Genomic DNA, 57,671 nt, shown 5'->3' with positions numbered 1-57,671 from the left:
CCGGCGGCACCGATCAGGCGATGGCGCGGCTGCGCAACGGCGGCAAGCGACCGGACGTCGTGCTGGTCGACTACCGCCTGCGCCAGGGGCGGGTCGGCACGGAAGCCGTCCAGCGCATCCGCGCGATGTTCGACGAGCGCATCCCCGGCATCATCATCACCGGCGAGATCGGCCCGGAACCCCAACGGGACGCCGCCGCCCACCAGCTGGGGCTCATCCACAAGCCCGTCACGCCGCGCCTTTTGGAAGCGGCGCTCGCGCGCCATCTGGGAGCCATACGGTCCCGTTGACCGTTGCACCAGCGCGCATGTCGCAAGGAACGTCAGGGGAGGGCAGGGTGAAGCGTGTCGCGAAGGGGATGGTCGTGCTCGCCACGGCGGCGGTGCTGGCGGGGTGCCAGTTCCCGGGGTTCCAACAGCCGTCGCGGACGCAGACCGCGACCCTGCCGGTCCCGTCCGTGCCGAAGCCGCCGCCGGAAGAGCGCGGCATCTGGATCGTCGGCAGCCCCGCCATGGAGGGATCGGTCCGCAGCGCGTCGGACCGCTTCGGCGGCACCCCCGACACCAAGCCGCGCCTCGTCGCGGAGGGCACCAACAGCGGCTTCCGCAGCTTCTGCGCCGGGGTGGGGCTGGAGCACCCGGACATGGTCGTCTCCGACCGCCGCGTCCGCCCGGAGGAGCTGAAGCGCTGCCAGGCCAAGGGCATCACGATGACCGAGTACGAGCTTGGAGCCAGGCAGTATGTCTACGTCAAGGACGCGAACATGATGACCATCCCCGGCGTCCGCGACTTCGCGGACAGCCTGGGCGTGCCGGGGAAGCCGCTCAGGGGGACGTGAGTTTTCACCGCCCTTGCCCGCCTCGCTGGGAGAGAGGCGAGCGCATTCGGAACTATTGCCCTTCCGTAAGATTTCCGTCATCCCCGCGAAGGCGGGGATCCAGAACTTCGCACTACGTACACCAGCGGAAAACTCTGGATCCCCGCCTTCGCGGGGATGACGGGCCTTATGTAAAAAGGAAAAACCGGGCGCTTTACTGCGCCCCGGCCTGCTGCTTGCGGAAGAAGTCCACGCCCATCTGGATGCTGCGGCCGATGTTGCGGGCGCGGTCTTCGAAGAAGGCGGCGGCTGCGGGGGAGCAGACTTCGGCGGTGGTCTCGCGGAACAGGGTCAGCCAGCGGTCGAAATGCTCCGGGCCGATGTCGAAGCGGACGTGGACGGGCAGGGGGCGGCCGTCGTAGCGGTGGGTCAGCAGCGCGACCGAGGACCAGAAGTCCATCATCTTGCGCAGGTGCGGCTCCCAGTCGGTGATGGCCGCGCCGAAGATGGGACCCAGCACCGGATCCGTCATGATCTTGCCGTAGAAGGTGCGCACCAGCGCCTCGATCATCGCCTCGTCGATGCCGGTCTTGGCGACGCGCTCGGCGATGGTGGCGTCTTGTGGCGAGGGGTAGTCGGTCTGGCTCATGACGAACTGGTCCTGGATGATCCCGTGACGGAGCGTCCTATATAGCGACGCGCCCGGACGGATCCTACCCGAAGATGGCACGGGCGATGACGGCGGCGAGCAGAGCGCCGACCGCGCCGCCCATGGCCGCGGTGATCATCGGGGCGTGGGTGGGGGCCGCCTTGGCCTTCATCGCCGCGTCGAAGCCGCGCATCGTCGTGTCCATGCGCACGAGGAAGACCTCCAGCCCGTTCACGCGCTCCTTCAGCTCGGACAGCGTTTCGGCAAGCGCCGCCTGCTGCGCGGTGGCCGCGGCGCCGCCGGCCTGCTCGGCGCCGACGCGCTCCTGAAGGTCGCGGATCAGGCGGGCGAGGCCCTGCTGGGCGGCGACGATCTGCTGGTGGTCGCGCCGCGCCGCCTCCACCCCGTCGCCGATGCGCAGGAGGTGCGGGGCCAGCGTCTGCTCCAGCAGCTTTTCCTCCGCACTCGGCTGCGCGAAGGTCGCGACGGCGCCGGTGCTGGGGGCGACGACCACCGCCACCACGCGCGACGGGTCGAGCCCCGGCGGCAGGGTCAGGTCGGCCTCGAAGGCGTGGGCGCCGTCGCCGAAGCCGCCGCCCACAAGATCCTCGCGCGGGCGGTCGGCCAGCGTGCGGCCCAGCACAAGCGGGCTCCCGTCCGGGCCGTCCGCCCGGAACTCAACCTCCAGCCGGTCGGCCGGGTGGGAGCGGTCCCAGGCCCAGCCGTAGATGCGGCCGGCCTGGATCGCGTCCACGCGGCCTTCGATGACGGAGAGGTTGGCGTCGCTGAGGCCGGCTTCGTTGATGGCGGTGTCGGGCATGGCTGGTCCAACGGGAAACGGGGAGGGAAAACGGGTGGTCGTTGGGTTTCGCGGGGCTCAACCCAACCTACGGAGTTCGCGGCCGTAGGTTGGGTTGAGGCGAAGCCGAAACCCAACGACCACCCATGCCGTCAGGCGGCCTTGCGCTGCGGGGTCTTGCGCGCGGCCGGGCTGGGCATCCGGTGGGGGATGTAGTTCTCGTCCAGGAACTCCCGCATGTCGCGGTAGCGCTGGTAGAAGGTGCGGTTGAACTTCTCGAACAGGCTCTGGTCCCAGTATTCCTCCAGGACGAAGGGCTTGTTCGAATAGACGTCGTAGCAGGGGATCGCGAAGGTCTCCGCGAATTCCGCCGTGCGGCTGTCGTAGCTGAAGTAGACCGACGGCGTGCCGTTCGACAGCGCCATCAGGTTGCCGTGCAGGCGGTAGCCCAGCACGAGATCTTTCGACCGGACGATGCTCTCATAATCGGCGACGACGTCCGAGTACCACAGGCGGTTGCGGTACAGCTCGTCCATCTCCTCGTCGAAGTACCAGCTCTTCAGCCAGTTGTTCTCGTGCAGGTGCGCCCAGGCCTCGGCCTTCTGCTCGTCGGTGCCCCAGAGCAGCTTCTTCTCCTCGACCTCGCCCTGCATCATCAGCACGGTGTCGAAGCGGCGGGACATGTCCTTCACGAAGTCGCGGTGGCGCTCCAGATAGGTCTTCACGTCCGGCGAATAGTGGCTGGACACCTCGCGGCGCATGGTGATGCCGACGTTGCGCACGCTGTCCAGCGCGGGCAGGTCGATGCGCAGTTCCGGGTCGCGGTTGCGGAAGGCGGTCGGGCAGCCGACGATGCGCACGTTCTTGATGCCGAGGTCCCACAGCACTTCGGCCGTGTAGGTGCCGCGCACGCCGATCGTCGTGGACTTGTCGGCGAACATCTGCCAGATGCGCTTGCTCTCGTCCGACAGCTCGATCTTGCCCGTCGCCGGGGCCTGGGCGCCGACGCCGAAGGCGATGACGGGGATGCGCAGCTTCGACAGCACCTGCTCGGTCGCTTCCGGCCAGGTCATGTGGTTGTGGATGTAATTGGAGCCGCGCAGGAAGACGTAGTCGTATTCGGCGTTCGCCCGGTCCACCACCTCCTGCTTGAACTCACGGATCTCCACGACGTCCAGGCGATCGAAGGTCAGGAGCTTCAGCGACGAGTCGTAGACGAAGGCGTCGCCGATGTTGTGGTAATGGTTGATGCTGCGCTGAATGTTTTGATAGCCGTACCACCGCACGCAGTCATGGTCGTAGACTTCGCCGGAGGGAATCATGACCAGAATGTTCGCCAATGGAATTCTCCTGGGGATCGGGGTGTGGTGGACTGAAAGAGTATCGATGCTTTTTGCCGCCGGATTTTATCAACCGGGCGACGGATCCAGGCGGATCATTATTCGGACGAGATCGCGTTGCGGCGTCGGCTTGCAGCCGGACTGGGCGAGGCGGGTCAGGTAGAGGTAGGCCGTGTTGCCGGCGTCCTCGAAGTTCCGCGTCTTCGCGTTCGGGTCGAGGATGGCGGGGTAATAGTAGGTCTCCGCCACGCCACAGGCCTTGTCGGTCAGCAGCGGGGCGGCGAGCGCGAGGCGCGGCGCCGACCAGTTCACGAGGTCGGGGGAGGTGGAGGTCCAGACGCCCGACACCGGCTCCATCCCCGGCCGCTCCGCCCGCCGCCCGGCCATGACGGCGACGTAGAGGCCGGTGCCCGCGTGGCGGACGAGGCTGGTCACGGTGAAGGGCAGGCGGTCGGCGGGCAGCGGCGCGCAGGCGTGAGCGGCGGCGTCGGACTCGCCCTCCGCGTAGGGATCGGCGAAGCGGACGGTGAAGTCCCGCCCGTCCCAGGCGCGCCAGGACTTGGGGTCGGCGAGGTCGCGGGTGCGCATCAGGCAGACACCGCGCTTCTGGGCGTCCATTCCTTCCGCGAAGGCCGTGGCGTAGTACCAGCCTTCGCGCTCCACGATGTTGCTGGGCGCGAACAGCCCGGCACGGTGGCCGAGGTCGCCGCGGAACTTGTAGGGGATGCCCGCGACGTAGCGGCCGGGTCCGAAGCTGCGCCCGCCGTCGTGCGAGACGGAGAGGGTCAGCGCGTTCCACCAGCAGGCCATGTAGTCGCCGACCGGGCAGAGGTCGCGGCGCTTGTGCCCGTGATACTCGTTGTGGACCAGCGCGTAGACGGTGGTGCCGTCCAGCGTGTAGGGCGAGGTCAGCCAGCCCACATCGTCGTAGCGCGCCGGGTCGTCCCGCCCGCCGGACTGGAAGACGACGCGGCAGTCGTGGGTGAGTTTGGAGAGAGAGGGGCCGGTCAGCACGCGGGCACGGGTGTGCGCGGCCAGCAGGTGGACGGCGCCGTCCGCCCCCTTCCAGGCGCGCGCCGGGGCGTCGGGCACGTCCCAATCCTCGCAGGCCTGGCTGCGGTGGTCGTAGACGGTCTCCACCGTGGCGGAGGCGGGGACGGCGACGCGCAGGTCCGTGGCGTGGGCGGGGGTGGTGAGGAGGGTGAGGGCGGTGAGGAGAAGTGAGGGCGCGAGCCCCCTCCCTAACCCTCCCCCGCTGCGCGGGAGAGGGGACTGCCGCCGCTGCGCCCAAGTCCCCTCCACCGCCGAAGGCGGGGGAGGGTTAGGGAGGGGGCTGCCGTTGCCGTGCTCGCGCGTCCGCATGAGGCTTTATACCTTCTGCGCCACGGCGCGTTCGGGCAGGCTCACCGAACCGCCACCGGCCGCCGTGATCAGGCCTTCGTACACCTCCGCATGCCGCCGGGCGCATTCGGCGCGGTCGATGGGGCGGCGGATGCGCATGCGCAGGCGGTCCCACAGGTCGGGGGTGGTCAGCGCCTCGGTCATGCGGTCCACCAGATCCTCGACGCTGGCGCTGCGGAAATGCAGGCCGTCCACGCCGTGGGTGACCTTTTCCGCCATGCCGCCGATGTTGCTGGCGATGATCGGGCGGCCGTGCAGGAAGGCTTCCTGGATGACGACGGGCGAGTTCTCCCACCAGATCGAGGGGATCACCATCCAGTCCACGTCCTTCATCAGGCCGGGCAGCTCGGTCGAGCGGTAGCTGCCGTAGAAGCGCACGCGGTCGCCGGCCCGCTCCACCGCGTCGTTGAACTTCTTCTGGTAGGCCTCCGGCTGGCGTTCCAGGTTGCCGCCGAAGATCATCAGCGCGCCGTCCTCGCCCCAGATCTTGTCCGGGATGCGGCCGATGGCGTCGACCAGCACATGGGCGCCCTTGAACTCGGTCAGCTGGCCGAAGAAGGCGAAGCGGTTGCGCTTGCCGCCGCGCGCCAGCGGGCGGGGCGGGGCGATGCCCTCGATGGTCAGGCCGTTCTCGATCATGCGGAACTTCTCGCGGGGGAGGCCCCACTCGACGTAGCGGTCGATCAGGAAGTTCGACGGGCTGATGTAGAAGTCCGCCTGCTCCAGGAAGGTCTTCAGGAACAGCTCGCGCTTGAAGAACTCCGCCTCGCCGATGTGCGGGAAGCAGCCGGCGCAGTCCGCGGGGCTGGAGCGGTAGCACAGCGTGTTGCGGCTGGTCTTCACCATCTGGCCGTGGTGGTGGCAGATGGACAGATACTCGTGGAAGGTCACGACGATGGGCACGCGCGGCAGTGCCTGCCGGATCGCCTGGATCGTCTCCACGCCCAGCCCGATGAAGTGGTGGAAGTTCACCACGTCCGGCTGGAGGTCGCGCACGTAGCGGACGAAGTCCTTCTCCAGCCCCGGCAGGTTCCGGTTCGACAGGCGGAAGTGGTCGTAGTCGTTGGCGTGGTAGAGGACCTCCCGTTCCTTCTGGCGCAGCGCCATCAGGGCGGAACTGCCGTGCGGCGTCACCGGCGGGGAGGTGCGGGCCAGGTAATGGCTCTCCCAGCCCGGCAGGTCGTGCAGGCCGAGGTGCAGGTTGTAGGAGGCGACCTCCGCACCGCCCAGCGAAAAGGCGGGGTGGCCGTGGCTGACGATCAGGACGCGTTTGTTGCTCATGGGATCGACCGATCTTCGAAAGGCGGCTGCGGGGCTACGGGGGTCAGGCGGCGACGCGGGCGGACCAGCTTTCCTCGAAGCTCCAGCGGTCCACCAGGGCGCCCGCCCGGCGCCAGCGGTCGGCGTGGGCATCGCGGGGCTGCTCGTCCAGCGCCACCAGCGTGACGCGCGGCAGCCAGACGCAGGCTCCGCCCAGCGCGCGCAGCCGCAGGCAGAGGTCCAGCCCCTTGTGGTCGGCCCCCAGGTAGGCGCCCATGGAGGCCAGCGCGCGGGCCAGCGCGTCCTTGGGCAGCAGGGCGCATTCCGGGGCGGCGGCGTCCACGGTGGCCGCGTCCTGCTCCTTCAGCCAGTCCTGCGGGTAGCCGGCGAAGCGCCGCTCGAAGCAGCGGGTGCCGTCCGCCCCCTCCACCGCCATGATGCCGGCGAAGCGGATGGAGTGGTCTTCGTAGAGCAGCGTCGGGCTGACCATCACCGGCCCGCCGGACTTGCGCGACACCCGCTCCAGCGCCGACAGCCAGCCCTTGCCGGTCGGCAGGACGGAGGGGGAGAGCATCAGCACCCGCTCCGCACGGGCGTGGGGCAGGGCGGCGGCGATCGCCTCGAAGGCGTCGGTCGCCTCGGGGGCCGCGACGAAGGTGACCGACAGGCGGTAGAAGGCGGCGGCCTGCCGGACCGCACCGCCCAGCCGCTCGTGCGTGCCGGCCGCCGCGACGACCAGCAGTTCGGCCTCCGCGAAGTCCGGGTCGATGGCGAGGCGGGCGATGTTGAGGTCCACGTCGGCGCGCCCGTCGGTGACCGGCATCACGACCGACACGCGCGGCGTCCGCACCGGGCGGCCCATCGGGTGGATGCCGGTCGCCGGGATCTCCGCGACACGGGAGCGCGCGGCGCGCAGCATCGGCCCGACATGGCGGGCGATCAGCTGATCGATGCTCGGGCTGTCCAGGTTGACCAGCGCCAGCATGCGGTTCAGGGCCTCCGGCGCCGGGGGCAGGCAGCTCAGCGGCATGAAGGCGAAGCGGTCGTCAGCCAGTTCGAGTTCGAGGTGGAACTCGGCACCATTGGACAGGCTGGCGGACAGGCCGCCGGGCAGGCCGGCGGGCTCGGCGGCGAAGGCGGTGAAGCCGTGCTGGTCCTGGCCCGGCACGAGGCGGCCGGCGAACAGCCCGTCATGCTGGAAGGCCTCCGTCACGTCGCGGCGGGCCAGCCGCGACCACTCCGCGTCCAGGCGGGCGGAGACGCCCGGCCCCTTCAGCGTGACGGCGCGCACCTGCCGCGTGGGGTCGAGCAGCCAGCCGGCGACGAACAGGCCGGCCCCCGGCACGCGCAGCGCCATGTCCAGCCCGGTGCGCACGGGGATGTCGAGCTTGGAGACCGTCTCCGCCCCGTCGTAGCGCGAGGCGGCGATGCGGCCGACCTGCTGGCGCGCCTCGGCGTCCTGAAGGTTGCCCAGCATGTCGCGGATGTGGGCGGAGGCCACGCCGTCCGGCAGGATGGTGCGGTGCTCGAACATCTCCATGTGGCGCCAGCCGTCGGCGGCGCGGTAGTGGATGCGGCGGATGGTGCCCGGCGCCGGGGTGGCGTCGGTCAGCACGGCCAGCACGCCCGCCGCGTCGGACGGCAGGTCCGGCCGCGCGAAGGAGGCGGCGGTGGCGCGGTAGGCGCCGAGATCGTCGGCCTCGATCAGCAGCTTCTGCGGGCCGGTCTTGACGCTGCGCGCCCAGCCCTGGAGCATCAGGCTGCCGTCGCGGAAGCGGCCGAACAGCTCCGCGAAGCCGTCGGGCTGCGACACCTCCTGCGCGAGGCCGGAGAGCAGGCGGCCGATGCGGTCCGACGGCCCTTCGGAGGAGGCGGCGAGCGCCACGGCGAAGTCCAGCGCCAACGCCAGCGCGCCGGGCTGGAAGCCCTTCAGCGCGGCGATCAGGTGGGCGGGGTTGGTGCGGACGTTGGACAGGCGCGGCAGGACGAGACGGTCCCCGCTCTCCTCCGTGATCTCGACGCGCGTCGGGCGCATCTGGGCAAGGCCCGGCACCCGGATGCCGCCCAGGAACCAGCGCTCCCCTTCGGCGTCGGTCCAGCAGCGGCCGGCGAAGCGTCCCTCCGTCTCGCCGTCCAGATGCACGCCGGCCATCGCCGGCAGCGGCCGGTCGATGGCGCCGAACAGCACCAGCGTGTCGTCGTCCAGAAGAATGGCCGCCGTGATGTCGGCCTTGGTGATCGGTTCCTTCATCCTGCGATGCTCCCCGCAAACGAGCCGTGCAACCCTGTTCCCCCCGTATTCGCAATCAACTCGTCGTAGAGGACGATGTGTTTTGCGGCGGCCTCGCCCGTCTTGCGGACCGCCGGTATGTTGGACACGAGCCGTTCCCAAAGCCCCGGCTCGGTCATGGCACGGGTCATGACGCGGGCGAGATCCGCGGCGTCCCCCGCCCGGAAATGCAGCCCGTCAACCCCGTCGCGCACCGCTTCGGCCATGCCGCCGATGCCGCTGCAGATGACCGGGCGGCGGTGCTGGAAAGCCTCCCGGATGACCAGCGGCGCGTTCTCCCACCAGATGGAGGGCGTCAGCACCCAGTCGGATGCCGCCATCAGGTCCGGCATCTCCTCGCGCCGGTAGGGGCCGTGCGGAACGGCGAGGCCATTGGCGGCCTTGAAGCCCTCCTCGACCTTCGCCTTGAAGGCGTCGGTCTGGAAGGGCGCCCCGCCATGGACGGCGAGCGACAGGTCCTGCCCCTGCCTGGCCAGCCGCGCCACGGCGTCCAGCGCCACGGTCACGCCCTTGAAGGGGTTCAGGTTGCCGAAATAGGCGAAGGCGTTGCGCGCCTCCCCCGGCGCCAGGGCGCGGTGCGGGGCCGGATCGACCGCCGGGCGGCCGTTCTCCATCACGGCAATCCGCTCCGGCGCGAGGCCCCAGGCGATGTAGCGGTCGCGCAGGAAGGCGCTGGGCGCCAGGAAGCGGTCGACGAGGCCGAACATCGCCTTGACGTGCTTCTCGCGCAGGACGAACTGGTCGGTCGGGCGGTCGGGGAAGCAGCGGTGGCAGGCGTCGGGCGAGGCGGACCGGCACAGCGCGTGGGCACCGGTCGTCACCATCTGCCCGTCGTTGGCGCAGATCGGGTAGTAGTCGTGCAGCGTGTAGACGATCTTCGCGGCCGGGCAGACGCGGCGGATCAGGAACAGCATCTCCACGCCCAGCAGCAGGGTGTGGTGGACGTGCACGATGTCCGGCTTGAAGGCGCGCAGCAGGTTCGACAGGTCCGGCACGATGCCGTGCAGGTCGATCTGGCTCTGGAAGAAATGGTCGAAATGGCCGGCCCACAGCACCACCTCGTCCGCGCTGCGGCCGAGAGTCTGGAGGTTCGTGCCCGGCTTGCGGTCACGGTGGATGCCGTTGGTGCAGGCCAGGAACAGCGCCTCCGCACCGGCGGCCTTCAGGCCGTTGAACAGTTCGTGCGCGAAGATCTCCGTGCCGCCGGGGTGCAGGCTCGGGTGGTTGTGGGCGATGACGAGGACGCGGGGCAGAGCGGCGGGGGTAAGGGTCATCGTGCGCCCTCCTTCTCCAGCACCAGCAGATCCTGGAAGTTCTCGGCCTCGCGCTGGCCGCTCCAGTGGCCGCGCAGGACGGGGCGCGCCGGGTTCAGCCCTTGGGCGGCGAAGACGCTCAGCAGGAAGCGCTCCGCGTAGGCGACGGCGGCGTTGGGGGCGGCCTCGTCCGCGATGTATTCCGGACCCGGCGCGTCGATGAAGGCGGGGCGGGCGGTCTTCGCCGCGATGCCCTCGCGCGCCTTGGCGTCCACCAGGAACAGGCTGAGAAAGCAGCGCCCGCCGGGCTTCAGCACGCGCCCGATCTCGGCGGCGTAGCGCACCATCTCGTCCGTGCGCAGGTGCGTGACGACCGAGGTCAGGATGACGAAGTCGTGCCCGTGGTCCGGGAAGGGCAGGGTGGACTTCGCCGCGTCGAACCGGCCGCCGGGGTTGTACAGAGCGTTCGCCACGTCCAGGCATTGGAAGCGGAAGTCCGGGTAGGCGGGGGTGATCGTCTCCGCGCACCAGCGGATGCCGTCCTCCACGATGTCCACGCCGTCGTAGGAGGAGTCCAGATACTGCGTCAGCGGAACGGCCATGCGCCCGATGCCGCAGCCGATCTCCAGCACGCGGTCGCTGGGCTTCAGGCCGCCGGTGCGCACGAAATGGCGCAGGAACTCCGCCCCGATGGCGCGGAAATCGCCGTCGCCGATGAAGACGCGGTCGGGCGGCGGCACGGGCAGGAAGCGGTTGCGCGCGACCTGGGCGCACAGCCATTCCAGCTTCGGGTCGGTGCCGCGCCGCAGGACGGCCAGGCGGTTGCCGGTCAGGATCTCGTTCATGGCACTATTTCCGTTTCCGGTGCGCGCGCCCGATGTGCGGCGGCGGTTCCGGTGCGGCCAGGGGGGCGGTGAATGTGGCGCCCAGAGGCGCGCTGAGAGGGGCGCGGGCGGGGGCGACCAGCGGCGGGGGCGGCGGGGGCGGGGGAACCTCGTCCCAGTCGCGGGCCATCAGTTCCTCCATCAGGGAGGCCCAGCGGCGGGCGTGGAGCCAGCCGTTGTATTCCGACGCCACGCCGCGCGTGTAGCCCGTGTGCCGGCTGATCGAGCGGCGCTCCAGGTGGTACAGCTCGACCGAAGGGACGTAGCGGATGTCCAGACCCGCCCCGCGGACGCGCAGGCAGAGGTCGGAGTCCTCATAGTCGCCGATGATGTAGTCCTCGCAGAAGCCGCCGACCGCCTCGAACACGGCGCGCGGCATCATCAGGCAGGCGCCGGTCACGCCGGGGACGCTGCGCTCCCGCCGGGCGGGCAGGAAGTCGCGCGGCAGGCCCTTGAAGAAGTGGTGGTTGTACCAGCGCCCGCGCACGTCGCGGTCGAAATAGAGCCCGGCGTGCTGGAGGCTGTCGTCGTCGAACAGCAGCTTCGGCCCCACGGCCCCGGTGCCCGGACGCGCCGCCAGGGCGGCCATGAGGGACGACAGCCAGCCCGGCCGGTCGGGGATCACGTCGGAGTTCAGGAACAGCAGCGTGCGCGCGGACGCCGCCGCGGCACCCGCGTTGTTGGCCGCCGAATAGCCGTGGTTGGCCGACTGCACCAGCAGCAGCATGGGCAGGCCGTACAGGCTGTGGAAGCCGTGCAGCAGGTGCACCAGCTCGTCGCGCTGCTCCGGGCTGTCCAGCACGAAGACCAGCTCCGCGTCCGCCATGCCGGGGTCGGTGGCGAAGCTGGACAGCTGGAAACGAAGGAATTCCAAGGTTTTGTAGAGCGGAATGATGATGGAAACCGACGGGTTCTCCGGCCGGCGGCCGAAGGTGACGATCTCCGGCGCCTTGCGGCCCGCCAGATGGGCGGCGTGCAGCGGGGCGACGGCGGGGGCGATCACCGTTTCCAGCAGGTGCGGCGTGCAGAACTGCGGCGGCAGGCTGCCCAGCACGGCGGCGCGGGCGTCGGCCGGGGCCAGCGGGCGCAGCGGCGGCACCAGCTTGATCGTCCCGCCGGAGCCGAGCCGCAGTTCCGCATGGATTTGCAGCGCGGCGGCGGGCTCGGGCGCGCCCGGCAGGTAGGCGACGAAGCCGCTGCGGTCGGCGGAGCCGGTGCCGAACAGCTTCGCCACGTCCTCGCGCGGGAAGCGGTGCTCCAGCACCTCCAGGCGCCGTTCGGCGCCGAAGGGGGTGTGCAGATCGATGGCGCCGGACAGGCCGTGCGGGTCGTGCACCCAGCCGGCCAGGAACAGCCCGCCGTCGCCCGTCGGCACCGCGAGGTCGAGCGCCGCGCCGATGGAGCGCTTAGCGTCGGCCACCTGCCGCTTCGGGATGGGGGCGAGCACCTGGAGTTCCCGCACCGCGGCGGCGGCGGTCGCGTCGGACCGGCCGCGCTGGGCGAGGCTGCGCAGGATGTACTGGCGCAGGGGCAGCGGCGTGTCGCGGCGGGCCGACAGATGCTCGTTCAGCGTCGGCAGGGTCGGCGACACCGCGTCGAAGGTCCGGCAGGCGAGGCCGTTGCGCCCCAGCACGACCAGCAGGTTGCCGGGCGCGCACAGCGCGCGGTCCACCAGGAAGGACATGGAGGTCCGGCCGCGCTTCTCGACGGTGGAGCCGGCGAACACGTCGAACGGGGCGGGGCCGACGGCGCCGGAGGCGATGATGACCGCCCCCGTCACCTCGCCGAAGCCGGCGGACAGCGAGCCGGCGCAGAGCAGCAGCTCGTCCGTCGCGGCGGCGCGCGCAACGACGGGGGAAGGGGTCGGCGACAACTCCAGCACGAGGCGGCGGCACACGCCGGCGAAACCGGCGTCGCCGCGCAGCGACGGCGTGGAGCGCGCCACGTCGAACAGGAACCGGACGACGCGCAGCCGGGCCGCCGCGTCGAGGCTGCCCAGCAGGAAGGCCGGATCCAGGTCGGGGAATTCGGTGTCGGCCAAGGTTTCCGCGACAACGCGGCCCTGGGCGACGAAACGCACCGTGACGCCCTGAAGGACTTCGGGGCGGCGCGGGGTGCGCAGGAAGGACAGGACGCGCTGTCCGCCCCAGCTCGTCCGAACGGACAGCGTGCTGTAGGGCGGCCGGGACTCCTCGCCGTCCAGCGTGGGAACGATGCGGCCGGAGGTCTCCGGCCCGTCGCTCTCCCAGGAGGCGAGGACGAAGTCATCCCCCAGCGCGTGAAGCTGCGCGTGGGCGATGGACGCCGAGGTCGGCAGGACAGCGAGAACGGTCATGCGCTTTCAGCCGAACCCCGCGGCGGCAGGCGGGGGGAGAGCCGCCGCGGGGTGCCGGTCCCTTTAGTGAACGACGAAGAAATCGTTCGGGTGGTGGTGGATGTCCTCGGCCGACACGCCCTTCAGCGTGATGGTGTCGCCGTTGCCGAGGTCGATGACCGCGTCGCCGCCATGGTCGGTGACGCGCGCCGCCAGATCCGAGGCGCTGGCGATCTTGAGGCCGTTGATGTTGCGGTCGATCTGGAGCACGTCCTCGCCCGCGCGGAAGTCGAGCACCACGTCCTGACCGCCGCCGCCGGAGAACACGAACACGTCGTGGCCGGCGCCGCCGGACAGGATGTCGTTGCCCTTGCCGCCTTCGAGAATGTCGTTGCCGTCGTCGCCGAACAGGTAGTCGTCGCCCTCGCCGCCGTGCAGCACGTCGTTGCCGGTGCCGCCGTGCAGGATGTCGTCGCCCTTGCCGCCGTCGAGGATGTCGTTGTGGCCGCCGCCGACCAGCACGTCGTCGCCCTTGCCGCCCTTCAGCACGTCGTCGCCGTCGCCGCCCGACAGCGTGTCGTCGCCGTTGCCGCCGTCCAGGATGTCACGGCCGCGGCCGCCCAGCAGAACGTCGTCGCCGTTGCCGCCGTTCAGGATGTCGTCGCCGTTGCCGCCGTCGATGGTGTCGGTGCCGTTGCCGCCCATCAGCATGTCGGCGCCGTCGCCGCCATGGACCACGTCATGGCCGTTGCCGCCGAACAGGGCGTCGCGGCCGTCGCCGCCGAGCAGCGTGTCGTTGCCGTTGTTGCCGAACAGGGTGTCGTCGCCCGCGCCGCCGTCCAGGACGTCGGCCTTGTTGGTGCCGTGGGAGACGTCGTCGTAGTTGCCGCCAGGAAGGGTGGCCATGTTTCTTACTCCATAAACGATGGAATTGTGTGGAAGCCGGCGTTTCCGCCTACCCCGAAATAGCGAGTTACGTCCATCGGTGTACCCAAATGCTCGGTGGCGCGGCTGTGATATAGATGAGACTAAAGGAAGCAAAAACTTGAGATCATAGAGTCAAACGGTAATAATAGAGGACGTTCGTTGCTTGATGCGACGTGTTTTGGCTTCAAAGCCTTTCGAAATTCTAAACATCCTGTTCTTGACGCGCACCGCCTGGCGGGGCTCCGGGCGGTGATCCCTGCTGTGCGGGGGGACGGGATTTCGCTGTGTTTTCAAGTGTTCCCAGGCTTCGCGCGGCGATGACGCACAGTGCGCGGAGCCGCCCAGCCGACACATTGCAAAGTCATATGCCCTTCGGGTGGAGGGCGCCGAGATGGGGAAGGATTGTTGGATGATCTCGCAGTTACAAGCGCAACCGGTCTGGAGAAGCGCTGAACATTTCCGGGTGTCGTGTGGAGGGGCTTTTTATACTGGCGCACTGAAGCATTGATACCGTCGCGGTGACATATCCGCCGTCTTTTCATCGTCCAGCCTCTTCCTCGTTATGCCCCAAAGACGCTGACGCAAAACCCCTCGCCCATCCCCGATGGGAGAGGGAGGGGCCCGCACCGAAGGTGCGGGAGGGTGAGGGCAAGGTTTTTGCAAAAATCCTCGGCCCACTTTCCCCGGATTCTCGGATTAACCTTGCCCTCACCCTCCCATGGCTTTGCCATGGGCCCCTCCCTCTCCCGGCGGGGCCGGGCGAGGGGACTTCCGCTTGGCAAGGAGCCACGGTTCCATCTTCCCTGATCGAAAGGCGCGTCCTACAACGACCTTTCGACCATCCACGCGGCGCGACCATGGCCACCATCGAGGAAGCATTGGCGCTGGCGCTCGGGCACCAGCTCGACGGCCGGCTGGCGGAGGCGGAGGTGCTGTACGGCCGCATCCTAGACGCGGTGCCGGACCACGCGGACGCCCTTCACCTGCTTGGTCTCGTCGCGGCCCAGACCGGGCGGCTGGAGCGGGGGGCGGAGCTGGTCCGCGCGGCGGTGGCATGGTCGCCGGAAAACGCGGACTACCGCGCCAACTTCGACAAGATCCTGGCGGCGCTGGGGCACGCGGCGGCGGACCAGTATGCGACCATGGCGATTCTCGATCCCGCGGAGCCGCAGGGGGCGCTGGGGCGGGCGAACCGGCTGCTCGACCTCGGGCGGACGGAGGACGCCGCGCGCTGGTATCGCCGCCGCCTCGTGCTGCGGCCCGGCCATGCCGAGTCGTGGTTCAACCTGGGAATTGCGCTGCGCGATTCCGGGCGGCTGGAGGAGTGCTCCGAGGCCTTCGCGCAGGCCGGCGCGGCGAATCCCGGCCTGACGCGCGCCTTCACGGAGCGGGCGGCCGTGGAACGGGTCTTAGGCCGTACGGACGTCGCGGCGTCCCTGCTCGCCCAGGCGGCGCGGCTGCGGCCCGATCTGGCGGAGGTCCGCGCCACGCTGGGCATCCTGTTCCAGCTTGCCGGGCGACTGGAGGAGGCGGTGGGGCACTACCGCGCGGCGCTGGCCGTCGAGCCGGGCAACGCCGACCGGCTGACCAACCTGTGCGTGGCCCTGACGGCGCTCTGGCGCGTTTCCGACGCGGTGCGGGCCGGGCGGCGCGCGGCGGTCCTGGCGCCCGACGACGCGCAGCACCGGATCAACCTGGGCAGCGCGCTCCAGGCCGCCTCCATGGCCCGCCGCGACGGGCTGGAGGAGGCCGCGGACGCCTACCGGGTGGCGCTGGCGCTGAAGCCCGACGAGCCCGACCTCTGGATGAACCTGGGCGCTGTCCGGCAGGAGCAGGGCGAGCCGGAGCGGGCGGTGCGCAACTATGCCCGCACGCTGGCCCTCGCCCCGGACCACGCGGAGGCGCGCTTCAACCTCGGGCTCGCGCTGCTGCAACTCGGCCGGTTCGAGCGGGGGTGGGTGGAGCAGGAGGCGCGCTGGAAGCAGAAGCGCTTTTCCTCCCCGGCGCGGAACTTCGCGCAGCCGCAGTGGATGGGCGAACCGCTGGAGGGCCGGACCATCCTGCTGCACGCGGAGCAGGGCTTCGGCGACACCATCCAGTTCGTCCGCTACGCGCCCATGGTGGCGCAGCGCGGCGGGAGGGTGCTGCTGGAGGTGCCGCGCGCCCTGATGCGCTTGTGCGCCGGGCTGCCCGGGGTGGCGCGCCTGATCGCGGCGGGGGAGCCGCTGCCGCCCTTCGACCTGCATTGCCCGCTGATGAGCCTGCCGCTGGCCTTCGGCACCACCCTGTCCACCATCCCGGCCGCACCGTCCTACCTCGACACCGATCCGGCGGAGGTGGTGCGCTGGGGGGCACGGCTCGCGGGAGGGGAGGGCCGGCGGGTCGGCCTCGTCTGGGCCGGCAACCCCAGCCACGGCAACGACCGCAACCGCTCCCTCCCGGTCGAGGCGCTGCGCCCGCTGCTGGCAGTGCCAGGGGTGCGCTTCTTCGGCGTCCAGGCCGGCGAGGCACGCCGGGCGATCCCGGAGGGGGTGGAGGATCTGATGGACGGCGTGCGGGACTTCGCCGACACGGCGGCGATCCTGCGCAATCTCGACCTGCTGGTCGCGGTGGACACGGCGACCGCCCATCTGGCCGGCGCGCTGGGCCTGCCGGTGTGGCTGCTGCTGCCCTTCGCGCCGGACTGGCGCTGGCTGCTGGGCCGCGACGACAGCCCCTGGTACCCGACGATGCGGCTTTTCCGTCAGCCGGAGCGGGGGGACTGGGGAGCGGTGGTCGAGCGGGTTGCCGGGGAGTTGGCAATGTTGACCCCTCGCCCGGCTCCGCCGGGCGCGTAGCCGACGGCCACTGGCCGGACAGGCGCCAAAGGCGCCTGTAGGCGAAGCGTGGTTGCGAGACTTGCGAGCAACCGGGAGGGGCCCGCGCCGAAGGCGCGGGAGGGTGAGGGCAAGGTTGGCCCGAGAATCCGAGGTTTCAGTGACCTTGATTCTCGAGAAAACCTTGCCCTCACCCTCCCATGGCTTCGCCATGGGTCCCTCCCTCTCCCGCCGGAGGCGGGCGAGGGGGTTGTCCTTGTGGCCGCTCACTTCTCCCGGAAGGCGCGGCTCATGCCGTCGGTCAGGGGGGTCATGAAGTATTCGATGGCTTTGCGGGTGTGGCCGCGGATCATCACTTCCGCTGGCATGCCAGGGTGCAGCTCGACGGTTGGGAGCTGCTTCATCGTGTCGGCGTCCAGGCTGACGCGGGCGACGAAGTAGGCCTGGCCGGAGCGTTCGTCCTGAAGCTGGTCGGCGGAGAAGGCGATCACCTTGCCCGGCACCGGCGGGACGAGGCGCTGGCGGTAGCCGGTCAGGCGCACCAGGGCCTTGCCGCCGATCTCCACATTCTGAACGTCGGCGGGGGAGACGCGGGCCTCCACGATCAGGCCGTCGTTCTGCGGCACGATGTCGAGGATGCCCTGGCCCGCCGGAACGGCGCTGCCCGGCGTGAAGAAGCGCAGGTTGGTGACGAGGCCGGCCTGGGGGGCCACGACCTCCTGCCGTTTCAGCACGTCGCCGGCGCCGCGCAGCCGTTCCGACAGGTCGGAGATGGTGGCCTGGACGGTTTGCAGCTCGTTGCCGACGTCGGCGCGGCGGGTGTTGCCGAGGTTGATGATCTCCAGCTCCGCGGCCGCGATGCCCTGCTCGGCCTTCGACTTGTTGGCGAGCAGTTCGCCCAGCCGGCCCTTGCCGTCGGCGACGTTGCGCTGAAGCTCCAGCAGGCGCGGCTTGCGCTCGTAGCCCTTGGCGAGCAGGCCCTCGACGATGCGCATCTCGTCCTCGGTGTAGCGCAGCCGGTCGGCCGTGGCGACGCGTTGCGCGTCCAGCGCCACCAGCTCGTCGCGGAGCTGCGACATGCGCTTGCGCTGGATGGCGATCTGCCCCTCGTAGCTGTCGCGCCGCGATTCGAACAGGCGCTGTTCGGCGGCAAGCGCCTCCGCCGCGACGGGGCTGTCCTTGGCGGCCTTCACCAGTTCGTCGGCGTAGACGGGGGCCTTGGCGTCGGTCTGCTCGGCGCGCAGCCGGGCCAGGCGGGCCAGCGCGGTCCAGTGCTGGCCCTGGAGCTGCGCCACCACGGCCGCGCTCTGCGTGCTGTCCAGCCGCAGCAGGACCTGCCCGGCCTTCACGAGATCGCCGTCCTTCACCAGCAGCTCGCTGAGGATGCCGCCCTCCAGGTGGGAGACGGTCTTGCGGTGGCTTTCCACCGCGATGGTGCCGGGGGCGATGGAGGCGCTGTCCAAGTCGGCCAGCATCGCCCAGCCGAAGAAGCCGCCGAAGCCGATGGCGACGGCCAGCGCGCCGGCCAGCGCCGTGCCGCGCAGCGACGGCTCCGCCGGGGTCACGTCGATGACGGGCGCCCAGGATTGCGCGAGAGGGGGCTGCGTCTGGGACACGGTGACGTTCGTCATGCGGTTTCTCCCGTCCGGACGAGGCGGGCGACCTTCGCGGCGCCGCCGGGCTGGACCAGCTTCAGCACGTCGGCGCGGGCGCCGAAATGTTCCACCATGCCGTCCTTCAGGACCAGCAGCTTGTCGGCGACCGACACGATGGAGGGGCGGTGGGCGACCATCACCACCGTGGCGCCGTCGGCGCGGGCCTGGTTGATGGCGTGCAGCAGCGCCTGCTCCCCCTCGTGGTCGAGGTTGGAGTTCGGCTCGTCCAGCACGATCAGGCGCGGTCGCCCGAACAGGGCGCGGGCCAGCGCGATGCGCTGCCGCTGCCCGCCGGACAGGGCGAAGGCGTTCTCCCCCACCGGCGTGTCGTAGCCGAAGGGCAGGCGGCCGATCATGTCGTGGACGCCGGCCAGACGGGCGGCGCGCACGATCTCCGCCGGGTCGGCCTGGGCCATGCGGGAAATGTTCTCGCCGATGGTGCCGTCCAGCAGGGCGACCGACTGCGGCACGTAGCCGACGTATTTGCCGAAGCTCTCCCGCTCCCACAGGAAGGTGCTGGTGCCGTCCAGGTAGATGCCGCCGGCCGTCGGCTCCCAGATGCCGACCAGCAGGCGGGCGAGCGTCGATTTGCCGGCCCCGGACGGGCCGATGATGCCCAGCACCTCCCCCGGTTCCAGCGCGAAGGACACGCCGCGCAGCACCGGGCGCGACAGGCCCTTGGGCAGGTGGCTGACGCGGTCCACGGCCAGCTTGCCCGACGGCATGGGCAGCGCCATGGTGCCGCGCCGCGTGCCCTCGCCGTTCAGCAGCTCGCGGATGCGCTTGTGCGCGGTCATGGCGCCGACCCACAGGCGCCAGTTGTCCACCAGATGCTCGAAGGGCTGGAGCAGGCGGGCCATCATGATGCCCGTCGCCATCATGCTGCCGGGCGAGGCCTCGTTGCTGATGACCAGCGCCGCACCGGCGGAGATGGCGCCGATCTGGATGATGAGGCGCAGCGCGCGCGAGGCCGACGCCATGCCGCGCGACAGCAGTGTCCCCCGGTCGATCAGCGAGGCCGACCCGCTCTGCGCCGCCTGCCAGCGGCGGGCCAGCGCGGGCAGCATGCCCATGGCCTCGATCGCCTCGGCGTGTCGGACGGCGCTGGCGACGTCGGCGAAGACCTTGCCGGCGGCCTCGTTCGCCTCGGCCATCGGGCGGCGGGTCAGCGCGTCGGTCAGCGCGTTCATGGCGAGCAGCAGAAGCGCGGAGCCGACCGCGATCCAGCCGTAGACCGGGTGCAGGATGAACAGCACGACCAGGAAGATCGGCGTCCACAGAAGCTCCAGCGGGATGGTGACGGCGCTGCCGCTGGCGAAGTTGCGCAGGTCGTTCAGGTCGCGCATGGTCTGGCCGGCGTTGCGCGCCCCGCCGCCCAGCGCGTCCACGATGGCCGCCTCCAGCGCCGGGATGTTGAAGCGGTGCGCGATCACCGCGCCGGAGACGAGGAAGGCGCGCGCGCGGATGAAGTCCAGCACGCCGAACAGCACCAGCCCGCCGACCGCGATGACGGCGAGCATCGTCAGCGTCTCCACGCTGTGGCTGCTCATGACGCGGTCGTAGACCTGCATCGTGTAGAGCGGGACCACGAGCATCAGCAGGTTCACGAAAAAGCTCAGCGCGCCGGCCAGAAGAAGGCCGCGGCCGATCTTCCGGTAGGCTTGGTTCAGCAGCGACCGGTCCATTCCGCTCATTCCAGTTCCTTTTCCTGCCGTCCTTGGTCCGGTGGCACGGGGGTCCCGCGGCGCGGGCGGCGTCCGACGCGGTTGTGGGGACGGTCCGACAGTGCCCGCATGTCTTCCGCTTACGTCCGGGATCGACGTTCAGCGTGTGATAAGTTTGGGGATCCAACCCCTGCGCGCTCGTCCGAAAGGGGTAGGCGGACGGCGCTAAGCCACTGAATGGAAATGGCTATTTCCGCGCGCTGTGGCCCGGGCGCACCGACCCTGGCCCTTTTTCGTAAACTGGTTTTTGGATTGAAGAATGGGCATGCTGCGCTACGGAACACTTGCGCATGCCACCGGAGGTGGTCGCCATCTCTGATGCCGGCGGGCGCATGGCGGAATAATTACTTCTAAAATCTAAGGAATATTAGCGATGAACTCGTCCAAGACCGTTCTGGTCACCGGTGGCGCCGGCTATGTCGGCAGCCATTGCGTGGCGGAATTGCTGGAGCGCGGCTTCGAAGTCGTCGTGTTCGACAACCTGCGCCAGGGGCACCGCGCCGCCGTGCCGGCCGAGGCCGCCTTCGTGGAGGCCGACCTCGCCGACCCCGCCGCGCTGAAGCGCGTGTTCGGCCAGTGGCGCTTCGACGCGGTGTTCCACTTCGCGGCGCTGTCGCTGGTCGGCGAATCGATGCGCGACCCGCATCTGTACCTGCACGGCAACACGGTCAACGCGCTGAACCTGATCCGCGCGACGGTCGAGGCCGGCGTGCGCAAGATGGTCTTCTCCTCCACGGCGAACCTGTTCGGCACGCCGGAGCGGCTGCCCATCGACGAGGACACGGCCATCGATCCCGGCAGCCCCTACGGCGAATCGAAGTTCTTCATCGAACGCGCGCTGCACTGGGCGGACCGCTGCCACGGCCTGCGCTCGGCCTGCCTGCGCTACTTCAACGCGGCGGGCGCGCACCCGAACGGGATGCTGGGCGAGGACCACGAGCCGGAAACCCACCTGATCCCGCTGGTGCTGGACGCCGCCGCCGGCAAGCGCAGCCACATCGAGATCTTCGGCGACGACTACCCCACCCACGACGGCACCTGCGTGCGCGACTACATCCACGTCTGCGACCTCGCCGACGCGCATCTGCGCGTGCTGGACGCGCTGGAGGAGCGGTCGGTCCGCTACAACCTGGGCAACGGCACCGGCTACAGCGTGCGCGAGGTGATCGCGGCCGCCGAGCGCGTGACCGGCCTGACCGTGCCGGTGAAGATCGGTGCGCGCCGCGCCGGCGACCCGGCGGTGCTGATCGCGTCGAGCGACCGCATCCGGACCGAGCTTGGCTGGCAGCCGCGCTTCCCGGACCTGGACAGCATCATCGGCGGGGTGTGGGCGTGGCGCCTGCGCAACCCGAACGGCTACCGCGGCCCGGCCGTGGCGCACGCGGCCGAGTGAGGGAGCGCGGGGGCATGAACACGCAGCGCCAGGACTCGTCCGGCTTACCCGAGGGCTTCGACCTTGCCGAGTATCACGGCGTGGCCCGCCTGATCGAGCGGATGCACCGCCGTTTCCTCGACGTGGTGCGGGCCGGGCTGATGAAGCAGGGGATCGACGACATCGGGCCGGTGCAGGCGCTGATGGTGATGCTGATCGGCGACGACGAGCCGTCGGTCCGCGACGTGATGGAGCGCGGCTACTACCTGGGCTCCAACGCGTCCTACAGCCTGAAGATCCTGGTGGAGGCCGGCTATGTCGACCGCGGGGCGTCCCAGCGCGACCGCCGCACCGCCCGCCTGCGGCTGACCGACAAGGGCCGGATGCTGCGCGAAGAGCTGACCGGCCTGGAGCGCGCGCAGGCCTCCGCCCTGGTGCGCAACGAGGCGGAGGCGGCGGAGCTGAAGGCCGCCTACCGCACGCTGCGCCGGCTCGACCGGATCTGGGGCGACATGGTCCGCTATTCCGACCAGGGGCTCGACTGAGCGAAGGCCCGGACTCCGACTGACAGGCCCCGATGACAGAAGGTCAAGGGCGCGATTCACCAAAGGTGTTGATGACGATGACGGACACCTCCCTTACCGCCCGCGATGTCGAGCGGCTGCTGGCCTCCCCCTCGGCGGAGGCGCGCATCGAAACGATGGCGAAGCTGGTCCACGACCTGGAACAGGGCGGGCTCAGCGAGGCCGAGCGGTCGCTGGCCCTGGAGGTCATGCACTGCTTCGCCGGCGACGCCCAGGTGGCGGTGCGCGAGGCCGTGGCCTGGCAGATCCGCAACAACCCCATGCTGACGGCCGAACTGGCCGAGCGGCTGGTCAAGGACGTGGGCCGGGTGGCCTTCCCGCTGCTGCGCGAGGCCGGGACGCTGGGCGACGACTTGCTGCTGGACGTTCTGGCCGACCCGGACGCGGGCAAGCATCTGGCCATCGCCGGGCGGCGCACGCTGTCGGCGCGGGTCTCCGGCGCCATCGTCGAGACGGGCAATGTCGCGGTGGTGACCACGCTGTTGCGCAATCCGGGGGCGGCGGTGACCGAGGCGTCGCTGCACCGCGCGCTCGACCGCTTCGGGCGCGTCCGCATGGTCAGTGAGGCGGCGGCGACCCGCCCCGGCCTGCCTCTGGCCGTGGTGGAGCGGCTGGTCGCCGTGGTGTCGGACGCGGTGCGGGCGACGCTGGCCCACACGCACGGCCTGTCGCGCGATCTGGTGGAGCGGCTGACCGCGCGCGGGCGCGAGTCCGCCACCATGCGCCTGCTGCGCCCGGCGTTGCGCGGGTCGGAGGATGTGGAGGCGGTGGCCCAGTGGCTGCACGCCAACGGGCGCTTCACCACGGCGCTGCTGTTCCGCGTGCTGTGCGGCGGCGACATCGCGCTGTTCGCCGCCGGGCTGGGCGCCAAGGCCGGCGTTTCGGCCGCCAACGCCCGCCTTCTGGCCTGGGACGACGGGGAACTGGGCCTGCGCGCGGTGCTGAAGCGCGCGTCGGTCGCGGCCATGCTGGTGCCGCCCTTCCAGGTCGCCATCGCCGTCGCCAAACGCATGGAGTATGAGGGCAGCGACAACCGCCGCGAGGACTTCCAGGCCGAGGTCATCGGCGAGTTGTTCGCCACCCTGACCCCCACCAGCGACTGGGCGGTGGACGAGCTGCTGCTTCAGCTGTTCGACGACGCCTCGGACGCGGTGATCGACCGCGCGCTGGAGCAGGCGGGGCTGCCCTTCGCGCCGGTGTGAGGGCTTGCGGTGGGAACGCCTGCCCCCACCCTAGCGTTACAGTTGCTCTGTTCGCCTGAGGTGCGCTTCCTTGGCGATGGCCTGATGGCAACCGCCGTGCTGGCCTGCAAGAACAAGGGACGCAGCCGGGCCTTGGTACCCCGCAACTCGGCGGACCACAGCTCCAGCAGCTCTTCGATGGCGACACCGGACATGGCGCCCCCCCAAAGCCTGGGTCAACAGGTGGGGGCCATTCCATGGCGACTGTAATGTTAAGCCCACGAGTGTCCGGCAAGGATATTGCTTGCACCCGAAGCGCCCCTGTGAGCGCAGCCATACCGTGTCCGCGCAATCGATCCTTCCCCTTTTTCGTCATGCCCGGCCTTGAGCCGGGCATCCACAGCGATTCCGAGACACATCCAGGCCGGCGTGGATGGCCGGGTCAAGCCCGGCCATGACGACGAAAAGAGGTGCGGGCGGTTATCGTTGCCACGATAAGGTGATGAGCAAAAACCTTGCCGGACACTCGTGTGTTAAGCCTGGGCATGACGAAAAAATGGCTGAACGACGAAGAAAGCGCGCGCGTGTCAGCGTGTCAGGCAGACGGCATCAAGGAGAGGTCCGCGCGTAGTCCACGAACCGGTAGGGCAGGCCGTTCTCGTTCTGGAGTGGGCCGGCCGCTGCCTCCGCCCAGCCGGGACCGAGGGGTGGCATCCGGGTGTCGCCGTCCACGTCCTGCTCCACCCAGGTCATGTGGACCGTGTCGGCGATGGGCAGGGTTTCGCGGAAGACCTCCGCCCCGCCGATGACGCAGACCTCCGGCACGGCGCGGTGCCGGCACCAGTCCAGGGCGGAGGGGATGTCGGCGAACCAGACCGCGCCCCAGACCGCACCTGGGACTCGCTCCCCCGCCGGGGCGCTGCGGCTGACCACGAGGTTGTCGCGGCCGGGCAGCGGGCGGCGGGGGAGCGAGTCCCAGGTGCGGCGGCCCATCAGGACGGGCTTGCCGAGCGTCAGTTCCTTGAAGCGCTTCAGATCGCCTGGAAGAGACCAGGGCAGGGCGCCGTTCCGGCCGATCACGCCGTTGCGCGCGGCGGCCACCACCAGACTGATGCGCATGTCCTGCCCCTTTCTGCGGTTCGCTCTGATCCTACGCCGCGCGCATGTGCCGGAGGAAGCCTCCCACCTCGTGGTGCAGCGTGTCCAGTTGGACGCCGAGCTGGCGGGACATCTCCAGCACGTCGCGGGCGGTGGCGCCGCTGCGGGTGGCTGCGCCGGTGACGCCGGTGATGTTGGCCGTCACCTCCTGCGTGCCGCTGGCGGCTTCCTGCACGTTGCGGCTGATCTCGCGGGTGGCGGCCCCCTGCTCCTCGACCGCCGAGGCGATGGAGGTCGCGATCTCGTTCACGCGCAGGATCACCTGGGTCACCCCCTGGATCTCGCTGACCGCTTCGCCGGTCACCGTCTGGATGTTGGAGACCTGCGTGGCGATTTCCTCCGTCGCGCGGGCCGTCTGGTTGGCGAGAGCCTTCACCTCCGACGCCACGACCGCGAAGCCCTTGCCGGCCTCCCCGGCGCGGGCGGCCTCGATGGTGGCGTTCAGGGCCAGCAGGTTGGTCTGGCTGGCAATGTCGTTGATGAGCTGCACGACCGCGCCGATCTTCTGCACCGCCTCGGCCAGACCGCCGACCTTGTCGTTGGCGCGCCCGCTGAGGCCCACCGCCTCCGACGCGATGCGCGAGGATTCGGCGACCTGACGGCTGATCTCCTGGATGGAGCCGGCCAGTTCCTCCGACGCGGCGGCGACGGTCTGCACGTTCGCCGAGGTCTGCTCGGTCGCGGCGGCGACGGAGGTCGCCAGCTGGTCCGTCTGGGCGGCGGCGCGGTTCATCTCCGCGGCGCGCTCCTCCATGGTCGCGGCGGCGTCCGACACAGTGCGGACGACGGCGCCCACGCTCTGTTCGAAGTTCGCGGCCAGCGCCAGCATGGCGTCGTGTTTCTCACGCTCCGACCGCCGGGCAGCCTCGGCCTGTTCGGCCTCAAGCCGCAGCTTCTCCTGGGCGTTGCGCTCGAACACCTGCGCCGCCCGCGCCATGGCGCCGATCTCGTCGCCGCGCCCCGCCTCCGGGAAGCGGATGGACAGGTCTCCGTCGGCCAGCGCCCGCATGTTGGTGGCAAGGCCGCGCAGGACGCGGCTGATGTCGTTGCCGACCCAGGCGATCAGGCCGATGGCCGGCAGCGCCAGCGCCAGGATCACAGCGGCGAGCGTGCGGACCTGATCGAGGAAGGCCGCCCAGATGTCGTCGATGAAGATGCCGCTGCCGATGAAGATGTTCCAAGGCTGGAAGCCCTGGACGTAACCCAGCTTGATCGCCAGATCGGTCCCGCCGATGGTGCGCGGCCAGTCGTATTCCAGCACCCCTTCGCCGCTGGCCCGGACCATCCGGGCGAATTCCACGATCAGGTGGACACCCTTGGTGGTCGTGATGACCTTGGTGTCCGAGCCGACCAGCTTGGCGTTGGGGTGGGCGAAGCCGAAACCGTCCATGGTGTGGGAGAACAGATACTCCTTGCCGCCGGCGTAGCGGATGCTGGTGACGGCGGCCTTGAAGCGGTTCTGTGCCTCCTCGCGGGTCATCTTGCCGGCGGCGGCCTCGGCCTCCAGAGAGGCGGCCAGCGTCACGCCGGTCTCGGTGACGGCGCGCAAGGTGGCCAGCCGGTCCTGGTACATCCGATGGTAATTGAGATAAAGGCCGGCGCCGGCGATGGCAAAAGCCGCAACAGACGCCGCGGCGACAAGGCCCCACAATTTGGCGCGAATTGAAAGTTTCGTCAGGGACATGGCGATCGCTGTCCTTCCCCCGTGCCCGGCACGCGGCAGGTTTTGGGATCTTTTCCTTTGCCGGGATTCCAAAGTCGGACAGAATGATCACAAAGAAAATTTAACGTGGTGTTTACAAACGATTCCTCCGGCGCCCCTGGGGCTGTTTGTCACAGCGGCGCCGGATTCAGGCCAGCAGAGCGGCCAGCACCGCGTTCAGCCGCTGCCGACCCTCGTGCGTCGCGCGCAGGGTCGTGCCGGTGACCTCCAGAAAGCCGCCCCGCACCAGCCGTTCGAGCGCCGCCGCGTCGACCAGCGCGTCGAGGTCGCGGCCCGTCTCCTCCACGAGGCGGGTGCGGGCGACGCCTTCGGTCAGGCGCAGGCCCATCATCAGCAGCTCGGAGCCGCGGGCGTCGCGGTCGACGGGGTCTGGGGTGGCGGCGCCGTGGCCGTCACGCTCCACGCGCTCCAGCCAGATTTCCGGGGCGCGGTGGGCGCGGGTGGCGAACTTCTCGCCGTCCAGCGTCAGGCGGCCGTGCGCGCCGGGGCCGATGCCGACGTAATCGCCATAGCGCCAGTAGGTCAGGTTGTGGCGGCTCTCCTCGCCGGGGCGGGCGTGGTTGGAGATTTCGTAGGCCGCCAGCCCGGCCTTGCCGAGCAGGGACTGCGTCGCCTCGTACAGGTCCCCGGCCAGCTCCTCGTCGGGCAGGACCAGCTCGCCCCGCGCGTGCAGGGGGAAGAAGGCGGTGCCCTCCTCGATGGTCAGCTGGTAGACCGACAGGTGGCCGACGGCGTAATCCAGCGCACGCGTCAGCTCCGCCTCCCACGCCGCGACGGTCTGGCCGGGGCGGGCGTAGATCAGGTCGAAGCTGAAGCGGTCGAAGGTTTTCGCCGCCAGTTCGATGGCGCCGGTGGCCTCCGCCGCGTTGTGCTGGCGGCCGAGGAACTTCAGCGACACGTCGTCCAGCGCCTGGATGCCCAGCGACACGCGGTTGACCCCGGCGGCGCGGAAGGCCCGGAACTTGTCGGCCTCGACGGAGGTCGGGTTGGCCTCCAGCGTCACTTCAAGCCGGTCGGCGACCGGCCAGCGCGCGGCGATGCGCTCCAGCAGGGCGCCGACCGTCGCCGGCTCCATCAGCGAGGGCGTGCCCCCACCGAAGAAGACCGAGGTCACCCGGCGGCCGGGGGTCGAGACCGCGTAATGGTCAAGCTCCCGCAGCAGCGCGGCGCGCCAGCGGTCGTGGTCGATCCGCTCGCGAACATGGCTGTTGAAGTCGCAATAGGGGCACTTCGACTTGCAGAAGGGCCAATGGACGTAGATCCCGAAGCCGGGATCGGGAAATCCGTGATGGGGGGCTATTTGAAGCATCGCTCCACGAGCTGGCGGAAGGCATCGGCCCGGTGGCTCATCTCGTGCTTCTTGGCCGGGTCCATTTCCCCGAATGTGATGTCGTAGCCGTCCGGTTTAAACATCGGATCGTAGCCGAAGCCCTGCTCGCCCTGTGGCGGCCAGACCAGCGTGCCGTAGCAGCGGCCCTCCACCGTCTCCACATGGCCGTCCGGCCAGGCGAGCGACAGCGCGCAGACGAAATAGGCGGAGCGGTCGGACTTGCCCACCAAGCCGTCCTCCACCTTCCGCATCGCCATGCCGAAGTCCTTCGACGGGCCGGCCCAGCGCGCGGAGTAGATGCCGGGGTCGCCGTTCAGCGCCGGCACCACCAGCCCGCTGTCGTCGGCCAGCGCCACATGCCCCGCCTTGGCGGCGGCCAGCGCCTTCAGCTCGGCGTTCGCGACGAAGGTCGTGCCGGTCTCCTCCGGCTCCGGCAGGCCAAGCTCGCCCGCCGAGGTGAAGGTGGCAACGTAGGGGCCGAGCAGGTCGGCGATCTCGCGCACCTTGCCCGTGTTGTGGCTGGCAATGACGAGGGTGTCGCCGGTGAAGCGGCGGGGGGATTGGGTCATGGAGGATGGTCCTCTGATTCCTAAGCGCTTTGCCCCCTCCCTAACCCTCCCCCGCTCTGCGGGAGAGGGGACTGCCGCCGCTTCGCGAGTCCGCCCCTCTCCCGCGAAGCGGGGGAGGGAGGGACCCACGCGCCAGCGTGGGAGGGTGGGGGCAACGGGCGCGGCGCTGTTACTTCGCCCCGATGGCGGCCTTCTGCAACGCCACCAGCTCGTTGATGCCCTTGCGGGCCAGCGCCAGCAGCTCCATGAACTGCGGTTCGGTGAAGGGGCGCTCTTCGGCGGTGCCCTGGATCTCGACGATGCCGCCGTTGCCGGTCAGCACGAAGTTGGCGTCGGCCTGGGCGGTCGAGTCCTCGGCGTAGTCGAGGTCGAGCACGGACGAGCCCTTGTAGATGCCGCAGGACACGGCCGCCACATGGTCGGTCAGCGGGATGGTCTTGATGGCGCCGATGGACAGCAGGTGCTGGAAGGCCAGATGCAGGGCCACGAAGCTGCCGGTGATGGCGGCGGTGCGGGTGCCGCCGTCGGCCTGGATGACGTCGCAGTCGATCTTGATCTGCTTCTCGCCCATGGCCGCGCGGTCGGTGACGGAGCGGAGCGCGCGGCCGATCAGGCGCTGGATCTCCTGCGTGCGGCCGGACTGCTTGCCCTTGGCGGCCTCGCGGTCGGTGCGGCTGTGGGTGGAGCGCGGCAGCATGCCGTATTCCGCCGTCACCCAGCCGAGCCCCGTGTTCTTCAGGAAGCGCGGCACGCCCTCGTCCACGCTGGCGGTGCACAGCACATGCGTGTCGCCGAAGCGCACCATGCAGGACCCCTCGGCGTGCTTGCTGAAGTTCGGCTCTAGGGAAATGGTGCGCAATTGGTCGAGGGCGCGGCCGGAGGGACGCATCGGGCATATCCGCAGGTCTGTTGAAAACGGCCGGCAGGCTAGCGATTGATGCCGCCGCCGTCCAGCGCGCAACCGGGGCGCACGTTGATTCGGGGCGAATACCTGCCTAAATTCGACACGCTCAAGTCACGCAAGCCACCCGGTTCCCGTCCCCGCCATGATGGCCGCGCCATGATCACCGAACTGAACCAACGATCCCGCGAGGTCTTCCGGCTGATCGTCGACGCCTATGTGGCGACCGGCGAGCCGGTGGGATCGCGCACGATCTCGCGCCGGCTCGGCATGGCCCTGTCGCCCGCGACCATCCGCAACGTCATGGCCGACCTGGAGGAGCAGGGGCTGCTCTACGCCCCGCACACCTCGGCCGGCCGCATCCCGACCGAGGCGGGGCTGCGCCTGTTCGTCAACGGCCTTCTGGAGATCGGCTCCCTCTCCGAGGACGAGCGCGAATCGATCGAGGCGAAATGCTCCTCCTCCGGCCGGTCCCTGCAGGACGTGCTGGGCGAGGCGTCGACCATGCTGTCGGGCCTGTCGCACTGCGCCGGCCTCGTCGTGGCGCCCAAGACCGACCGGCCGCTGAAGCACATCGAGTTCGTCTCGCTTGCCCCCGGCCGCGCCCTGGTGGTGCTGGTCAACGAGGACGGGCTGGTCGAGAACCGCGTCATCGAGGTGCCGGTGGGGGTTCCCGCCTCCACGCTCCAGATGGTGTCCAACTTCCTCAGCGCGAAGCTGGTCGGCCGCACGCTGGACGAGGCGCGTCAGGCCGTGCTGCGCGAGATCGAGGAGCAGAAGACCGAGCTGGACGAATTGTCGCGCCGAGTCGTCGCGGCCGGCCTCGCCACCTGGGCGGGCAGCGGCGGCCAGAGCGGCGGCCAGCTGATCGTGCGCGGCCAGGCCAAGCTGCTGGAGGACGTCACCGCTTTGTCGGACCTGGAGCGCGTCCGCTCCCTGTTCGAGGCGCTGGAGACCAAGGAGACCATGCTGCGCCTGCTGGACGCCACCGGCCAGGGCGACGGGGTGCAGATCTTCATCGGCGCCGAGAACGTGCTGTTCAACCATTCCGGCTGTTCGCTGATCATCTCGCCGTTCCAGAACAGCCGCGAGCAGGTCATCGGCGCCATCGGGGTGATCGGCCCGACCCGCATCAATTATGCGCGCATCATCCCGCTTGTGGATTATACAGCCAAGGTCATCAGCCGGCTCGTCGGGTGACGACGCCGGCCGGGGGCCGCTTCCCCACGCTTCGAACGACCAGAAGACGACAACGAGAGAGCCATGAGCGAAGAGCAGAACAAGCCCGCCGAAGCCGAGGTGGAGCAGACCGAAGCCGCCAATGGTCAGGCCGCCAACGGGCAGGCCGCCGATGTCGCCCCGCCCGAGGAGCGCGTGGCCCAGCTGGAGGCGGAGGTCGCCAGCCTGAAGGACCAGCTTCTGCGCCAGATGGCCGAGGTGGAGAACACCCGCCGCCGCGCCCAGCGCGACCGCGAGGACGCCAGCAAGTTCGCCGTGTCCAGCTTCGCCAAGGAGCTGGTGACCGTGGCCGACAACCTGCGCCGCGCGCTGGAGGCCGTGCCGGCCGAGGGCCGCGAGAACGACGAGATGCTGAAGAGCCTCGCCGTCGGCGTCGAGGCGACCGAGCGCCAGCTGATCTCGGCCTTCGAGCGCGCCGGCATCAAGAAGATCGACCCGACCGGCGAGCTGTTCGACCCGAACTTCCATCAGGTCATGTTCGAGATCGAGAACACCGGCAAGTCCGCCGGCACCGTCGTGCAGGTGCTCCAGCCCGGCTACACCATCCACGGCCGCCTGCTGCGCGAGGCCATGGTGGGCGTCGCCAAGGCCGGCCCGAACGAGGCCGGCGGCCAGCACGTCGACACCAAGGCGTAACGCCATTTTGGGGGCGTAACCGCCGTCTCATCGCGTTCGTCGCGCAGCGGTTCATGGCCGAATGGGGCCGCTGCGCGACGCCTTGCCGCATCTCTTGCACATCCGGGTATTGACGGCATGCCGTAAGATGCCTAAGCGATATCTCGCATTTGCGAGATTTTTCCTGGCATCAGTTCCATAGGGACCGGACCCGTGCCCAAGAGCATCCTGACCGTCGACGATTCCAAGACCATCCGCGACATGGTCGCCTTCACGCTGCAGAAGGCGGGCTATGCCGTGTCCGAAGCCGGCGACGGGGCGGCGGGGCTGGCGCTTGTCAACAAGCAGAAGTTCGACTGCATCATCACCGACCTGAACATGCCGGGCATGGACGGTCTGGCCCTGACCAAGGCGATCCGCGGCAGCGCGCTCAACCGCGCGACCCCCGTCCTGCTGCTGACCACCGAGGCCGACCCCGCCAAGAAGACCGCCGGCCGTGAAGCCGGCGCCACCGGCTGGCTGGTGAAGCCGTTCAACCCGGACAAGCTGGTCGAAACCGTGAAGAAGGTCTGCCCGTAAGGCGCTGCATGGCCTCCCTCTCCCGGCGGAGCCGGGCGAGGGAGGCCATGCAGCGCCCACGCGCCTAGCTAATCCGGCAGCCCCAGCAGGTGGAAGCTTTCCTCCAGCTGCGCGCTCATGGGCAGGTCGAGGCGTTCGCCGGACGGCAGGCGGCGCAGGAACCAGCGCGTGTAGATTTCCAGGATGTCCCGGCTTTCGGCCAGGCGCGTGAAGGTCCGGTCGACGACCTCCGCGAAGGCCGGGTCGTTCTTGCGGTACATCAGCCCGTACGGGTCGTAGGACAGATACTCGCCGACGATCCGGAACGCCCCCCGCTGGTCCAGCTTGGTCAGCAGGCCGTACAGCAGAACCTCGTCGGTGGCGAAGGCGTCGGCGCCGCCCTCGGCCAGGGTGGCGAAGGCGCGGTCGTGGTCCGGCGCCGTGACCAGCTTGGTGTCCAGCTTCTGCCGCTCGATCAGCCGGCGCAGGGCGGCCTCGTTCGTGGTTCCCTGGGTCACCACGACGGTCCGGCCGCGCAGGTCCTGGCTGGTGGAAATGGGGCTCCCCTGCGGGACGAGCAGCCGCGTGCCGCTGACGAAGATCATGGGTGAGAAGGCGACCTGCTTCTGCCGGGCGTGGTTGTTGGTGGTCACGCCGCATTCCAGGTCGATGCTGCCGTCCAGCAGGGCGGGGATGCGGGTTTCCGCCGTCACGGGGTGGTAGGCGACCGCGAGGTCGCGGCCCAGCTCGGACGCCGCCTCCTCGACCACGGCGCGGCAGAGGTCCAGGGAATAGCCGGTCGGCTGCCCCCGCGCGTCGCGGTAGGCGAAGGGGAAGGCGTTCTCCCGGTAGCCCAGCACGATCCGCCCGCTGTCGTGCAGCTTGCGCAGCGTGCCGGTCAGCTCCTGCGCGGACGCCGGGGCGGCCGGAGCCGCCGCGACCGCCAGGAGAACCGCCCCGAGAACTCCGAGAACCAGCGCGCGCCGCATCGCCGTTACTCCCTGTCCGGTCATACTCTGCCGGTCAGCCGATATCCCGAACCGTGGCCGGATCCTCGACCGGCTGCGTCCCGACGCCCAGCTCGCCTTCCCACTTCGCCACGACGGCGGTCGCCAGGCTGTTGCCCAGGACATTGGTGGCGGAGCGCGCCATGTCCAGGAACTGGTCGATGCCCATGATCAGCAGCAGCCCGGCCTCCGGCACGTTGAAGGTCGCCAGCGTCGCCGCGATCACCACCAGCGAGGCGCGCGGCACGCCGGCCATGCCCTTGCTGGTGACCATCAGGATCAGCAGCATGGTCAGCTGCTGCCCCAGCGTCAGCTCGATCCCGTAGGCCTGCGCGATGAAGATCGTCGCGAAGGTGCAGTACATCATCGAGCCGTCGAGGTTGAACGAATAGCCCAGCGGCAGGACGAAGCCGATGATGCGCTCGCTGACCGGCAGCTTCTCCAGCTCCTCCATGGTGCGGGGGTAGGCGGCCTCGCTGCTGGCCGTGCTGAAGGCCAGCAGGATCGGGTCCTTGATCAGCCGGATCAGCGTGAACAGTGTGCCGCCCAGGAACAGGAAGCCGATGGTGCACAGCACCAGCCACAGGATGGCGATGCTGAGGTAGAACTCCACCATGAACTTGCCGTAGGTGACGATGACGCCCAGCCCCTGCGTGGCGACGATGGAGGCCATGGCCGCGAACACCGCCAGCGGCGCGAAGCGCATCACATAGTCGGTGATGCGCAGCACGATGTGCGACAACTCCTCGATCCAGCGGACGACGATCTCCGACTTGTCCACCGCCCCGGCGGCGACGCCGAAGAAGATGGCGAAGACGACGATCTGCAGGATCTCGTTGGTCGCCATCGCCTCGAAGATGCTGCGCGGGACGAGGTGGGTGACGAACTCCTTCAACGACAGGGAGGCCGTCTTCAGGTTGGTCGCCGCCCCCGGATCGGGCAGCGGCAGGTCCAGCCCCTCGCCGGGCCGCAGCAGGTTGACCATGACGAGGCCGAGCAGCAGCGACACCAGCGACGCCGCGACGAACCAGCTCATCGCCTTCAACCCGATCCGGCCGACCGCCCCGCTGTCGCGCATGTGCGCGATGCCCGCCACCAGCGTGGAGAAGACCAGCGGCGCGATGATCATCTTGATCAGCCGCAGGAAGATGTCGGTGATCAGCGCGATGTAGCCGGCGATGGCCTTCGCCGTCGGCTCGTCCGGGGCCAGGCTGTTGACGGCGTAGCCGACGACGATGCCCAGGAGCATGCCGGCGATGATGTATCCCGTAAGCCGCTGCGACCGCATGGAACGACCTCCCCCCTTTGGATGCCTTGACCGCGCCGGGCCGCACATCCAACAGGCGAAATCCGTAGTTCGTCGCAACGACGTCAGGCTTCTTTGAGCGGCCTCCGCCACAGGTCGCGGGAGGCCAGCAGGGCGCCGCCGACGATCAGCACGGCGGCGGCCAGCAGCGGCCAGGACAGTTCCTCGGCCCCCAGCAGGATCACGAAGGCCGCCCCCAGCAGCGGCTCCCCATAGGCGAGCACGCCCAGCACCTGGATGTCGCCGCGCTTCACGCCGTGGTCCCACAGGAAGGTCGCCAGCCCGGCCGGCAGCAGACCCAGCGCCAGGATGACGGCAAGCTCGGCGCCCGTGGGCGTCACCCAGTCCTCGAACAGGCCGTGCCCAAGCCCCGCGACGACGGCCGCCCCGGCGCAGTAGGCCCCGACCGCGCTGGTCGGCACGGCGGGGAAGGTCCGGCTTGCCAGGGAATAGCTGGCCCAGATCACCGCCGCCGCGACGGCGGCCAGCAGGTGCAGCGGGTCGGCCCCGCTCATTCCGCCCAATTCTCCCCAAGCGTCGCGTGCCACCAGCCCCAGGGAGCCGGCCAGCCCCAGCAGCACGCCCGCGACGTGCCACCAGCGCAACCGTTCCCCCGGCAGAAGGGCGGAGCCGAACACGATCAGCAGCGGCGTGAAGCCCAGCATCAGCGCCGCCTGAGCCGGCGGGGCCGTCTGCACTGCGTGGTACAGGCAGACGTGGAACCCCAGCAGGCACAGCACGCTGACCGCCCAGGCCCGCAGCGGCAGCCGCCGCAGCGTCGTCCCCATGCCCCGCCGCATCAGAAACGGAAGCACGCCGAGAGCCGTCGCGGCGAAGCCCAGGAAGGCGATCTGGAAGGGCGGGATGCGCTGCACCCCGGTGACCAGCGCCGATTCCACCGCCCACAGCAGCACGGCCCCGCCACCCACGGCGGTGGCGAGTCTCCGGGATCGAGCGCCTCCCATTTAAACCCGGCCCATTCAGTCGCTGCTCAGCCGGCGGCCGCAGGCCTCGATCCGGTCCAGCAGGGCCAGCAGGTCCGCCGGCTCGGTGCGCGGGTTCAGCAGGGTCACCTTCAGGCAGTTGCGCCCGTCGATGCGCGTGTGGCCCAGCACGGCCTCCCCGGCGCGGAACAGCGCCTTGGGGATGGCGTCGTTCAGCGCCTCGTCCAGCACCGCCCCGCCGCCGGAGACGTAGCGGAACACCACGCAGCCGTAGTCCGGCCGGTGCAGCGGTTCGAAGCGCGCGTCCCCGGCGAGATGCCCTGCGAACCAGCCGGCCAGCTCCACCGTGCGGTCGATCATGGCGGCGAAGCGCTCCGCCCCCACCAGCTGGAAGGTCAGCCACAGCTTCAGCGAGTCGAACCGCCGCGTCGTGGAGATCGACCAGTTGACGAGGTCGGGGAAGCCCTCCGCGTCGTGGTCCTCGGGGTTCAGATACTCGGCGTTGATGCGGACCAGCTCGAAATGCCGGCGGTCGGCCAGCAGGAAGGCGCTGCAACTGATCGGCTGGTAGAAGGCCTTGTGGAAATCGACCGAGATGGAATCCGCCCGCCCGATGCCCGCCAGCTTGGCGCGGTGCGTGGGCGACAGCAGCAGAGCCCCGCCATAGGCGGCGTCCACATGCAGCCACAGCCCCTCGCGCGCCGCGATGTCGGCGATGCGGTCCAGCGGCGGGATCGCGCCGAAGTCGGTGGTGCCGGCGGTGGTGACGATGGCGAAGGGCAGGTTACCCTCCGCCCGCACCCGCGCGATGGCCGCCTCCAGCGCCTCCGGGTTCGTGCGGTAGTTGTCGTCGGCATCGACCGGCACCACCGCGTCCTCGCCCAGGCCAAGCTGGATCGCCGACTTCGCCACGCTGAAATGCGCGAAGCGGGAGCACAGGATGCGCAGCCGCCGGAACTCCGGATGCAGGCCGCTCCGCCGCGTCGCGTGGCCCCAGTGCCGCTGCGAGAAGGCGTCGCGCGCCAGCAGCAGCCCCATGTAGTTCGACTGCGTGCCGCCGCTGGTGAAGGTCGCTCCGGCCTCCTGCGGCAGCCCGGCCAGCCGGCACAGCCACTCGGCCATGCGCTGCTCCAGCAGGGTCGCCGCCGCTGCCTGGTCGAAGCTGTCCATGGACTGGTTCAGCGCGCCGACCACCGTCTCCGCCGCCACGCCGGGCAGCAGGACGGGGCAGTGCAGGTGCGCCGCCGTGTGCGGGTGCCAGACGGCGACCGAATGGCGGACGATGCGGCCGAGCGCCTCCATCGCCTGATCCAGCGACCGCGCCCCGGCCGGCAGCATCTCCGGCTCGATCACGGCGCCCAGATCCCGCGCGTCGCCGCCCGCGTAGGCCCCGGCCGGCAGGTTGCGTTCCAGCGTGTCCATGACCGCCGCCGTCAGGCGGCGCCACTGCTCCAGGCTGGCCGGGTCATTCGCGAAAAAATCGGTCTTGAACATAGTTTTCTCAGGCATGAGCGGTCACCGCCACGTCCTCGCAGGCCGCCTCGATGATCGCCGACACCGTGTCCACCTCGTCCGGCGTGATGGTCAGCGGGGGCAGCAGGCGCATCACGGCGCCGTGGCGCCCGCCCAGCTCCACGATCAGCCCGCGCTTGAAGCAGGCCGCCTGGAGCGCCTTCGCCGTCGCCCCGTCGCCGAGCGGACGGCCCACACGGTCGCCCTGGTCGGGGGAGATGATCTCCATGCCGATCATCAGCCCGCGCCCGCGCACGTCGCCGATGAAGGCGTGCTTGTCCTTCAGCGCGTGCAGCCGCTCCATGAAGCGGCCGCCCATCGCGGCGGCATGGCTGGGGATGTCGTTCTCCTGCAAATAGCGCAGGGTCGCCAGACCGGCGGCCATGGCGAGCTGGTTGCCGCGGAAAGTGCCCGTGTGCGCGCCCGGCTGCCACAGGTCCAGGTCGCGGTGATAGACGATGACCGCCAGCGGCAGGCTGCCGCCGATGGCCTTGGACAGCACCAGCACATCCGGCACGACGCCCGCGTGCTCGAAGGCGTACAGCTTGCCCGTGCGGCCCCAGCCCGTCTGCACCTCGTCCAGGACCAGCGCGGCGCCGCTGTCCTTGGCGAGCTTGGCGACGGAGCGCAGCCACGCGTCGTCGGCGGGGATCACGCCGCCTTCGCCCTGCACCGGCTCCAGGATCATGCCGGCGACGGGCGGCAGGCCGCTTTCCGGGTCGTCCAGCAGGTTTTCGGCGAAATGCGCGCAGGGCGGGCGGCCGTTGGCGGTGCGGGCGGCGTGGCAGCCCTCCGCCCCCACCGGGCAGCGGTAGCAATAGGAATAGGGCAGGAAATGCGCGTCGCCCATCAGGCCGGGCACCGCCGCCTTCGGCCCCCGGTTGCCCATCAGCGCCAGCGCGCCCTGCGTGTGCCCGTGGTAGCCGCCGGAGAAGCCGATGATCCCGCGCTTGCCCGTCGCGGTCTTCACGAGCTTCAGCGCCGCCTCCACCGCGTCCGACCCGGAGGGCGAGCAGAAATGGACGCGCGCGTTGTCGCGCAGCGGGGCGGGCAGGGTGGCGAACAGCGCCTCGACGAAGGAGTCCTTGACCGGCGTGGTCAGGTCCAGCGTGTGGAGCGGCCGCCCGGCCTCCAGATGCTCCCGGATCGCATCCACGACCACCGGGTGGTTGTGCCCGAGCGCCAGCGTCCCGGCCCCGCACAGGCAGTCCAGGAACACCCGGCCGTCCACATCGGTGATGTGGATGCCCTTGGCCTTGTCAATCGCGATGGGAAGCTTTCTGGGATAAGTCCGGGCGTTGGACTCATAGTTGCGCTGGGATTCCAGATATTCGCTTGCACTCTTGCGGAAAGACACGAGCCGCTCCAGGAGTTATTTGCGCTGTGCAGGATGGCGGCGTTCATAGATTGGCTAATCATGGGTACACAACAGGAAAATGGCTTCTGCCCTAAATTTAATATTTACGCTGTGTAATAGTTGGGAGTGCGGGGCGGTGGACTCCTGGCTGACGCAAGAATCGGTCGCCAGCGAGTCACAAAGGAACAAAGTACAGACGATCAAAAGGAGTGAGGGGGGTATGTCAGCGCCGGTGGAAACTCACGCTCCCACCGTGAACGCGGCCACCGTGTCCTCCATTGCCCGGCCCAGCTCGTTCATGAGGGTGAGCGCTTCGGCCGGTTCCGCCTTTTCGATGGCGCGGGCGAGGTCGCCCAGGCGCTTGGCGCCGACGTTCCAGGCCAGCCCTTTCAGCGTGTGGGCGGCGCGGCCGGGATCCTCGCCGCCGGCCAGAGCGTCGGCGATCGAGCGCATCTGCTCGGCGGCGATGCGCTCGAACTGCTCCGCCGCCTCGCGCCAGCCCTTGGGGCCGAGCGCTTCCACGACGCTGTCCATCTGCGCGCGGTCGATCAGGTCGCCGGCCGGCGTCGCCGCTTTCGGGCGCCCGGTGTCCTTGCGCACCCCGTCACCGTGGAGTCCGAGCACGGCGGCCATTTCGGCGAACAGCGCGGCGGGGCGGATCGGCTTGGCGACGAACCCGTTCATGCCCGCAGCCGTGCATTCCGGGCGGGAGCTGCCGGAGGCGTGCGCCGTCAGCGCGATCACCGGCACCTGACCCGAGGGACCCGGCAGTTCGCGGATCAGGCGGGTCGCGGTCAGGCCGTCCATTCCCGGCATCTGGATGTCCATCAGCACGAGGTCGAACGGCTCCCGCTCCGCCATTCCGACGGCTTCGGCGCCGTCCGCCGCGGCGACGAACGTGTGCCCGGCGCGCCGCAGCATGGCGCAGACGATCTCGCGGTTCACCGGGTTGTCGTCCACGGCCAGCACATGCAGCGGGCCGAGCGCGGCCCGCGCCGCCGCATCGTCGGCCGGGTCCGCCGTCTCGGACGGCAGGGCCGCCGGGTCGCCCGGCGCGCAGGCGATGGTGAACTGGAACAGGCTGCCCCGGCCGGGCTCGCTCGTCACGCCGATGCCGCCGCCGAGCAGGCTGGACAGCTCCTTGCAGATGGCCAGCCCCAGGCCGGTGCCGCCGTAGCGGCGGGTGATGGAGCTGTCGGCCTGGGTGAAGCGCTCGAACAGGTGGGGCAGGGCGTCGGGCGCGATGCCGATGCCGGTGTCCTCCACCTCGAACTCCAGCAGGAAGCGCCCGTCCGGCAGGTCGCCGCCGCGCCGCGCCCGGACGGCGACGTGGCCCGCGCTGGTGAACTTGATCGCGTTGCCGACGAGGTTGAACAGGATCTGCCGCAGCCGCGCCGGGTCGGTGACCACGGCGTCCGGCACCGAGGGCAGCATCCGGCTGGACAGCGACAGCCCCTTCTCGTCGGCGGTCGGCCGGAACACGCCGAGCACCGCCTCCGCGATGCGGGCGGGGGAGCAGGTTTCCTCCTCGATGGCGATGCGCCCGGCCTCCAGCTTGGAGAAGTCCAGGATGTCGTCGAGCAGCCGCAGCAGGCTCTCCGCCGAGTGGCGGGCGATGCCGGCCAGCCGCCGTTCCTCCGCCCCCAGCTCGCCGCCGCCCAGCAGGGTCAGCGTGCCCAGAACGCCGTTCATGGGGGTGCGGATCTCGTGGCTGATGGTCGCCAGGAACTCGCTCTTCATGCGGTTGGCGTGTTCGGCGCTGTCGCGCGCCCGGCGCAGGTCGGCCTCGATCCGCTTGGCCTGGGTGACGTCGCGGAAGACGCCGATGAAATGCTCCTGCCCGCCGACGCGCCAGCTCGACAGGGCGATCTCCGTGGGGATCAGGGTGCCGTCGGCGTGCCGGATCGCCACCTCGCGGATCACGCCGACCGGCCGGCCGCGGCCGCTGGCGCGGTAGGCCTGGAACAGGGCGTCGTGGCCGGCGGCCTGCGGATCGGGCATCAGGACGGACACGTTCCGGCCGATCACCGCCGCCTCGGCATGGCCGAACAAGGCCTCGGCCGCGGGGTTGAAGCCGGTGATGACGGCCCGGTGGTCGGTCACGACGATCGGCTGGCCCACCGCCGCGAACATGGCGCGGTAGCGCTGCTCGCTGTCGGCCAGCGACCGTTCGGCCCGCCGCCGCTCCGTCACGTCAGCGCCCGAGCCGCGATAGCCGGCGAAGCGCCCGTCCTCGCCGATGACCGGCCTGCCGCTGACCGACCAGACGCGGATGCCGCCGTCCGCCGCCCGGACCGCGAATTCGAAGCCGCGGAAGGCGTGCTGTTCCTCCAGGCAGCGGCGGTGCGTCTCCCACCATTCCTCGTCGCCCGGTTCGCGCAGGGCAATCTCGTCCCAGCGCCGGCCGCGCAACGCTTCCCGGTCACCGCCCGCGCCGTCGAAGCCGCCGGACAGCTCGGCGACGCGCAGGTCGGCGTCCATTTCCCAGAACCAGTCGGACGCGGTCTCCGCGATGTCGCGCAGCCGCTCCCGGCTGGTGCGCAGGTCGCGGGCCGTCTCGTCCAGCTCCGCGTGGGCATGGGCCTGCGCCCGGTTCTGCCAGGTCACCAGCAGCGCCATGGCGAGCAGCAGCGCGGTCGCCGCCGCCGCCCCGGCCATGGTGATGCGCTGGCGCGCCCAGGTCTCGGCCATGAACTCGGCCTCGGCGAAGCCGGCGATGACGACCAGCGGATAGCTGTCCAGGCTGCGGAAGCTCATCAGCCGCGTCACGCCGTCCACGGGGCTGGTGTTGCGCAGGAAGCCGTCGCCCTGCGCCAGGGCGGCGGCGTGGACGGCCGACCCGGACACGTCCTGCCCGATGATTTTGTCGTTCATCACGCTGCGCGCGCGCAGGATGCCGTCGCGGCCGATGATGGCGACGATGCCCTGCCGGCCGACGTCCAGGTCGTCGAAGATCCGGCTGAAGTAGAAGGGGTCGAGCGAGGCGACGATCATCCCGCCGAATCCGCCGTCCGGCGCGGTGACCTTGCGGCTCAGCTGGATCGACCATTTGCCGGAGGCCCGGCCGAACACCGGGCGGCTGATGAACAGTCCCTGCACGGTGCCGTCCCGGTGCACCCGGAAATGCTCGCGGTCGGCCACATTCACCTTGGCCGGGGCGTCGTCCACGCTGGTCTGGATCAGGTCGCCGGCGCCGTCCGCGTAGGCGAGCTGAAGGAGCAGGTCGGAATCCAGCGTCGCGTTCTTCATCACCTCGCGCAGCAGCGCGCTACGCCCGCCCAGCCGCGAGAGGTCGTAGCCGACGTAGTTCAGGATGCGGTCGGCCCCGGCGATGGCGCGGGTCGTCTGCTCCGCGATGATGTGGGCGAGGTTGCCGGTGTCGCGCTGCGCCCGCTGGATGGCGTCGCGCCGGTCGCGCTCGGTCAGCGTGACGGCGGCGGTCCAGGCCGAGGCGGCGAGGACGAGCGTCGCCAGCCACACCCCGGTGACCAGAGCCTTCGAGCGGCGCGCGTAGGCGCGGTGCCCCGGATCGCGCGGCGTCACCGCGTGGGGAGGCAACTTCATGGATGGCGTCCGGTCACGGCGTCTCGATGTCGTCGGGGTCGGGATTGTCGCGGTGGATCGCCACGGCGTCGTCCCAGCATTGCAGGAAGGCGTCGACGCAGGCCGGATCGAAGTGCGTTCCGCGGTGGGCCAGCAGGAAGGCCTTCGCCTCCTCCAGCGGCCAGGGCCGCTTGTAGGGGCGCGCGGTGGTCAGCGCGTCGAAGACGTCGGCGACGGCGACGATGCGGCAAGCCAGCGGGATGGCTTCCCCCTTTAGGCCGGCGGGATAGCCGGTGCCGTCGAACTTCTCGTGGTGGGCCAGCGCGATTTCCGCCGCCTGGTTGATCAGCGGATGCTCGCTGCCCTGCAGGACGGAATGGCCGATCACGGTGTGCTGGCGCATCACCTCCATCTCGGCCGCCGTCAGCCGGCCGGGCTTCAGCAGGATGGCGTCGGGGATGCCGATCTTGCCGATGTCGTGCATGGGGGCGGCCTGGGCGATCCGGTCGCACTCGTCCGGGTCCAGCCCAAGCCGGACGGCGATCAGGCGGGAGTAGTTGGCCATCCGCTCGATGTGCATGCCGGTTTCCGGGTCGCGGAACTCCGCGGCGCGGGCCAGCCGGCCGACCAGTTCCAGCGCCTGCTGGCGCAACTGCGCGGTCGCCTCCTCGACGCGGTCGCGCAGCATGGCCGCGTGCTCGCTCAGCATCCGCTGGCCCATGCGCAGCCGCAGCAGGTTCTGCGCCCGCGCCAGAAGCTCCGGCACGACGATGGGCTTGTTCAGGAAGTCGGTGCAGCCGTTCTCCAACGCCGCCACCCGCAGCTTCACGGAGGTGTCGGCCGTGATCATGACCACGGGCACGTCGGCCAGATGGCGCTGCGCGCGGATGCGCGTCAGCATGCCCATGCCGTCCAGGTCGGGCATGATCTGGTCGATCAGGATCAGGTCCGGCGTGTTCTGGTCCAGCCAGTCCAAAGCTTCCAAGGGATTCGCCATGCCGATCGGGTCGGCGTCGTCGATGCGCCGGATCACCGCGCTCGTGATGAACAAGGTGCTTGGATCATCATCGACGATAACAACCTGCATATGTGCCCCCAGCGGACGGACGACCGTCCGGCGAATGTCTACAAAAGCATACGTGGCTATTTATTAATTTTCATCGCATGCCTGTTTCCCCCGCCTGCGGCTTATTCGTGCTAAAGGACGGTGGTCCTTGCCGCGAGACGTTCGGCCTTCCCCTGGAACACCGCCCGCCAGCATGAGCCCCAGCAGCATGAACCGCCTTCCCTCCCGCCCCGCGCCGGGCGCCATTCCCGCGACACCGGCCGGCCGCGTCCGCGACACGCTGGACGCGGCGGAGGAGGCCTTTGCCGCCAACACCAAGCGGGCGATCAAGGCCGACACCGACGACTTCATCCGCTGGTGCATCGCCACGGGTCGGGAGTCGCTGCCCGCCGCGCCGGACACCGTGGTCGCCTATCTGGAGGATCTCGCCGCGCGCACCAACCCGCGCACGGCCAAGCCGCTGACCTACGCCACGCTGGCGCGCCGCCTGTCCTCGCTGGCGTGGCTGCACCGGGTGCACCACCACCCCGACCCGACCAAGACCGCGCCCGTGCAGCTGAAGATGAAGGCGCTGGCGCGGCGCAAGGGCACCCGCCAATCCCAGGCGCTGGGCCTTGGCCGGGCGGAGCTGGACCTGATCCTGGCGGAGATCGCCGACGGCCCTCTTCTGGAGGATTTGCGCGACGCCGCCCTGCTGGCCGTCGGCTACGACGCCCTGCTGCGGCGGAGCGAGCTGGTGTCCCTGCGGCTGGAGGACGTGAAGATCGAGGCCGACGGCTCCGGCCTGATTTATCTGGCGCGGTCGAAGACCGACCAGGAAGGGCAGGGGCACTATGGATGGCTGGCCCCCGACACCGTGCGCCGGGTGCGCGACTGGATGGAGGCGCGCTCCGACGCGCTGGGCGGGGAGGAGCGGCGGACCCGGCAGGCGCTGCGCGACCTTGCCGCGGCGCTGCGGGAGGGGCGGGTGCTGAACGCCACACGGCGCCGGCAGACGCTGGAGCGCAAGCTCGCCCGGCTGGAAGGGGCGGCCGAGGCGCTGTGGCTTCAGGTGGGGCAGGGCGGCGCCGTGCTGGGGCCGCTGGCCGTGCAGGGGCCGGATCCGGGCCGGCGCCTGTCGGAGATCTTCAAGCGCCGCGCCGAGGCGGCGGGGCTGGACCCGGCGCTGGTGTCCGGCCATTCGCTGCGCGTGGGCGCCGCCCAGGACCTGACCGCGGCGGGCTTCGGCCTGCCGGCCATCCAGCAGGCGGGCCGCTGGAAAAGCCCGACCATGCCGGCGCGCTACGCCGAGAAGATCGTGCCCAGGCAGGGGGCCATGGCCCAGCTCGCCCACAAGCAGGGACGGCGCTGAGGGCGGGGCCGGTGGTCAGAAGGTGCCGTTGAACATGATGCCGAGCACGCTCTGGCCGCCGCCGCCGAAGGCTTGCGCGGCCTGGGAGCCGCCGTTCAGCATGTCCACCAGCGCCAGGGTCGAGGAGGGCATCTGGAACGGGTTGTCGCTGGGCTGCGCCGCCTTGGCGATGGTGTCGTAGTCCTGCGAGTAGCCGCTGCCCTGGCTGAGCTGGATCGCGTAGTTCAGCGGCTGCTTGGCGTCCACGTCGCCGGTGCGCGTCACCCGGATCGCGTAGGAGCCGGCCTGCAGGTCGTAGTCTCCCTGCTGCATCTGCTTGAACGCTTCATAGGCGTCGCCCGCGTTCGGGTCGCTGTCGGCCAGCACGAGCCCGTAGGTGCTCAGCATCTGGACGCGGCTGCCGTCGTCGCCGACCTTGCCGAGCGTGATGGGGCCGGACGAGGTGACGCGGAACTTGAAGAAATCGGCCGGGTCGTTGGCCTGCAACTGGCTGACGACGTTCAGGCGGCTGGTGTTGTTGACCAGGATGCCGATGTCGGTGGCGAAGCCCTGGGTGTGTATGGTGGACTTGTCCACCGTCTTCTGGAAGTCCTGGACGTTGTCCGATGCCTGCGGCGCGGCGGCTTGCGCCTGGATGTTCTTGACCGCGTTGTCGATGGACTGCTGAAGCGAGGCGACCATGTCCTGCGGCGACGGCAATCCGGAAGACGAAAGCGCATCCATGGCGCACCTCCTCCCGAAGGTCACACATGCTGAAGAGCTACGCTTCGATTTGACCCCCAAGCATCAGCTTGGGGCAAATGAACATCCCTTCATGAATGGCTTTTCATCGAATGCCTGTTCATCGGGCGCCCGTTCGTCGAGCTCCTGTCGCGAGGCGCCGGACCCGTCCCGGCTGCGGGCGGCGGCGAGGGCTCCGGGAGCCCTCCGCCGTCCGGCGTCAGCGCGCGGGGGTCAGGCCGCCGTGGGCCGCGTCGCCGCGGTGGGTGAAGGCGGCGATAATGCGGCGGACCAGCGAGCGCAGGAAGGCGGCGCGCAGTTCCTCCGCCTCGCGGCGGATGTCGCGGAGTTCCTTGGTGGTCGGACGGGACGCAAAGGTCGGGTGATCGGTGCTCATGATGCTCTCCAGGCGTCCTGGGACGCCGAAATTCAGTCCAGGCGTCCTGGGACGCCGAAATTCAGTTGAACAGGAAGCTTTCGTTGGCCGTGTCGGTGATGGCCTTCCAGTCGATCCGGGCCGGCACCGGCTGCGGCTTCACGTCCGCGACCACGGCGGCGCTGGCGGCGGCGGCCAGCAGCGAGACCAGGGCGACACCGCTGGTGACGATGAGGCGGGCCAGGGAATGGTTCTTCTTCATGGTGTTCGTTCTCCACGACGGGGTGGGCGCCGGCACGGCGTTCAAGACCGCCAGCATTTGTTGAAAGAATGATGGCATCGGATGTGCGAAAGACGACGCGCTGAAAACGCATGGCTTCCATAACTATGGTGCGCTGCAATATCTTATGATCTGGCGCCATCATCAATGAACGCCAAGTCATCGCAGCGCTGTTAAAGAGATCGTCGCAGCGCTGTTATGGACGCGATCTACGGGACGCGATGAGGGATTGTCTTTCATTTCCGCCGAAACGATCCGGCCCCGATCGATTTGCCGTGCAAATCTACCCCTTTCCCAGCGGGGCTGGGCGAGGGGGTTCAGCGCTCAGGGCAATCGCATTTGGAGTTTTAACCCTCTCCCCTCTGGGGAGAGGGTGGCCCGGAGGGCCTCTCGCGCCAACGAAGTTTGCGCTGACGGCGTCAGGCGAAGCGGAGCTTCGCCGAGAGCCGGTGAGGGGGTTGTGCATGGCGGAAGGTCCGGCAAAAGCGCACCCCCCTCACCCTAACCCTCTCCCCGGAGGGGAGAGGAAATTGAAGTGCGATTGCCCTGGTTCAGCGCTCACCCTCACCCTTGGTCGACCGGCGCTCTGTCCCTGAACGATCGTTTGGCTTGCTTCAGCCGTCTGGGCAGGAACTCAAGCAGGAAGGGAAGGGCGGCTTTCCGGACGAGGAAGGCATCGGCGTAGTCGTCCTGGTCCATGTGCCACAGGCGATGCCACCCCTGGTCGCTCATGTGGTTGATGTCGAGGATGTCGGGCCGTGCAATGGCGCTTTGGATGACCTCTTCCGTCAGGATGTTTCCGGGGTCTCCGTCCTCGTAGCCTTCGTCGTAGCCGATTTTCGGGAGCATCAGCGACGCTCCGCACCGAAGCCCCATGCCCACGGCGACGGGCCGGTCGTCGACCCGGAGGATGTGCCATTCGAAACGGCCCTGAGCGCAGAAGTTCTCGACGAGCGCCCGGTAGAAGGCGGTCGTCCGCTCGCTGCTGGCGATGGCCGTTCCCATCTTCCCTTTCCAGCCCGACGCCTCGAGGACGAGGAATTCCGGGAGGAAGTCCGGCAGGACTGATGGTCCGCTGCGGATCTCCACCGAAACGGCGCCCCTGGTTTCGAGGTTCTTGCGCGCTCGTTTCAGGTTGCGCCGCAGATTCTTGCTCAGGGTCACCGTTCGGGAGGTCGGGGAGTCCGGCAGTCGGATGATCGACCCCTTGGCCGTGGAACCCGGGCACAGGGAATAGCCGTCGAAGGTCTGACGCAAAGCGTCCCGCAGGGGAGAGCGTTCGGGCACATGCTTCAGCGCGATCCCCAGATGCCTCGGGATGCGCCCGTGGATGTGCGCGAGCAAGGCCCGGAAAGCGACAGCGGCCTGATCCGGCGCCAGCAGAATGTCGCCGGACGGGGTGTGTTCGCCGCAGGGTGTCTGGAGGACGGGAAAGGCCGGCCCGAGGAACCGGTGGGGCGCGGCGACGACCGGCATCACGCCGACCAGCCGTTCGCCGGCATAGGCGAAGGCGCAGAACCAGCGTTCCTCCGGCGTCAGGCAATGACGAAGGTGGGCCTCCACCCAACCCGGCAGCAGCGTGGGAATCCGTTGGGGCGCGTTCCAGGCCAGATCGTCCCAGGCCGGCCTGTGGGGCGTGAGCCCGTCGAAATCATCGACCGCCACCACCCGGACATCGTGGCTTCGGCTCTGGGCGGCGGTCGTTGCCCGACGATCGTCGGCGTACGGTCCTCGATCAACCCTGCCCAGCATTCCGCTCTCCTCAGGCTTGCGGCGCATGGCCCTTCTTGCGGGCGATCAGGAACAGGCCGGAGACGTGGAGGTCCGTGTCCGTCAGCCCGGTGCGGAAGCGGCCGGCCAGCCGGTGCCGGGGCAGGCCGCCCGGCAGGCGGACGGTGTGCTCGGCGACGCTGTCGAAGCCGGCGGCCTTGAGCGCCTGGATGTGGGCCGAATAGGGCTCCCGGTTCAGGAAATAGGGGCGCGCGCCGCGCGCGATGCGCCAGACCGGCTCAGGGTAGGAATAATGTCCGTTCCACCAGGGGCTCGTGTTGTGCGAGCGCAGGTCGATCTGGTGAGTCATGACGCCGCCCGGCCGCAGCCAGGAGGCGAAGGTCCGGTATGCGGCGGGAAGGTCGTCGACATATTGCAGGACGGCCTGCGAGAACAGCCAGTCCACGCTGTCGGCCTTCACGAGGTCGGGCGCGTCCCAGGGCGCCACGTAGCTGAGGATGTCGGGGCGGGAGCCCGGCTCGGCGACGGCCTGCCGGATGACGCGCAGCCGGTCGTCGGCCAGGGCGGCGTCGAGCCTTTCCCGGTCGAACAGATCGGCCGGGCCGCCGCCGGGCGGCACCGCCGGCTTGATCTCGGGAAACTCGTCGTTGCCGGGCAGCGGGGCGCGGCTGCGGAACAGGGCGACCAACTCGTCGAAGACCTTGAGGTTGGCCTCCACCCCCGCGTAGGGCTTGGCGTCCAAGGCGCGGTAGCGGGACGCCCCGGCGATCAGCGCCGCGATGCCGACCCCCAGCGATTCGCCGGGGCCGAGTTCGGCGACGCTGTCCGGCGGCGCGTCCAGCCCGGCCGCGGCCAGCAACAGGCGGTGGCGCAGGAAGACCGAATAGCAGTAGCGGGCGGACAGCGTGTAGCCGCCGGTCGAGCGCGCGAGTGCCGCCTGCGGCAGGACGTAGGTCAGCAGGCCCTTGGCGACCAGCGTCGGCCGGATGGCGCTCTTCGGAACGATCATGGCGGCCTCTTCCGGGGTCAGGTGCGTTGGCGGACGCCGATGCCCACCGGCGCGCAAGGGGGTGTTTCGCCTTCCTCCTGCCGGTCCTTACGCAGCCGGGGCAGGGAGATGGGCAGGGTCAGCTTCGCGGCCAGCCAGGGGACGACGGCGTTGTCCGGGATCACGATGCCCTTGAGCCGCATCGGATCGGCGTCCGGCCCGTTCCACCCCGGATCCGTGGTCCGCGCGGTGACGAAGCCGGCCCCGCGGACCAGGGCGATCTCGCGCTCGCCGTAATCGCCGTTGGGATAGGCGAAATGCCGGCAGGGCAGGCCCATGCCGGCTTCCAGCTCCGGCCGGCAGAGCGTGATCTCTTCCGCGCAGGACGCGTCGTCGCAGCGGATGAGCACGGGGTGGGTGCGCGTGTGCGCGCCGAAGTCGGCGACGGTGGCCATGTTCAGCACCTCGTCCCAGGACAGCGCCTGCGGCGGCCCTTCGACGCGCTCGCCGGCCCCGGCGGCCTCCAGCCGCGCGCGGCGCTCGCGGTCGGGCAACAGCTTCAGCCCCTCGATGTCCAGGGTCTCGGCGGCCTTGGTCTTCCACCAGAAGGGCCGGTCGGTCCCGGTGATGGCGCTGCACAGGAAGATGGTCGGGCGGACGCCGAACTCCCGGAACAGGTCGGCCAGCGCGCGGTTGCTGGCGTGGCCGTCGTCGATGGTGATCACCAGCGGGTAGTCCGGCAGCTCGTCCCACCGCTTCTCCGTCAGCGCCCGCCCCACCGCGTCGAGGGTGATGAAATGGTAGTGGCGGGCCAGGTAGGTGAGGTGGCGGCGCAGGGTGTCCGGATCCGGTTCGTGATAGATCAGGATGGTCACCCGCCGGCGGACGAAGGCGCAGCGCACCAGCGCGGCGATGCCGGAGCGAAGGAACACGGCGCGGGCGGACTGCTTGGCGAGCTTTCTGACAGTGCGGACTAAGGAATCCATATGGGTACTCCTGTCTCAAGCGGTGCGCCACGCGCCCGGCCTGGGTCCGGCGAGCCGGCCGTAAAGCGCGTGCAGTTTGCGGATCGTGCCGTCGAGCGAATAGTCGTCGACCATCTGGGCCCGCGCCTCGGCGGCGATGCGGCGGGCCTCCTCGGACGAGAGCGCGGCGATGAGGCTGGAGACCAGCTCCCGCTCGTCGCCGGGGTCGATCAGCAGGCCCGTCCGGCCCGGACGGATCACGTCCACCGTGCCGCCGACGGCGGTCGCGACGCAGACGAGGCCGCTCGCCATCGCCTCCAGCAGGGCGTTCGACAGCCCTTCGGTGGTGGACGGCAGGACGAAAGCGTCGGCCGCCCGGTACCAGGGCACCATGTCCGGCACGTAGCCGACGAAGCGCACGCCCTCTCCGACGGCCTCCCTGGCGGCAGCGCGCAGCCGGTCCTCCTCGCTGCCGGATCCGGCGACGACCAGCAGGGCGCCCGGCACCGCCGCCCGGATTTCGGGCCAGAGCGCGATCAGCCGGTCGATGCGCTTTTCCGGCTCCACCCGCCCGGAGAAGAGCGCGATGGGCACGTCCGGCAGGCCCAGGCTTTCGCGCAGGCGGGACCGTTCGGCCGTCGCCGCCGGGTGGAAGCGGGCGAGGTCCACGCCGTTCGGGATGAAAACCCGCCGCTCCTCCGGAACGCCGAGGGCGCGCAGCTCCTCGTCGATCTCGCGGCTGATGACGGTGAAGGCGTCCACGCGCCGGCGGATGGCGTCCAGGCGCATCCGGCCGCTGGCGCTGCGGCGCAGCTTGGCGATGTCGCCGAGCAGGCCGCCGCGCAGGATCTTCGCCAGCACCGGCACCCCCAGAAGCATCTTGCCGGCGAGCGCGGTGGTGGCCGGGGACAGCAGCTCGTGCGCGTGGATGACGTCCGGCCGCCAGCGCAGCAGAACCGGCAGCGCCCCCGCCGTGAAGGACAGGGACGCGACGGGCTTCGGGCCGGGCACGGGGATCCGGCGGATGGTCACGCCGTCCACCGTCTCGGCGTAGGGGGCGTCGTCCACCTTGCGGGTCAGCACGCAGACCTGCGCCCCCTCGGCGGCGAGTCCCTTCGCCACGACGGCGAGCTGCCGTTCCGCACCGCCCATGTGCGGCGGGTAATGCTGGATGATCATGGCGATGCGAAGCGGTTCCATGCGGCCTCTTTCCCCCCTTTTGTTGTTTTATGCGCGGCGGCGAGCGACAGGGCGGGCGTGGCGGGGCGGACCTCCCGCGTCCGCTCCGCCGGGCCGAGGTGATGGCGTGCCCAGGATTCCAGGACCAGGAGGCGCCAGAGCAGATCGCCGAAATCCCGGCCGCGCCCGGCGCCGTGCAGCTCCAGCAGGCGGGCGGCGCCGGCCCGGTCCCACAGGCCCCGGCCTTCCCCGCCGCCGTCGAGCAGCCGCTCCGCCGCGAAGCGCGCGCCGGCCGGCTCGCGCAGCCAGTCGCCGACCGGCGCCCCGAAGCCCCGCTTCAGGCCGGCGCTCACCGGCGGGGGCAGGTGCCGCCGGGCCAAAGCCCGCAGCGGGATCTTTCCCTGCTCGCCGTCGATCAGCGCCGTGGCGGGCAGCTTGGCGGCCCACTCCACCACCCGGTAGTCGAGGAAGGGCGAGCGCACCTCGATCGAATGCGCCATGGAGGCACGGTCCATCTTCACCAGAATGTCTTCCGGCAGGTAGAGGGCGTAGTCCAGCGCGCGCTGGCGGTCGAGCAAGGGCCGGCCGCGGCTGCGCTCCCACGCCCGCTGGACGGAGGCGGCCACGCCGCTGGCCACACCCCTGGCCCCGCCGCGCAGATCGGGCGGCAGGATCGCCTGCAAGGCCGGATCCTGGGCGAGCCCGAAGCCGTCGAACACGGCGGCCATGCCCATGTCCGGCAGGCCGATCTTGGCGAGGCGGTACGCGGCCCGGCGGCCCGGCGGCAGGCGGCGGGCCAGTTCGCCACCCAGGCTCAGCAGCGGGTCCGGCACATGCCTCAGCCAGCCGTAGCGGCCCATCTGCACGTAATGGCGGTAGCCGCCGAACGCCTCGTCCCCGCCGTCGCCGGACAGGAAGACCGTCGCGTGCCCGGCCGCCGCGGCGCAGAGCTGCAGCGTCGGCAGGGCGGAGCTGTCGCCGAAGGGCTCGTCATAGACCGGCGCCAGCCTGTCCAGGTCGCCCAGCGCCGTCGGGCGCTGCTCCAGCAGCCGCAGGTCGAGGCCGAGCCGTGCCGCCGTCGCCCGGGCAAGGTCGCTCTCGTCGCCGGAGGCGCCGGGGAAGGTCACCGACAGCGCCAGCAGGGAGCCGGAGGACTGCCCGGCCGCCAGCGCGGCGACGAGGCCGCTGTCGATCCCGCCGGACAGGAAGACGCCGACCGGGACGTCGCTGCGCAGGCGGATGCGCACGGCGTCGGCGACCAGCGCTTCCAGTTCGTCCAGATCCGCGTCGGCCAGCGTCTGGTTCCCGCGCCCGCCGACGCGGGAGTCGATCTCCAGCGACCAGTAGGGGCGGGGGGCGATCTCGGGGGCGTCCAGGCTGCCCTCCGCCACATGGCCGGGCGGCAGCTTGGCGCAGCCCTCGACGATGCAGCGGTCCGGGGACAGGTAGCCCAGGCACAGGAACTCGGCCACCGCCGCGCGGTCGATGGCGCGCGGCGCCTGCGGCCAGGCCAGCAGTCCCTTGAGTTCGGAGGCGAAGCGCAAGCCCCCGCCCTGCCGCTGCCAGTAAAGCGGCTTGACGCCCAGCCGGTCGCGGGCCAGCAGGAAGGTGCGCCGCTCGGTGTCGATGAAGGCGAGCGCGAACATGCCGTTGAGCCGCTTCAGCCCCTCCGCCCCCTCACGCGCCAGGATGTGCAGCAGAACCTCGGTGTCGGAGCGGCTGCGCAGGGTCACGCCCGACTGCTCCAGCGCGGCGCCGAGTTCGCGGTAATTGTAGATCTCGCCGTTGAAGACCAGCCAATAACGTCCGTCCGGCGTCGCCATGGGCTGGTGGCCCGCCGGGCTGAGGTCGAGGATGGCGAGGCGGCGGAAGCCCAGCCACCAGCCGTCGCCGAAGGCCGCGCCCTCGTCGTCGGGACCCCGGTGTTCGAGCGTCCGGGAGACGCGGCGAACCGTCGTATTCCGGGCCGTCGTGTCGGATCGCTGGAGGTCCCTGCCGAACTCGCCGAAAATCCCACACACGGCAACTCTCCTTCCTTGCGAACGCCGTTCAGGCGCTGGCGCCGGCCTTTTTCGCGCTCCGTGGAGCGAAGAGGGCCGCGATGGTGGCGAACAGGCTCGGGTAGACCAGCCGGATGACGCCGAGATAGACCGCCACCCCCGTGACGACCGTCAGGACAAGGCGGACGATGGTCGGCGCGTCGCCCAGCCCCCGGATGACCAGCAGGCAGGCGAGCGTCATGGTGGCGCCGCCGATGGCCGCCGGGGTCAGGGCCTCCACAAGCGCGAGCGGGCCGTGGCCCAGCAGCCGCATGCCCATGACCAGCGTCACCAGCATCATGACGGAGATGACGCCGGCCTGGGCGACGGCAACCGCGACGATGCCGTGCGGCGTGACCAGCCAGAGGATGGGACCGGACAGCGCGAGGTGCAGAACCTGGATGCGGGTGATCCAGTTGGGCCTTCCGCTGGCCGCGAAGACGTCGCTCGTATTGAAGGACAGCGCGCTGATCAGCGCGGCGATGGACAGCACCTGCATGACGGGGACGGTCGGCTGCCAGGCCGCCGGGTACAGGAGGGCGATGAAGTCCGGGGCGCTCAGCGCCAGCCCCAGCGATGCCGGGACCGTGATCAGCGAGATGTGCCGCAGCGTGGCAAAATAGCCGGTGCGCAGCGCCGACAGATCGTCCTGGAGCTTGCTGTAGGTGCAGAAGACCGTCTGGCTGACCATGTAGCAGAGCTGGTAGACCACCAGCTCCGGCAGCATCAGGGCCACGCCGTAGAAACCGATCTGCGAGGCGTCGAGCATCCGGCCGACCATCAGCACGTCGACGTTCTTCAGGATCGCACCCAGGCAGCCGACCAGCATGATGTGGATGCCGAAGCCGAGCAGCTGGCGCGCGATGGTCCGGTCGAGGACGAAGCGCGGCCGCCACTTCAGGATGATCCAGTAGAGCGCGGTGCCCGCCACCATGCCCGCGAGATGGCCGTAGACGAGGCTCCAGACCCCGAAGCCGAGCGCGGCCAGGAGGATGCTCATCCCGCCTTTGGTGATGGCCTTGACGACTTCCGGCACGAAGCGGCGGCGGAACTCCAGCTCCCGCTTCAGCAGCGAGATCGGAACGTTGCCGAGCCCGCCGATCAACAGCGTCAGGGCCAGCACGCGGATCACGTCCGTCAGCCGCTCGTTGCCGAAGAAGTCGGCCAGCAGCGGCGCCGCCCCGGCCATGAGCGCGGCCAGCGTCAGGCCCATCGTGGTGCTGATCGCGAAGGCGACGTGGATGGAGCGGCCGAGGTCGCCGCGCCGCTGGATCAACGCCGACCCGACGCCGAGGTCGCCGATCCGCTCCACGCAGCTGATCGTCGCCAAACCCAGGGACAAAAGTCCGAAATCCTCGGGCGCCAGGAGTCTGACCAGAATCAAGGTGCTGATGAAGATCATCACCTTGCTGGCGACAAAAACGCCGCCAACCCACAGGATGCCGAAAACGGTGTCCTTCGCCAACGGGTTTATTGTTTGCATTTTGGCATTGTATTTCTCTGAAGGTGATCGGCAACGGGGGATTGTGGGCAGGTGCGCCGAAATGGGTACTGCCGACTGCTTCGAACGGGCGCCCCTTTTGTGGGCGCCGGCTACGAATCATCCCCCGCGCTGCGGCATCGCGTAGGGCCGTTCCGCCCCGTGGCTTTCGGCCTCGTCCAGGACATCGTCCACCAGCGCCAGCAGATGGCGGCCGTAGCTGTCCCAGCTGAAGCGTTCGACCACGTCGTCGTGGGCGGTGTCGCACATCCGCCGCACGGCCTCGCCGTTGGCCGGGTCGAGCGCCCAGGTCAGCGCCCGCACGTAGCTGTCGGGGCTGCCGTCCACGATCAATCCGGTCTCGCCGTCGCGGATGTAGTCGCGCACGCCGACCGCGTCGTTCACGATGGTCGGGCGCTTCAGCCACATGGCATTCAGGTAGGTCTGCTGGCCGACCCCGCGCAGCAGCCCGTCCTTCATCGGGACGACGACGGCCGCCGCGGTGCGCATCAGCCGCATGAACTCCTCGCGCGGGACCGGGCCGGCCTTGACGTTCGGCGGCAGGTCGGTGCGGCCGGCCAATTGCCGCGTGGCGATGATGAAGCGGCGGTCCGGCATCCGCCGCGCCGTTTCGATGAGCGGGTCGTAGTCGCGGAAGGGATTCCCGCCCGAGAAGATGTGATCCCCCGGCGGGTCGGCGGCTTCGGTGTCCCGCGGCGCCAGGGAGAGGCACACCGGGGTGAAACGCGCCTTGCTGCGGTCGATGCCCCATTGGTCGGGAAAGCTGGTCACCTCCGTCGAGGACTGCACGGCGTAGCGGTCGACCGCGCGGTCCAGCCGATGGACGATGAAGCGTTCCAGAGGGCGCCGCCAGCCGGGGTTCGGCTGCCACATCGGGCCGCACAGCACCACCCTCGGCCGCCAGCGCCGCGGGACGTAGGAGAGCGCCACCAGCGCCAGCAGTTCGGGGTAGCAGTTGCCGCGCGAGCTGTAGAGCACCAGCGCCTTCTCGCGCACGGCGGCCCGCAGGACGCGGCGGAAGGTCCGGAACTGCTCGAACACCGTGTCGCGGCCGAGCGGGCGGAAGGGCGGCATGGCGATCACGTTGGCCCGCGCGGCGAAGTCCGGCGAGAGCAGCACCTGGTCCATCGTGGTTGCGAAGCGGGCCGTGGTTGCGAAGCGTGCGCGGCCGACAGGCTGCATTGCTGGCACCTTTCCGATCAGGGGGAGGGTGGATAGGCGTCGCTGGGCGCGAAAGCCACGATGTTGTCCGGGCTGAGGAGTCCGTCGAGAAGGTCGCGCGGATAGACCTTGCCGTTGCGCGCCTCGACACGGTTGAAGCCGAGCTTGCGCCAGCGGTCCTCGGCCGAGGCGTTGGCCTCGAACTCAAGGCTGCCGGACCCGCCGGTGTCGGTGATGAACCAGCCGTAATCGCGCAAGGCCCGCGCGATGGTCCGTGCGCCGGGCGCGCAGAGCAGGCGGATCTCCTCCGGCAGGCCGCGGATCCAGGACTCGATCGCGGCGTCGCCGGCGGTGATGGCGAAGCGGGTGCCCTCGGGGATGCCCCGGCGCGTGCCGGGGTGTTCCAGCTTGACCGCGGGGGCGACGAAGCGGCGGCCGTCGGTGTTGTCGATCGTCATGGCCAGCGCGTGCCGGATGACCCCCTGCTCGATCTCGAAGGGGCGGACCAGCATGGCCGAATATTGGATGCCGACGCCGCGCGACCGCGGGTTGGTGCCGGTGTAGGTGTCGTAGCGCCCCGGCACCAGCGAACCGTTGGACGCCCGCAGCCGGCCGTCCGCGAAGTCCGCTTGGTACAGGTTCCATTCGCGGCCGGTGGCGCGGTCCAGAACGATCACCTTGCGGTCCTCGCCGGGCGGGATGCGCCACCGCGGGTTCCAGGGCACGAACTGGCCGTCCAGCGGACCGCCCCAGGCCAGCCTGATCCGGTACGGCCCGTCGGCGTCGTCGGCGTGGTAGACCGCGAAGCCCTCGGTGAGATTGAGGTTGAAGTTGCCCGGCCGGTCGGACGCGTGATCCCACAGCAGGCGCACCAGCTCGTCGCCGTCGCGGGCGGGGGGCAGGCCGGCGACCGGCCGGTTCCAGGGCGCGCGGTCGCCGCCCGTGCGCAGATCGCGTGGAATCAGGTCGCGCGGGACCGAGGATTCGGCGCGCAAGGGCCAGGGGACGGACGCAAGCGCTGCGGCGGCGGCCATGCCGCCCAGCACGGCGCGCCGGCCGGGAGACGGGGCGCCCTCCGTTCGCGAGGGACGGGGGCAGACCGGAAAGGCGTGCCACATGGTCGGGATCCTCCGCTCCGGTTGGTGGCGCCCGTTGGTGGTGGCGCCCGGCGGAAGTCGTCGCTGCGGAAACTCGGAGGCAGCTTAGAGGGAGCGGATTTCCTTTCCAAAACGCAAAATGGAAGTGCCCCCTACGGGTGCCGCCGGCCTCGCGGCCAAGCTACGGCAAGTGACTGAACAAAAAGCCCTTCTCCCCTTGGGGGAGAAGGGTTGGGATGAGGGGTCGTTACCGCTCGAAGAGCGGGAAAAGACCTGCCGGCTTTGCCGGCCCTCCACCCTCACCCCAACCCCTCTCCCCTCAAGGGAGAGGGGCTTTTAAGCGTCAAATCAGCCACTTACCGTGCTTGCGAGACCTGTGCATTCCGTAGCGCGGCCAGGGTGCGCCGGCTGGGTGCATCAGTACAGGGACGGCGGGACGAGCGCGTGGACGTTGTCGTGGGTGAACAGCCCGTCGAGCAGGTCCCGCGGCATCTCGTATCCGTTGACTGTCTTGGGCGACAGGCCGAGCGCGTTCCACTCGTCGGCGGCCGAGGCGAAGGCCTCCATCTCGAAGGATCCGGACCCGCCGGTGTCGGTGATGAACCAGCCGTAGTCACGCAGCGCGACGGCAAGGATGTGGCCGGCGAACCGCTGGTCCGCGGGCAGCGTCGCCTCCCAGGCGGCGATGTCGGCATCGCTCACGTCCAGCGCGAAGCGGGTGCCCTCGGGGATGCCCGGAGGGTTGTTCGGGTGCTCCAGCTTCGTGGCGGGCGGTACGAAGCTGGAGCCGTCCGTGTTGTCGATCGACATCGCCAGCGCGTGCCCGATCTTGCCGGCCGCGATCTCTTCCGGGCGCACCAGCATGGCGAGATACTGGATGCCGGCGCCGCGCGACGGCGGGTTGCCGCCCTCGTAGGTGAGGTAGTTGCCGGGCACGAGGCTGCCGTTGCTCGCGTGCACGGTGCCGCCGTTGAACGAGGTTTGCCACAGGTCCCACTCGCGCCCGGTGTCGGGATCGAGGACGACGACCTTCCGGTCGGTCCCCGAACTCGGGATCTTCCAGGCGGGGTTCCAGGGGATCTTGGTCTTGTCGATGTTCGAGTCCGAATCGGTGGTCACCGTGTACCAGCCGGCGGCCTCCTTGGACGAATAGACGGCGAAGGACTCGTCGAAGTGCAGGTTGAAGTGGCCGGGCCGCTGGGAGGCGTGGTTCCACAGCATGTCGGACAGGGCGGCGCTGTTCGGGGCCTGCGCGATGCCCTGCACCGGCACGTTCCACGGCGCGTTCGGCCCGAACGGCCGGACGTAGCCGGGGTCGATGACCGGCGCCAGCACGTTGACGCCGAACTTGAGGCTGCTCGGCGGGATGTTCTCGACCGTCATCACGGGTTGACCGACGCCCGGTCCGCCGGCGCCGTCGATGTCGACGACGATGTCGCTGCCCGTACCGTTGGCCACGACGCTGACGTAGTCCGGTGCCAGCGTCACGCCCGAGGACTCCAGGGCGTAAACCATGGGCGCCAGGGTGATGATGTCGTTGGTCACCGAGAAGTCGGTCAGGCGGTCGATCCCCGCGCCGGGCGTGTTCGCCAGGATGACGTCGGCGCCGGAACCGGTCGTCAGCAGGTCGTTGCCGTCGCCGCCGACCAGCGTGTCGGACCCGCTCCCGCCGAGCAGCGTGTCCGCCCCGGCGGTGCCGGTGAGGAGGTCGGCGAAGCTGGAACCGGTGGTCGCCCCTGTGGTCGCCCCTGTGGTCGCCATGGTCTCGCCCCTGTTGCGGAACGGCATCGCCGCGGAAACTCGGGGGTAGCTTGGAGGGGGCGATTTTCAGGCCAAAATGCAAAACGCCAAAACGCAAAATGGAAGTGCCCCCTGGGAACACTTCCAAACACCATACCGCCAAAGATTGGCCGCCACCGCTCTCGCGGCGGCGGCCAGGACGCATCAGTAATGGTCCGACGGGACGAGTGCGTAGATGTTGTCGTGGGTGATCAGCCCGTCGAGCATATCCCGTGGCATCTCGTGCCCGTTGACCAATCGGGACGACATGCCGAGCGCGTTCCACTCGGCAGCAGCGGAGGCGCTGGCCTCCATCTCGATGGCCCCCGACCCGCCGGTGTCGGTGATGAACCAGCCGTAGTCGCGCAGCGCCACGGCGATGACGTGAGCGGCGTACTGCTGGTCCGCCG

General features: G+C 69.9%; 46 protein-coding genes and 1 pseudogene (2 of these 47 cut by a window edge). 10 read left to right on the top strand and 37 right to left on the bottom strand.

Annotated elements, in window-relative coordinates; all coding sequences use genetic code 11:
- Positions 1–290 carry the 3' end of a hybrid sensor histidine kinase/response regulator gene (locus tag ACSVC7_RS11940; protein WP_448204548.1) on the top strand. 2,158 nt of this gene lie to the left of the window's left edge, so the window shows 290 of its 2,448 coding nt (coding positions 2,159–2,448); its start codon lies beyond the left edge, outside the window; the stop codon is at positions 288–290.
- Between the two features lie 47 nt (positions 291–337).
- Positions 338–838: a type 2 periplasmic-binding domain-containing protein gene (locus ACSVC7_RS11935; protein ID WP_448204549.1), complete on the top strand. Its 501-nt coding sequence runs from the start codon at positions 338–340 to the stop codon at positions 836–838.
- 193 nt (positions 839–1,031) lie between these two features.
- Here the strand turns inward: ACSVC7_RS11935 and ACSVC7_RS11930 are convergent, their stop codons facing one another.
- From ACSVC7_RS11930 to ACSVC7_RS11885, 10 genes are all read right to left on the bottom strand, one after another.
- Positions 1,032–1,466, bottom strand: a complete 435-nt coding sequence (locus tag ACSVC7_RS11930; RefSeq protein WP_448204550.1) for a group III truncated hemoglobin — start codon at positions 1,464–1,466, stop codon at positions 1,032–1,034.
- Between the two features lie 64 nt (positions 1,467–1,530).
- On the bottom strand, positions 1,531–2,286 hold the full coding sequence (locus ACSVC7_RS11925; protein WP_448204551.1) for a hypothetical protein: 756 nt from the start codon (positions 2,284–2,286) through the stop codon (positions 1,531–1,533).
- A gap of 131 nt (positions 2,287–2,417) precedes the next feature.
- On the bottom strand, positions 2,418–3,605 hold the full coding sequence (locus tag ACSVC7_RS11920) for a polysaccharide pyruvyl transferase family protein (RefSeq protein WP_448204552.1): 1,188 nt from the start codon (positions 3,603–3,605) through the stop codon (positions 2,418–2,420).
- Positions 3,606–3,674: 69 nt separating this feature from the next.
- Positions 3,675–4,967, bottom strand: coding sequence for a hypothetical protein (locus tag ACSVC7_RS11915; RefSeq protein ID WP_448204553.1), 1,293 nt, complete (start codon positions 4,965–4,967; stop codon positions 3,675–3,677).
- Positions 4,968–4,973: 6 nt separating this feature from the next.
- Positions 4,974–6,287, bottom strand: a complete 1,314-nt coding sequence (locus tag ACSVC7_RS11910; protein WP_448204554.1) for a glycosyltransferase family 4 protein — start codon at positions 6,285–6,287, stop codon at positions 4,974–4,976.
- Positions 6,288–6,330: 43 nt separating this feature from the next.
- Complete coding sequence (locus ACSVC7_RS11905) at positions 6,331–8,517, bottom strand: glycosyltransferase family 2 protein (protein ID WP_448204555.1); 2,187 nt, start codon at positions 8,515–8,517, stop codon at positions 6,331–6,333.
- Positions 8,514–9,830 (bottom strand): glycosyltransferase family 4 protein, encoded by a 1,317-nt coding sequence (locus ACSVC7_RS11900; protein ID WP_448204556.1) that lies wholly within the window; start codon positions 9,828–9,830, stop codon positions 8,514–8,516. Before ACSVC7_RS11900 ends, ACSVC7_RS11905 begins: the two co-directional genes overlap by 4 nt.
- The gene (locus ACSVC7_RS11895; protein WP_448204557.1) at positions 9,827–10,654 is read right to left on the bottom strand and encodes a class I SAM-dependent methyltransferase; all 828 of its coding nucleotides are present in this window, start codon (positions 10,652–10,654) and stop codon (positions 9,827–9,829) included. Before ACSVC7_RS11895 ends, ACSVC7_RS11900 begins: the two co-directional genes overlap by 4 nt.
- A gap of 4 nt (positions 10,655–10,658) precedes the next feature.
- Entirely contained in the window at positions 10,659–13,028 is a 2,370-nt protein-coding gene (locus ACSVC7_RS11890; RefSeq protein ID WP_448204558.1) for a glycosyltransferase family 2 protein, read from the bottom strand.
- Between the two features lie 63 nt (positions 13,029–13,091).
- The gene (locus ACSVC7_RS11885) at positions 13,092–13,913 is read right to left on the bottom strand and encodes a calcium-binding protein (RefSeq protein ID WP_483508304.1); all 822 of its coding nucleotides are present in this window, start codon (positions 13,911–13,913) and stop codon (positions 13,092–13,094) included.
- Between the two features lie 878 nt (positions 13,914–14,791).
- Between ACSVC7_RS11885 and ACSVC7_RS11880 the strand changes: the two genes are divergently transcribed.
- Positions 14,792–16,771, top strand: a complete 1,980-nt coding sequence (locus tag ACSVC7_RS11880) for a tetratricopeptide repeat protein (protein ID WP_448204560.1) — start codon at positions 14,792–14,794, stop codon at positions 16,769–16,771.
- 245 nt (positions 16,772–17,016) lie between these two features.
- Here ACSVC7_RS11880 and ACSVC7_RS11875 read toward each other — a convergent pair whose 3' ends face one another.
- Complete coding sequence (locus tag ACSVC7_RS11875; protein ID WP_448204561.1) at positions 17,017–18,381, bottom strand: HlyD family type I secretion periplasmic adaptor subunit; 1,365 nt, start codon at positions 18,379–18,381, stop codon at positions 17,017–17,019.
- Entirely contained in the window at positions 18,378–20,099 is a 1,722-nt protein-coding gene (locus ACSVC7_RS11870) for a type I secretion system permease/ATPase (protein ID WP_448204562.1), read from the bottom strand. Before ACSVC7_RS11870 ends, ACSVC7_RS11875 begins: the two co-directional genes overlap by 4 nt.
- A 403-nt stretch (positions 20,100–20,502) precedes the next feature.
- Here ACSVC7_RS11870 and galE point away from each other — a divergent pair, with 403 nt between their 5' ends.
- From galE to ACSVC7_RS11855, 3 genes are all read left to right on the top strand, one after another.
- The gene (galE, locus tag ACSVC7_RS11865) at positions 20,503–21,522 is read left to right on the top strand and encodes a UDP-glucose 4-epimerase GalE (RefSeq protein ID WP_448204563.1); all 1,020 of its coding nucleotides are present in this window, start codon (positions 20,503–20,505) and stop codon (positions 21,520–21,522) included.
- 14 nt (positions 21,523–21,536) lie between these two features.
- Positions 21,537–22,046 (top strand): MarR family winged helix-turn-helix transcriptional regulator, encoded by a 510-nt coding sequence (locus ACSVC7_RS11860; RefSeq protein ID WP_448204564.1) that lies wholly within the window; start codon positions 21,537–21,539, stop codon positions 22,044–22,046.
- A gap of 77 nt (positions 22,047–22,123) precedes the next feature.
- The gene (locus tag ACSVC7_RS11855; protein ID WP_448204565.1) at positions 22,124–23,287 is read left to right on the top strand and encodes a DUF2336 domain-containing protein; all 1,164 of its coding nucleotides are present in this window, start codon (positions 22,124–22,126) and stop codon (positions 23,285–23,287) included.
- Positions 23,288–23,875: 588 nt separating this feature from the next.
- On the opposite strand, the gene ACSVC7_RS11850 is transcribed toward ACSVC7_RS11855, so the two are convergent.
- The 5 genes from ACSVC7_RS11850 to rph all read right to left on the bottom strand — a co-directional run bounded on the left by ACSVC7_RS11850 (position 23,876) and on the right by rph (position 28,935).
- On the bottom strand, positions 23,876–24,385 hold the full coding sequence (locus tag ACSVC7_RS11850) for a dihydrofolate reductase (protein ID WP_448204566.1): 510 nt from the start codon (positions 24,383–24,385) through the stop codon (positions 23,876–23,878).
- A 31-nt stretch (positions 24,386–24,416) separates the two neighbouring features.
- On the bottom strand, positions 24,417–26,108 hold the full coding sequence (locus ACSVC7_RS11845; RefSeq protein WP_448204567.1) for a methyl-accepting chemotaxis protein: 1,692 nt from the start codon (positions 26,106–26,108) through the stop codon (positions 24,417–24,419).
- Between the two features lie 166 nt (positions 26,109–26,274).
- Complete coding sequence (gene hemW, locus ACSVC7_RS11840) at positions 26,275–27,456, bottom strand: radical SAM family heme chaperone HemW (RefSeq protein ID WP_448204568.1); 1,182 nt, start codon at positions 27,454–27,456, stop codon at positions 26,275–26,277.
- Complete coding sequence (rdgB, locus tag ACSVC7_RS11835; protein WP_448204569.1) at positions 27,444–28,046, bottom strand: RdgB/HAM1 family non-canonical purine NTP pyrophosphatase; 603 nt, start codon at positions 28,044–28,046, stop codon at positions 27,444–27,446. Before rdgB ends, hemW begins: the two co-directional genes overlap by 13 nt.
- A gap of 169 nt (positions 28,047–28,215) precedes the next feature.
- On the bottom strand, positions 28,216–28,935 hold the full coding sequence (rph, locus tag ACSVC7_RS11830; RefSeq protein ID WP_448204570.1) for a ribonuclease PH: 720 nt from the start codon (positions 28,933–28,935) through the stop codon (positions 28,216–28,218).
- Positions 28,936–29,106: 171 nt separating this feature from the next.
- Between rph and hrcA the strand changes: the two genes are divergently transcribed.
- The 3 genes and pseudogenes from hrcA (at position 29,107) to ACSVC7_RS11815 (ending at position 31,380) form a co-directional block, all read left to right on the top strand.
- Complete coding sequence (gene hrcA / locus ACSVC7_RS11825; RefSeq protein ID WP_448204571.1) at positions 29,107–30,147, top strand: heat-inducible transcriptional repressor HrcA; 1,041 nt, start codon at positions 29,107–29,109, stop codon at positions 30,145–30,147.
- A gap of 42 nt (positions 30,148–30,189) precedes the next feature.
- Positions 30,190–30,822, top strand: a pseudogene (gene grpE, locus ACSVC7_RS11820) (nucleotide exchange factor GrpE); the annotation flags it as partial.
- Between the two features lie 192 nt (positions 30,823–31,014).
- Positions 31,015–31,380, top strand: a complete 366-nt coding sequence (locus ACSVC7_RS11815) for a response regulator (RefSeq protein WP_448204572.1) — start codon at positions 31,015–31,017, stop codon at positions 31,378–31,380.
- Between the two features lie 68 nt (positions 31,381–31,448).
- On the opposite strand, the gene ACSVC7_RS11810 is transcribed toward ACSVC7_RS11815, so the two are convergent.
- From ACSVC7_RS11810 to ACSVC7_RS11780, 7 genes are all read right to left on the bottom strand, one after another.
- Complete coding sequence (locus ACSVC7_RS11810; RefSeq protein ID WP_448204573.1) at positions 31,449–32,348, bottom strand: amino acid ABC transporter substrate-binding protein; 900 nt, start codon at positions 32,346–32,348, stop codon at positions 31,449–31,451.
- 34 nt (positions 32,349–32,382) lie between these two features.
- Complete coding sequence (locus ACSVC7_RS11805) at positions 32,383–33,654, bottom strand: dicarboxylate/amino acid:cation symporter (protein WP_448204574.1); 1,272 nt, start codon at positions 33,652–33,654, stop codon at positions 32,383–32,385.
- A gap of 83 nt (positions 33,655–33,737) precedes the next feature.
- Positions 33,738–34,601, bottom strand: coding sequence for a DMT family transporter (locus ACSVC7_RS11800; protein ID WP_448204575.1), 864 nt, complete (start codon positions 34,599–34,601; stop codon positions 33,738–33,740).
- A gap of 51 nt (positions 34,602–34,652) precedes the next feature.
- Positions 34,653–36,125, bottom strand: coding sequence for a pyridoxal phosphate-dependent decarboxylase family protein (locus ACSVC7_RS11795; RefSeq protein WP_448204576.1), 1,473 nt, complete (start codon positions 36,123–36,125; stop codon positions 34,653–34,655).
- A complete protein-coding gene (locus tag ACSVC7_RS11790) occupies positions 36,118–37,485 on the bottom strand; it encodes a diaminobutyrate--2-oxoglutarate transaminase (RefSeq protein WP_448204577.1) in 1,368 nt (455 codons plus the stop codon). The genes ACSVC7_RS11795 and ACSVC7_RS11790 overlap by 8 nt, the downstream gene beginning before the upstream one ends.
- Before the next feature lie 240 nt (positions 37,486–37,725).
- Positions 37,726–41,049: a PAS domain S-box protein gene (locus ACSVC7_RS11785; protein WP_448204578.1), complete on the bottom strand. Its 3,324-nt coding sequence runs from the start codon at positions 41,047–41,049 to the stop codon at positions 37,726–37,728.
- 13 nt (positions 41,050–41,062) lie between these two features.
- On the bottom strand, positions 41,063–42,115 hold the full coding sequence (locus tag ACSVC7_RS11780) for an HD-GYP domain-containing protein (protein WP_448204579.1): 1,053 nt from the start codon (positions 42,113–42,115) through the stop codon (positions 41,063–41,065).
- A 187-nt stretch (positions 42,116–42,302) separates the two neighbouring features.
- Here ACSVC7_RS11780 and ACSVC7_RS11775 point away from each other — a divergent pair, with 187 nt between their 5' ends.
- A complete protein-coding gene (locus tag ACSVC7_RS11775) occupies positions 42,303–43,445 on the top strand; it encodes a tyrosine-type recombinase/integrase (RefSeq protein WP_448204580.1) in 1,143 nt (380 codons plus the stop codon).
- 15 nt (positions 43,446–43,460) lie between these two features.
- On the opposite strand, the gene ACSVC7_RS11770 is transcribed toward ACSVC7_RS11775, so the two are convergent.
- From ACSVC7_RS11770 to ACSVC7_RS11710, 13 genes are all read right to left on the bottom strand, one after another.
- The gene (locus ACSVC7_RS11770) at positions 43,461–44,168 is read right to left on the bottom strand and encodes a hypothetical protein (RefSeq protein WP_448204581.1); all 708 of its coding nucleotides are present in this window, start codon (positions 44,166–44,168) and stop codon (positions 43,461–43,463) included.
- A gap of 217 nt (positions 44,169–44,385) precedes the next feature.
- Positions 44,386–44,562, bottom strand: a complete 177-nt coding sequence (locus ACSVC7_RS11765; protein WP_448204582.1) for an RSP_7527 family protein — start codon at positions 44,560–44,562, stop codon at positions 44,386–44,388.
- Between the two features lie 61 nt (positions 44,563–44,623).
- Entirely contained in the window at positions 44,624–44,803 is a 180-nt protein-coding gene (locus ACSVC7_RS11760; RefSeq protein WP_448204583.1) for a hypothetical protein, read from the bottom strand.
- A 582-nt stretch (positions 44,804–45,385) separates the two neighbouring features.
- Complete coding sequence (locus ACSVC7_RS11755) at positions 45,386–46,573, bottom strand: GNAT family N-acetyltransferase (protein WP_448204584.1); 1,188 nt, start codon at positions 46,571–46,573, stop codon at positions 45,386–45,388.
- Between the two features lie 10 nt (positions 46,574–46,583).
- Entirely contained in the window at positions 46,584–47,561 is a 978-nt protein-coding gene (locus ACSVC7_RS11750; protein ID WP_448204585.1) for a class I SAM-dependent methyltransferase, read from the bottom strand.
- A 17-nt stretch (positions 47,562–47,578) separates the two neighbouring features.
- The gene (locus ACSVC7_RS11745) at positions 47,579–48,526 is read right to left on the bottom strand and encodes a polysaccharide deacetylase family protein (RefSeq protein ID WP_448204586.1); all 948 of its coding nucleotides are present in this window, start codon (positions 48,524–48,526) and stop codon (positions 47,579–47,581) included.
- A gap of 15 nt (positions 48,527–48,541) precedes the next feature.
- Positions 48,542–49,705, bottom strand: a complete 1,164-nt coding sequence (locus tag ACSVC7_RS11740) for a glycosyltransferase family 4 protein (RefSeq protein ID WP_448204587.1) — start codon at positions 49,703–49,705, stop codon at positions 48,542–48,544.
- Positions 49,681–51,705, bottom strand: coding sequence for an asparagine synthase (glutamine-hydrolyzing) (gene asnB / locus ACSVC7_RS11735; RefSeq protein WP_483508298.1), 2,025 nt, complete (start codon positions 51,703–51,705; stop codon positions 49,681–49,683). The genes ACSVC7_RS11740 and asnB overlap by 25 nt, the downstream gene beginning before the upstream one ends.
- 28 nt (positions 51,706–51,733) lie before the next feature.
- Positions 51,734–53,188: a lipopolysaccharide biosynthesis protein gene (locus ACSVC7_RS11730; protein ID WP_448204589.1), complete on the bottom strand. Its 1,455-nt coding sequence runs from the start codon at positions 53,186–53,188 to the stop codon at positions 51,734–51,736.
- Between the two features lie 135 nt (positions 53,189–53,323).
- Positions 53,324–54,406, bottom strand: coding sequence for a glycosyltransferase (locus tag ACSVC7_RS11725; protein WP_448204590.1), 1,083 nt, complete (start codon positions 54,404–54,406; stop codon positions 53,324–53,326).
- Between the two features lie 17 nt (positions 54,407–54,423).
- Complete coding sequence (locus ACSVC7_RS11720; RefSeq protein ID WP_448204591.1) at positions 54,424–55,503, bottom strand: hypothetical protein; 1,080 nt, start codon at positions 55,501–55,503, stop codon at positions 54,424–54,426.
- A gap of 396 nt (positions 55,504–55,899) precedes the next feature.
- The gene (locus tag ACSVC7_RS11715) at positions 55,900–57,243 is read right to left on the bottom strand and encodes a hypothetical protein (RefSeq protein WP_448204592.1); all 1,344 of its coding nucleotides are present in this window, start codon (positions 57,241–57,243) and stop codon (positions 55,900–55,902) included.
- 183 nt (positions 57,244–57,426) lie between these two features.
- A protein-coding gene (locus ACSVC7_RS11710; RefSeq protein WP_448204593.1) for a carbohydrate-binding domain-containing protein crosses the window boundary here: on the bottom strand, positions 57,427–57,671 show its final stretch. 1,801 nt of this gene lie beyond the right edge of the window; 245 of the gene's 2,046 nt are visible here — the last part of the coding sequence; its start codon lies beyond the right edge, outside the window; it ends in the stop codon at positions 57,427–57,429.

The sequence above is a fragment of the Azospirillum mesophilum genome (assembly GCF_053470405.2).
Note: the sequence above shows the minus strand (reverse complement) of the source record. Positions and strands in the feature narration are given on the sequence as shown.

Bases quoted from the DNA above. Each gene is read 5' to 3' on its own strand.
- hemW (WP_448204568.1), bottom strand. From the start codon at position 27,456: ATGCTTCAAATAGCCCCCCATCACGGATTTCCCGATCCCGGCTTCGGG.
- rph (WP_448204570.1), bottom strand. From the start codon at position 28,935: ATGCGTCCCTCCGGCCGCGCCCTCGACCAATTGCGCACCATTTCCCTA.
- ACSVC7_RS11860 (WP_448204564.1), top strand. From the start codon at position 21,537: ATGAACACGCAGCGCCAGGACTCGTCCGGCTTACCCGAGGGCTTCGAC.
- ACSVC7_RS11855 (WP_448204565.1), top strand. From the start codon at position 22,124: ATGACGGACACCTCCCTTACCGCCCGCGATGTCGAGCGGCTGCTGGCC.
- ACSVC7_RS11845 (WP_448204567.1), bottom strand. From the start codon at position 26,108: ATGTCCCTGACGAAACTTTCAATTCGCGCCAAATTGTGGGGCCTTGTC.
- ACSVC7_RS11925 (WP_448204551.1), bottom strand. From the start codon at position 2,286: ATGCCCGACACCGCCATCAACGAAGCCGGCCTCAGCGACGCCAACCTC.
- ACSVC7_RS11795 (WP_448204576.1), bottom strand. From the start codon at position 36,125: ATGCCTGAGAAAACTATGTTCAAGACCGATTTTTTCGCGAATGACCCG.
- ACSVC7_RS11885 (WP_483508304.1), bottom strand. From the start codon at position 13,913: ATGGCCACCCTTCCTGGCGGCAACTACGACGACGTCTCCCACGGCACC.
- ACSVC7_RS11805 (WP_448204574.1), bottom strand. From the start codon at position 33,654: ATGCGGTCGCAGCGGCTTACGGGATACATCATCGCCGGCATGCTCCTG.
- ACSVC7_RS11740 (WP_448204587.1), bottom strand. From the start codon at position 49,705: ATGGAACCGCTTCGCATCGCCATGATCATCCAGCATTACCCGCCGCAC.
- ACSVC7_RS11745 (WP_448204586.1), bottom strand. From the start codon at position 48,526: ATGGATTCCTTAGTCCGCACTGTCAGAAAGCTCGCCAAGCAGTCCGCC.
- ACSVC7_RS11915 (WP_448204553.1), bottom strand. From the start codon at position 4,967: ATGCGGACGCGCGAGCACGGCAACGGCAGCCCCCTCCCTAACCCTCCC.
- ACSVC7_RS11755 (WP_448204584.1), bottom strand. From the start codon at position 46,573: ATGCTGGGCAGGGTTGATCGAGGACCGTACGCCGACGATCGTCGGGCA.
- galE (WP_448204563.1), top strand. From the start codon at position 20,503: ATGAACTCGTCCAAGACCGTTCTGGTCACCGGTGGCGCCGGCTATGTC.
- ACSVC7_RS11900 (WP_448204556.1), bottom strand. From the start codon at position 9,830: ATGACCCTTACCCCCGCCGCTCTGCCCCGCGTCCTCGTCATCGCCCAC.
- ACSVC7_RS11775 (WP_448204580.1), top strand. From the start codon at position 42,303: ATGAACCGCCTTCCCTCCCGCCCCGCGCCGGGCGCCATTCCCGCGACA.
- rdgB (WP_448204569.1), bottom strand. From the start codon at position 28,046: ATGACCCAATCCCCCCGCCGCTTCACCGGCGACACCCTCGTCATTGCC.
- ACSVC7_RS11895 (WP_448204557.1), bottom strand. From the start codon at position 10,654: ATGAACGAGATCCTGACCGGCAACCGCCTGGCCGTCCTGCGGCGCGGC.
- ACSVC7_RS11875 (WP_448204561.1), bottom strand. From the start codon at position 18,381: ATGACGAACGTCACCGTGTCCCAGACGCAGCCCCCTCTCGCGCAATCC.
- ACSVC7_RS11715 (WP_448204592.1), bottom strand. From the start codon at position 57,243: ATGGCGACCACAGGGGCGACCACAGGGGCGACCACCGGTTCCAGCTTC.
- ACSVC7_RS11780 (WP_448204579.1), bottom strand. From the start codon at position 42,115: ATGCAGGTTGTTATCGTCGATGATGATCCAAGCACCTTGTTCATCACG.
- ACSVC7_RS11765 (WP_448204582.1), bottom strand. From the start codon at position 44,562: ATGAGCACCGATCACCCGACCTTTGCGTCCCGTCCGACCACCAAGGAA.
- ACSVC7_RS11890 (WP_448204558.1), bottom strand. From the start codon at position 13,028: ATGACCGTTCTCGCTGTCCTGCCGACCTCGGCGTCCATCGCCCACGCG.
- ACSVC7_RS11810 (WP_448204573.1), bottom strand. From the start codon at position 32,348: ATGCGGCGCGCGCTGGTTCTCGGAGTTCTCGGGGCGGTTCTCCTGGCG.
- ACSVC7_RS11905 (WP_448204555.1), bottom strand. From the start codon at position 8,517: ATGAAGGAACCGATCACCAAGGCCGACATCACGGCGGCCATTCTTCTG.
- ACSVC7_RS11785 (WP_448204578.1), bottom strand. From the start codon at position 41,049: ATGAAGTTGCCTCCCCACGCGGTGACGCCGCGCGATCCGGGGCACCGC.
- ACSVC7_RS11850 (WP_448204566.1), bottom strand. From the start codon at position 24,385: ATGCGCATCAGTCTGGTGGTGGCCGCCGCGCGCAACGGCGTGATCGGC.
- ACSVC7_RS11720 (WP_448204591.1), bottom strand. From the start codon at position 55,503: ATGTGGCACGCCTTTCCGGTCTGCCCCCGTCCCTCGCGAACGGAGGGC.
- hrcA (WP_448204571.1), top strand. From the start codon at position 29,107: ATGATCACCGAACTGAACCAACGATCCCGCGAGGTCTTCCGGCTGATC.
- ACSVC7_RS11880 (WP_448204560.1), top strand. From the start codon at position 14,792: ATGGCCACCATCGAGGAAGCATTGGCGCTGGCGCTCGGGCACCAGCTC.
- ACSVC7_RS11750 (WP_448204585.1), bottom strand. From the start codon at position 47,561: ATGATCGTTCCGAAGAGCGCCATCCGGCCGACGCTGGTCGCCAAGGGC.
- ACSVC7_RS11930 (WP_448204550.1), bottom strand. From the start codon at position 1,466: ATGAGCCAGACCGACTACCCCTCGCCACAAGACGCCACCATCGCCGAG.
- ACSVC7_RS11870 (WP_448204562.1), bottom strand. From the start codon at position 20,099: ATGAGCGGAATGGACCGGTCGCTGCTGAACCAAGCCTACCGGAAGATC.
- ACSVC7_RS11760 (WP_448204583.1), bottom strand. From the start codon at position 44,803: ATGAAGAAGAACCATTCCCTGGCCCGCCTCATCGTCACCAGCGGTGTC.
- ACSVC7_RS11770 (WP_448204581.1), bottom strand. From the start codon at position 44,168: ATGGATGCGCTTTCGTCTTCCGGATTGCCGTCGCCGCAGGACATGGTC.
- ACSVC7_RS11725 (WP_448204590.1), bottom strand. From the start codon at position 54,406: ATGCAGCCTGTCGGCCGCGCACGCTTCGCAACCACGGCCCGCTTCGCA.
- ACSVC7_RS11910 (WP_448204554.1), bottom strand. From the start codon at position 6,287: ATGAGCAACAAACGCGTCCTGATCGTCAGCCACGGCCACCCCGCCTTT.